This is a genomic window from Streptococcus sp. 27098_8_73, from assembly GCF_041432495.1.
In the GTDB taxonomy this organism is placed as follows: domain Bacteria; phylum Bacillota; class Bacilli; order Lactobacillales; family Streptococcaceae; genus Streptococcus.
In genome coordinates, this window is sequence record NZ_JAPVZT010000013.1 from 1 (window position 1) to 57,671 (window position 57,671).

Sequence of the window (57,671 nt, forward strand, 5' to 3'; positions counted from 1 at the left end):
AGTATATTGGAGAATTACTCAAGAGGCTGAAGAGGACGGTTTGCTAAATCGTTAGGTCGGGTAACTGGCGCGGGGGTTCGAATCCCCCATTCTCCGTAAATAAGGGAGTTTAGCATTTGCTATCTCCTTTTCTTGTTTTATAACGTTTTTATTTTGTAGAATTGTTTTTTATTGTTTATATGAACTCGGTTTGTTGACTTGTTATAGTCTGTTCTGGATTTATATAAGTGTAGGGATTTATTGGTTGCGGAGATTGGAATGAATAAATTAAAGATGTCTAAATTTTTGATTTCTATTTTGCTATTGGGAATTGTTATGATAAGCTTGATGCTTTCCCCTCTTTCACCATGGATTGTTTCTGTGACTGGTGATTTTTTGTCCAGTATTGATCGGGTAGTTGCTATTCCTTTTAACTATTTTGCTAAGGAAAAGAAAAAGGTTGTTCAGTTAATAGAGACCTATCAAGAAAATGAGACACTAAAAGGAACAATTTACAATCTTGAAGAGAAGGCAAATATTTCTGATTCCTTAAAATTGGAGAATGAACAGTTGCGTTCTCTCTTAGAGTTACGAAATAATGATCAAAGTGCTGTCAAGATTGCTGCAGAAGTGATTTCTCGCTCTCCATCTACTTGGAAGAATGAATTAACTCTTGATAAGGGGCAGTCTAGCGATGTGACAACCTCTATGCTGGCTATTTCTAACGGTGGTTTGATTGGAGCAGTTAGCAGTGTTTCCGACTCTTCCAGTGTCGTTAGTCTACTTACAAATGAAAAGAATGATAGTTCTATTGCAATTAAAATTCAGACAAAAACTGGTTTTGCCTATGGCATCATTGTTGGTTTTGACACTGAGAAGTCAGCTTTTATCGTCAGCCAGCTAAATACGGTGGATGGCATTGAAGAAGGGGCAACTGTAACGACAAGTGGTCTAGGCTCTTATAATGCTGAGAATGTCTTGGTTGGTCAAGTTTTATCAATATCAGCTGGTAAGGACCAATTAAACAAGGAAGTTTTGGTGAAGCCTGCTGCAGATTTGTCTGATATTCAAGCGGTTCTGTTGGTGAGAAATTAGTATGAAAATTCTAAGAGGAACTTTTTTTACAACTTTGTTTTTATTTCTGATCTTCTTCATTGATGGTCAATTATCAAGAAGTCTTGTAGATCTTTTTGCTGAGAAGTGGCATCCGGCAAGTCATATTTTATTGTTCTTTACGGTTTTCTTATTTTTAAACTTTTCAAAGGAATATATTTTTTTCCTCTTCTTCACTCTAGGTCTTTTTTACGATGTTTATTATCTACATGTGATTGGGCTTTTCACCTTCATCTTGCCTCTACTGACAGTTGTCATCTATCATTTTCTGTCTGTATTTTTGCTAAATCGTTGGACACGCGTTTTAGCCATTATTACGATTGTTTTCTTTTTTGAAATGATCAGCTTTGTTTCTGCATCATTCTTGAACCTAGCGAGCTTTACATTCCCTGATTTTATTATCTATGCTTTGGTGCCGACTTTAGTATTTAATGCCTTTCTTTTCCTATTGTTACGGCCTTTGTTTGAAAAAGTCTATTTATGATGATTTAGAAATAGAAATGTAACGAATGCGTAATATATAGCCAGAATTTTTTTGATATACTATATAATGTCTTAGTAAGAAGGAGTGTTAATATTTTTATGAAGAAAAAGCTACTTACATCAGTTTTATTGAGTGCTGTGATCCTTTCTCAAGGTGCTGCGCTAGTAAATGTTAAGGCTGATAGTACAGATGATAAAATTGCAGCTCAAAATAGTAAAATTGATAGTTTAACCAATCAACAAAAAGCGGCACAAGCACAAGTTGATGAAATTCAAAAACAAGTTTCAGCTATTCAAAAGCAACAAGAAGTGCTTCAAGCAGAAAATGAAAAATTGAATGCTGAATCTGCGAAACTTACTGCTGAAATTGAAGAGTTGTCAAAGAATATTGTTGCTCGTAATGAGTCTCTTGCAAACCAAGCGCGTAGTGCTCAAACAAATGGTACAGCAACAAGCTATATCAACACAATCATTAACTCTGCTTCAATCACTGAAGCTATCTCTCGTGTAGCAGCGATGAGCGAAATCGTTTCGGCTAACAACAAAATGCTGGAACAACAAAAAGAAGATAAAGAAAAGATTGCTGAAAAACAAGTTGCTAACAATGAAGCTATCAATACAGTCATTGCAAACCAACAAAAACTTGCAGACGATGCTCAAACGTTGACAACTAAGCAGGCTGAACTCAAGGTTGCTCAACTGAACCTTGCAGCTGAAAAAGCAACTGCTGAAAATGAGAAAAATAGTCTCTTAGAGCAAAAAGCAGCAGCTGAAAAAGCGGCAGCTGAGGCAGCAGCGGCAGAAGCAGCATATAAGAACCAGCAACAAGCGCAACAACAAGCGATCCTTGCTTCAGGAAATACAAGCTTCGCAGCACAAGTTCAAGCTGTAAATAATACAGGTGGAACTCCTGCAGCAGAAGCAGCAGTTGCTACATCAGGAGTTGTCGCAACTCCATCATATAGCCTTTCAGCATCAACTTATCCTGTAGGTCAATGTACTTGGGGTGCTAAGACTTTGGCACCATGGGCTGGCGACTACTGGGGTAATGGTGGTCAATGGGCAGCTAGTGCAGCAGCAGCAGGCTTCCGTACAGGATCACAACCACAAGTTGGAGCAATCGCATGTTGGAACGACGGTGGCTACGGACACGTTGCAGTTGTAACAGCAGTTCAATCTGCTAACAACATTCAAGTATCAGAAGCAAACTATGCTGGTAACCAATCACTCGGTAATCACCGTGGATGGTTTGACCCAACAAATGCACAAGGATACGTAACATACATCTATCCAAACTAATGAAATATGAAGGAGAACGACTTTTCGTTCTCCCTTTTATTTTTTATTGAAAAATTGCTGGAAAAGCGTTACAATGGTAGATAGGACAAATGCAATTGGTTACAATAAAAGACGATTTAGAATCTGGAGGGAATCATGTCTTTTTCTGAATTAAAGCTCTTTGCTCTTTCTTCTAATCAAGAATTAGCGAAACGTGTTGCAAAAGAGATTGGTATACCGCTTGGTAAATCAACGGTTCGTCAATTTTCTGACGGGGAAATTCAAGTAAACATCGAAGAATCGATCCGTGGTAAGCACGTTTTTATCTTGCAGTCGACTAGCTCACCTGTCAATGACAATCTAATGGAAATTTTGATCATGGTGGATGCCTTGAAGCGGGCTAGTGCGGAGTCTATCAATGTGGTGATGCCTTACTATGGCTATGCTAGACAGGACCGAAAAGCTCGTGCTCGTGAGCCAATTACATCTAAATTAGTGGCTAATCTAATGGAGATTGCTGGGGTAGATCGCCTATTGACCATTGATTTGCATGCTGCTCAGATTCAAGGTTTCTTTGATATTCCTGTTGATCATTTGATGGGAGCGCCTTTGATTGCTGATTATTTTGAGCGTCGGGGCATGGTTGGTAGTGACTATGTGGTTGTTAGCCCAGACCACGGTGGTGTCAGCCGCGCTCGTAAGTTGGCCGAATTTCTCAAGACTTCGATTGCGATTATCGACAAACGTCGCAGCGTTGACAAAATGAATACCAGTGAAGTCATGAATATCATTGGTAAGGTGGAAGGTAAGACCTGTATTCTGATAGATGATATGATTGATACAGCGGGGACCATTTGTCATGCGGCAGATGCTTTGGCAGAGTCAGGCGCTGTGGAAGTCTATGCGAGCTGTACTCACCCAGTCTTGTCAGGGCCAGCTATGGAAAATATCCAGAAATCAGCTATCAAAAAACTTGTGGTTTTAGATACCATCTATCTTTCAGAGGACAGATTAATCGATAAGATTGAGCAGATTTCTATCGCTCATCTCTTGGCAGAAGCCATCGTTCGAATCCATGAAAAACGTCCACTTTCCCCCCTTTTTGAAAGACATAATATATAAGGATTGTGGAGTATTAGAGATTTAGCAACTTGCTAAATCTCTTTCTTATTCCTATTTGTAATAAAATTTTGCTGTAGTACTGCATTTATAGTATAATAGTTCTATTAGATTATCGGAGGCGGCTATGGATTTGACTAAGAAGTTTAATAAAAATTTAGATAAAATTGAAGTGTCTCTGATTCGTCAGTTTGACCAGTCTATTTCTACGATTCCAGGTGTTCTGCGGCTGACCTTGGGCGAGCCGGACTTTCCGACACCGGATCATATCAAGGAGGCGGCCAAGGCAGCTATTGATGCCAATCAGAGCCACTATACAGGAATGAGCGGACTTTTGGAGCTGCGGCAGGCTGCGGCTGACTTTGTCAAGGAAAAGTACAATCTGAACTATCGTCCAGAAGATGAAGTCTTAGTCACTATTGGGGCAACTGAGGCTCTATCTGCGACTCTGACGGCTATTCTGGAGGAGGGCGACAAGGTCTTACTACCAGCGCCAGCTTATCCAGGTTATGAGCCGATTGTCAATTTGGTCGGGGCAGAGATTATCGAGATTGATACGACAGAAAACAACTTCGTCTTGACCCCTGAAATGCTAGAGCAGGCTATCTTGGAGCAGGGGGATGCGCTCAAGGCTGTTATTCTCAACTATCCGTCCAATCCGACTGGCGTGACTTATTCGCGAGAGCAGATTGAGGCTTTGGCAGCAGTATTGAGCCAGTATGAAGTTTTTGTCGTTTGTGATGAGGTTTATTCTGAATTGACTTATACGGAGCAGGGGCACGTTTCTCTGGCGGAATATTTGCCTGAGCAGACCATCGTGATCAATGGCTTGTCCAAGTCTCATGCTATGACGGGCTGGCGATTGGGCTTTATCTTTGCACCGGCTGCTTTTACGGCTCAATTGATCAAGAGCCATCAGTATCTAGTGACAGCAGCTAATACCATGGCTCAATATGCAGCTATTGAGGCTTTGACGGCTGGTAAGGATGATGCTCAACCGATGAAGGAGGAATACATCCAGCGGCGGGATTACATTATCGAACAGATGACGGAGCTGGGTTATCAGATTATCAAGCCAGACGGTGCTTTCTATATTTTTGCCAAGATTCCAGCAGGCTACAATCAAGATTCTTTTACCTTTTTACGGGATTTTGCTGAGAAGAAGGCTGTGGCCTTTATCCCAGGAGCGGCCTTTGGCCAGTATGGAGAAGGCTATATCCGCCTGTCTTATGCAGCTAGCATGGAAACCATCAAGGAAGCTCTGAAACGTCTCAAGGAGTACATGGAAGGCCATGCTTAGACCGTTAACGAGCAAGAGTTTGATTCTCTATAATCGGAATTTCCGGGAAGATGATAAGCTGGTCAAGATCTTTACGGAACAGGCTGGCAAGCGAATGTTTTTCGTGAAACATGCTGGAAAATCTAAGCTGGCACCAGTCATCCAGCCTCTGACGGCGGCAGAACTCTTAATGAAAATCAATGACGATGGGCTCAGCTATATCGAAGATTACCAAGCTGTGGAAAGTTACGGGCAAATCAAGGGCGATCTCTTTGTCATGGCTTATGCCAGCTATGTGGCGGCTCTAGCAGATGCTAGTATTCAGGACCATCAGCCAGATCCGGCCCTCTTTGCTTTTTTGCAAAAGACACTGGATTTGATGAATCAAGGGCTGGATTATGAGGTTTTGACAAATATTTTTGAAATTCAGATTTTATCTCGCTTTGGCGTTTCTCTGAATTTCCATGACTGTGTTTTTTGCCATCGGACAGGTCTGCCTTTTGATTTTTCCTTTCAATATGTCGGGGTACTCTGTCCAGAGCATTATCACAAGGATGCTCATCGCAGTCATCTTAATCCCAATATTCCTTTTTTGCTCAATCAGTTTCAGGCGGTTCAGTTTAGTGAGCTGGAGACGATTTCGCTCAAGCCGGAAATCAAGCGACAGATCAGGGACTTTATAGATCAACTTTATGATGAATACGTAGGTATTCATCTCAAATCAAAGAAATTTATCGACTCTCTGGGCGACTGGGGCAGTATTTTACAAGACAAACATGAGGAAGAACAGCATGAAAAAAATAGCTATTGATGCCATGGGCGGAGACAATGCCCCTCAGGCTTTAGTCGAAGGTGCCAATCAGGCTCTGAGAGACTTCTCGGATATTGAGCTTGTGCTCTATGGGGATGAGGCCAAGATTAAACCTCTATTGACAGCGACAGAGCGCGTCAGCATTGTTCATACGGAAGAAAAGATTAATTCGGATGATGAGCCGACCAGGGCTATTCGCAAGAAGAAGCAGGCTAGCATGGTTTTGGCAGCCAAGGCAGTCAAAGACGGGGAAGCAGATGCGGTCCTGTCTGCTGGTAACACAGGGGCGCTTCTGGCGGCGGGTTTCTTTATCGTCGGGCGGATCAAAAATATTGACCGACCAGGACTTTTATCCACTTTACCGACTGGAGATGGCCGAGGCTTTGATATGTTGGATCTGGGGGCAAATGCTGAAAATACCCCTCACCATCTGCATCAATATGCTATCCTAGGTTCTTTTTATGCGGAAAATGTTCGTGGCATTAAGCGGCCACGGGTTGGTTTGCTCAATAATGGCACTGAAGCCAGCAAGGGAGACCCTCTGCGTAAGGAAACTTATGCACTGTTGTCGGCAGATGACAAGCTGAACTTCATCGGCAATGTAGAGGCGCGTGACCTTATGGATGGAGTGGCAGATGTTGTCGTAGCAGATGGCTTTACGGGTAATGCAGTGCTCAAGTCTATCGAAGGAACGGCCATTAGCATCCTAGGCCAGCTCAAAAAGGCTGTGCTAGGCGGTGGTCTCAAGGCTAAGCTAGGAGCTTTATTGCTCAAAGATAGCCTACAGGAAATGCGCAAGAGTCTGGACTATTCCAGTGCCGGTGGGGCCGTTCTCTTTGGACTAAAGGCGCCAGTGGTCAAGACACACGGTTCAAGCGATGCCAAGGCTGTTTATAGCACCATTCGTCAGATCCGAACCATGCTGGAGACAGATGTTGTCGGAAAATCTGTGGTGGAATTTTCAAAAGAGGTGGATACAGAATGAATCAAGAACAAATTTTTCAAAAAGTAACAGAAATTATCCAAGAACGTCAAGGAAAGGACTTTGTTGTCCAGCCAACTTTGGGCTTAAAAGATGATTTAGGCGCTGATTCTGTTGACTTAATGGAATTCATCCTGACTTTAGAGGATGAGTTTGCGATTGAAATTTCAGATGAGGATGTTGATCGCTTTGAAAATGTCGCAGATATTGTCGCCTATTTGGAAAAGAAACTAGCGAAGTAAGAAATCGACTTCGATTTGAACAGATGAAAAACCTTGGTTGATAAAACCAAGGTTTTTTTAGTAGATTTATTTTGGATAGATATAGCTAACAGCTCCTTGACCAGCGGCGTAAGGATTGAACCAGCCACGGAAGTTGCCAATGTACTGTTTGCCTGCATAGTTGGATTCTTTGATTTGGATGCGGGTGTTGGATTCGACATGTGTGACAACACCGACATGCCCATAACCACCATCGGTCCAGCAGATGATGGCTCCGACTTGTGGTGTGCTTCCTGTTCGGAAACCAGCTGCGCGTGCGCTAGCTGCCCATTGACCACCGTTGCCCCAGTAAGGACCAGCCCAAGGAGCCAGTACTTTTGCTCCCCAAGTACATTGACCATGAGGATAAGAGGATGCTCCTACATAATCAGGTGTGTAGAGGGTTGGCTCAGGCGTGGTTGGTTTATCAACCTGATAGCTGGTGCCTGTAAGTCCAGTCATCTGACCATTGAGATTGCGGTAAACATGGGTATGGAAGAGTCCATTTCCAGCGTGCTGTTGCGTATTGATGGTAAATTTATACAAGCCATTGCCCACTTTGTTAGCAGTGTACCATTTGATGTCATCTTGGCCGTTGACCTCTGACCAAGTTGGTAGAGAAATGGTTCCTGGTCCGAAAGCATCGGAAACGGTTACTTCGTAATTGTAGGTAGAAATTTTATTGACAGAAACCTTGGCTTTGATATTTTCAGCAGAGAGGGTGACGCTGTCTGTCGCATAGCTATGCTCGCTACCATCTTTGTACTTAACGTAGATATGATTGGTGTAGCTTCCAGATAAGGCTTGGTGGTTGCGGATATTGAATTGTGCAGTAAAAGTCCCATCTCCATTGTTACTTGCCTCATACCACTTGATATTGCTTTGATTCTGGGTACTCCAAATAGGGACGCGGACGGATTGAATTGGCTTAGATGCCGCAGTTTCGGTGACTTTTACAGTGTAGGTTCCCTCTTCCTGATTGATATTTTCAACAGAGAAAAGCGGTTTTTGGTCTTTTTGAGAAGGCATCTTGCCAGCATCCAGTGTAACACTTGTTCCTGCTAATCCTGTTAACTCAGGCTTGACATAGCTTTCTCCATAGAGATGGATATGGTAGGTTCCTGTATCGTAATTGTGTTTCTTCAGCTCGACTCTGACGCTATAACTGCCATCAGGATTTTTCCTTGCTTGATACCATTGTAAATCATCTTGCCCCTTATTTTCAGACCAAGTTGGGACATTGACCTTATACATGGATTCAGGAAGATTTTTGATAAGGATTTCCATAATGCCAGGTTCAGGGAAACTTGTCTGAATGGTCGGATTAGGCTTTTCTAGATGGAAAGTGGTGCCTGATTGGTAAATCATTTTGCCATTTTTATTTTCATAAGTATCTACGAAATATTTTCCATAACCTTTGTGATTAGAAAGTGTAAATTCGGTGATATCTTGTCCGGCATTATACCATTTTAAGTCATCTTGTCCGTTTTCATCAGACCAGACCGCATGTAAAATGCGAGAGTTTATCTGGTCTTTGTTACGCTTAAAGTGAATTTGACTAGTTTGTCCGACAATATTAGTAGAGACCTTAACCGCAGGTTTATTAACAGTGAAGGTCGTACCATTCAAGCCTATCATTTTACCGTTAATATTAATGTAAGTATGAACGTGGAAGGTGCCATAGCCAGCGTGCTGCCGAAGGTCAACGGATGTGCTGGATGTTTGAGGTGTGGTGTACCATTTCAAATCATCCTGCCCATTTTCGTCGGACCAGACTGCGTGAGAAATGGTATAGGGAACCTGAGCCTTGGAGCGGGCATAATGAATCTGTGCTGTATCTCCGGTGACATTAACGGTCACATTGCTGGCACGATCAGTGGGGCCTAGGACTTTGTTTCCAGCTTCAGTCGATGCAACAGCTTGAGCTGTGGAATGACTGGTAAACAGCCCAAGGACTGCTCCGGATAATAAAAACAGCTTCTGATATTTTTTCATAAATCTCCTTTGAATAAGTAATTTGGATGATTCCATTTAGATTATTCGGGAAAAAATATAAAAAAAGAAAAATTTTAAAAGATGATGATAATTGAATTTCTAATTTATTTTAGTTTCATGAAATCTTTGATATTTAAAATAAAAGTAATGAAATAGTCAAAATATCAAAAATAATATAGGTAGATTTTATTTTTCAGAGATGGATATTCCTAACAAAAGTAGATTATTTCTCTTCTTTTCCTGCTTATCATGGAATAAAGCGAACGATTGTGATATAATTTAGATAAATAATTCGTAAAAAATATGGTGATTTTTACGTGATGTGTTAGCTTGGTGCGAAAGCACCTGTGATGATGGACGTTGAGGTATCTTAGCTATGAAGCTTTTAGTTGTTGGTTCGGGCGGTCGTGAGCATGCGATTGCCAAGAAGTTGTTGGAGTCTCAGGATGTGGAGCAAGTCTTTGTCGCACCTGGAAATGACGGTATGACCTTGGATGGGCTAGACTTGGTGAATATTGGAATTTCCGAACATTCTAAGTTGATTGAATTTGCAAAGGCCAACGATATTGCTTGGACCTTCATTGGCCCAGATGATGCCCTTGCTGCTGGAATCGTGGATGATTTTAACCAAGCTGGGCTGAAAGCCTTTGGTCCGACAAGATTGGCAGCAGAGCTAGAGTGGTCCAAGGATTTTGCCAAGGAAATCATGGTCAAATATGGCGTTCCCACAGCAGCCTATGGGACATTTTCCGACTTTGAGGAGGCTAAAGCCTATATCGAGGAGAAAGGCGCTCCTATCGTCGTCAAGGCGGACGGCTTGGCGCTTGGGAAAGGCGTCGTCGTAGCGGAGACAGTCGATCAAGCGGTCGAAGCAGCCCACGAGATGCTTTTGGATAATAAATTTGGCGACAGTGGTGCGCGTGTGGTTATCGAAGAATTCCTAGACGGTGAGGAGTTCTCCCTCTTTGCCTTTGTCAATGGTGACAAGTTCTACATTATGCCGACCGCTCAGGATCACAAGCGTGCCTACGATGGTGACAAGGGACCCAATACAGGCGGTATGGGAGCTTATGCGCCAGTACCTCACTTACCACAGAGTGTGGTTGACACAGCGGTTGACACTATTGTCAAGCCAGTCCTTGAGGGCATGATCCAGGAAGGTCGCCCTTATCTGGGTGTGCTCTACGCTGGGCTGATTTTGACAGCGGACGGGCCTAAGGTCATCGAGTTCAACGCTCGATTTGGAGATCCTGAAACTCAGATTATCCTGCCCCGCCTGACCTCTGATTTTGCACAAAATATCACTGATATCCTTGATAGCAAGGAGCCGAACATCACTTGGACGGACAAGGGTGTGACTCTGGGTGTGGTTGTCGCGTCAAATGGCTACCCGCTAGATTATAAAAAGGGCGTTGAGCTGCCAGCCAAAACCGATGGCGACATCATCACCTACTATGCAGGGGCTAAGTTTGCGGAAAATAGCAGAGCACTGTTGTCAAATGGCGGACGTGTTTATATGCTGGTCACCACAGCAGATACCGTCTCAGCTGCGCAGGAAAAAATCTATAACCAACTAAAAAAACAAGACACCACAGGCCTCTTTTACCGAACAGATATCGGCAGCAAGGCTATAAAAGATTAACAGATACTATAGTTATCATGGCGAGCGAAAGCGAGCCACTATAGGATAATCGTCGCAGTAGTGGAACTCCTAGTAGCAAAGCTACTAGGAGCGGAAAACTGGAGACCTAGGCTCCAGTTTTAGTAATGGAACGCCACAGGCGGTCGCTTACGTCCGCACTACATTAGGCGATTATCAAAAAAAGGAAAGAAAAATTATGACTAAACCAATTATTTCCATCATCATGGGCTCCAAATCCGACTGGGCAACCATGCAAAAAACAGCTGAAGTCTTAGACCGCTTCGGTGTAGCCTACGAAAAGAAAGTCGTCTCTGCTCATCGCACACCAGACCTCATGTTTCAGCATGCCGAAGAAGCCCGCAGCCGTGGCATAAAGGTCATCATCGCAGGTGCTGGTGGTGCCGCCCATTTACCAGGTATGGTTGCTGCTAAAACAACACTTCCTGTCATTGGTGTACCAGTTAAATCACGTGCCCTTAGTGGCGTGGACTCTCTCTACTCTATCGTTCAGATGCCAGGTGGTGTGCCTGTTGCGACTATGGCTATCGGGGAAGCTGGAGCGACTAACGCAGCCCTCTTTGCCCTCCGTCTCCTTTCGGTAGAGGATCAGGCTATCGCGACAGCTTTGGCAGATTTTGCAGAAGAACAAGGAAAAATTGCAGAGGAGTCTACCAATGAGCTCATCTAAAACAATTGGAATTATCGGTGGCGGTCAGCTGGGTCAGATGATGGCTATTTCTGCTATCTACATGGGGCACAAGGTTATCGCGCTGGATCCTGCGGCGGATTGTCCAGCTTCTCGTGTTGCAGAAATCATCGTGGCGCCTTATAACGATGTGGATGCCCTGCGTCAGTTGGCTGAGCGTTGCGATGTCCTGACCTATGAGTTTGAAAATGTCGATGCAGCCGGTTTGGATGCTGTTGTCAAGGATGGTCAGCTCCCTCAAGGGACGGACCTGCTCCGCATTTCTCAAAATCGGATCTTTGAAAAGGACTTTCTCGCAAACAAGGCTCAAGTCACCGTGGCACCCTACAAGGTTGTGAATTCTAGCCAAGACTTGGCAAATATTGACCTGTCGAAAAACTATGTTCTCAAGACTGCGACAGGTGGCTACGACGGGCATGGGCAAAAGGTTATTCGCTCAGAAGCAGACTTGGTAGAAGCCTACGCTCTAGCTGACTCAGCAGCCTGCGTTTTGGAAGAATTCGTCAATTTCGATCTTGAAATTTCTGTCATCGTGTCAGGAAATGGCAAGGACGTGACGGTTTTCCCAGTTCAAGAAAATATCCATCGCAATAACATCCTCTCTAAAACTATTGTTCCTGCTCGTATTTCTGAAAGTTTAGCTGAGAAAGCCAAAGCTATGGCAGTGAGAATCGCTGAGCAACTCAACTTGTCTGGAACCCTTTGCGTGGAAATGTTTGCGACAGCTGATGACATCATTGTCAATGAAATTGCGCCACGTCCACACAACTCTGGACATTACTCTATCGAAGCCTGCGATTTCTCCCAGTTTGACACCCATATTCTCGGTGTTCTGGGAGCACCATTGCCAGCTATCCACCTGCATGCACCAGCCGTCATGCTCAATGTTCTCGGCCAGCATGTCGAGGCCGCTGAAAAATATGTTACAGAAAATCCAAGCGCCCACCTCCACATGTATGGTAAAATAGAAGCGAAGCACAACCGTAAGATGGGACATGTGACTTTGTTTAGTGATGTGCCGGATAAGGTGGAGGAGTTTTGATATTGAAAAATCAATTTTTATAATTATGTTATAGTTAAAGAAGTTAGTTAAAGTAAATAGATAAGAATTGCTGAAAATATTTGTTATTGGAAAGGATTAATATGCAAATAGCTAAAGAAGATATTTATAACATTTTTAGAGGCGAAGCTATTTTGTTTCTTGGTGCAGGCTTTTCTATGGAAAATAAAAATCCTAGAGGTCAGTGTTTGCCTTCTGCAGGTGAATTGGGTAGAAAACTCCAGATTGATGCAGGAATTAGTAGTCAAGAGGTTAGTGATAATGCAAGCTTAGAAGATGTTTCACAATATTTTATAGAGCAAGTTGGGAAAACTCAACTTGTTAAATTGTTGAAGGATACATTCACTGTTAGTAATGTTCTAGAGTGGCAAAAAAAATTACTAGAATTACCTTGGCTTAGAATATATACTACAAACTATGATAATGTTCTGGAACTTTCTTCAACTTTAGCAGGTAAACATAGAAGACCTATAGCAGTGGGTTCTACCACTGAAAAAGTGCAAAATCTAGAAGATGCCATAATACATATAAATGGTTTTGTAGATAATATCACAGAAGATAATTTGCAAAATTCAACGAAACTAACTAGTGAGAGTTATGCAGATACTTACTTTATTAATAGTCCATGGAATACAGAGTTATCTCATAGTTTCAAATATGCTAAAAATGTATTTTTTGTTGGATTTTCTGCGAAATCTGATCTTGATTTGAAGAGAATTATTGCAAGTCAAGAGCAGATTAGAAATAAGGTTTATTTTATCAACGGAGAAGTTTCGGATATAAATAAAGTTTCTTTAAAAAAATTTGGTAAAGTTACTAATTACACAGGACAAAGTTTTGCTGAATTAGTAATCAAGGAAAAGGAGGGTTATGTTCCAATCGATGTTGACAAAGAGTCTAGGACATATTCCTTTCTTCCTAGCTGCTTAAGTGTGAATACTGCTAAGGTAAACGGAAGTGATATATCAGATTTGTTAATTTCTGGTAAGGTTAATAATAATAAATTGTTTTCTAATTATGATTCTTCTAATTATATTGTCTATAGAGAAAAAATTAATATGATTCTTTCTAATATTGAGAAATTCGATTTATTTATTGTTTTGAGTTATTTAGGGAACGGTAAAACAATTTTTCTAAAGATTCTAGAAAGTGAGTTATTAAAAAAAGGATACAGGGTTTTTATATATTCTAAAAATTCTGATAGCATATATTCTGATATTAACGTTCTTAACAAAATTCAACATGATAAATGTTGTATAATTATAGATGATTACTATTCGATAAAATCAGAGTTTTCATTATTACAGAGTCTAGACAATAAAAAGTTTAAAATTGTAGTATCAGGACGTAGAACCCTTCATGGGAACAATATTAGACATTTTAAGGAAGCTATAGGTATAAAAGATTCTCAATCTTATACTGTTTATCTTGATAAGTTAACTAAAGGTGAACAAATTTCGTTACAAAAGATTATAGAAGAACATAATATCTGGGGACAATTAGCGAGCAAAACTGATGAAGAAAAATTAGAATTTATTATAAAAAATTCTGAGCATGGAATAAGTGGATTTATTGTTGAATTTCTTCGAAAGACAAATATTTTGAAGAAATTTGTAAAAATATACACAGAATTTGAATTGCCTGAGAAGGAAATTGTAATGTTATTGTTAATCAATAATATTTTAAGTATTGGATTAAATGTTCAAGATATATTAAAATTAACAAACAATATATATATTAGTGATAAAATTTTGTTAAATCCCAATCTAGGAGAGTTTTTGGACGTAGAAAAGGATGAGATTATTTTCAAATCATCTGCCGCCTCAATAGAGTTATTAAATGAGGAGAAAGATAGACGAAGCTTAGTTCGATTGTTGTCAAAAGTGTTATTAAAAGCTGGTGAGCTAGATTATGATGATACTTACCTTTATTTAAAGAGGGAAATCATCTCATTTTCCAATTTTAAATTATTAAATAGAGAAGTTTCAACTGAGGAGCTAAATCGCTTAGCTGTTGAGTATTATGAAACGATTCAGAATTATAAGTTTACTAAGGAAAATCAATTCTTTTGGTTACAGTTTGGTATTCAAAGATTAGAAGAAAAAAACTATATTCTAGCTGATAAATATTTTGACAATGCTTTAAACTATGCAAGTGCTAAGGGAATGAAGGATTTTTATCAAATAAATGCTCAGAAAGCGAGAGGGATTGTAGAAAACATTGTAGAGAATGATGTTAATATAGAAGAGGCTTTTTCTCAAATGCAATTTGCTCATAGCCTATTAGTAAAAGATCTCAATAATTTTAGGAATAATCAATCCTATCAATTGTCACAAGGAAAACTGTATTTAAAATTTTATAATAAGTATGGTAAAGAATTGACTGCATCAGACACTTATATTAAATTTAAAATGATAGTAATGCAATACAAAAGAGAAATTGAAAAGTATTTAAACCAATATGATCAAGTGTCAATCGTTATAGAAAGTTTGGCTGATATAGAAAAAATATTAAAATCGAAGGAGTAATAACAATGATTGAACGTTATTCTCGCCCCGAAATGGCGAACATTTGGAGTGAAGAAAATAAATACCGTGCTTGGCTTGAGGTGGAAATCTTGGCTGACGAGGCTTGGGCTGAGTTGGGGGAAATCCCTAAGGAAGATGTGGCTTTGATTCGCGAAAAAGCGGACTTTGACATCGACCGTATTTTGGAGATTGAGCAGGAGACGCGCCATGATGTGGTGGCTTTCACGCGTGCGGTTTCTGAGACGCTTGGTGAAGAGCGCAAGTGGGTTCACTATGGGTTGACCTCTACTGACGTGGTGGATACGGCCTACGGTTGCCTTTACAAACAGGCTAACGACATCATCCGTCGTGATCTTGAAAACTTCACCAACATCATTGCTGACAAGGCTAAGGAGCACAAGTTTACCATCATGATGGGTCGTACCCACGGTGTGCACGCTGAGCCTACAACTTTTGGTCTTAAATTGGCGACTTGGTACAGCGAAATGAAACGCAATATCGAGCGTTTCGAGCATGCAGCTGCTGGTGTGGAAGCTGGTAAGATTTCTGGTGCGGTTGGGAACTTTGCCAACATCCCACCATTTGTAGAGCAATATGTCTGCGAAAAATTGGGCATCCGTGCTCAAGAAATCTCTACACAGGTCCTTCCTCGTGACCTTCACGCTGAGTACTTTGCAGTTCTCGCGAGCATAGCGACTTCTATCGAGCGTATGGCGACTGAAATCCGTGGTCTGCAAAAGTCTGAGCAGCGCGAAGTCGAAGAGTTCTTTGCCAAGGGTCAAAAGGGCAGCTCAGCTATGCCGCATAAGCGCAATCCGATCGGCTCTGAAAATATGACTGGTCTGGCGCGTGTCATTCGCGGTCACATGGTGACAGCCTTTGAGAATGTCTCTCTTTGGCATGAGCGCGATATTTCCCACTCATCAGCTGAGCGGATTATCGCGCCGGACACGACCATTCTTATCGACTACATGCTCAATCGCTTCGGTAATATCGTCAAGAACTTGACGGTCTTCCCAGAAAACATGATCCGCAACATGAATTCTACGTTTGGTCTTATCTTTAGCCAGCGGGCTATGTTGACCTTGATCGAAAAAGGCATGACACGAGAGCAGGCTTATGACTTGGTGCAGCCAAAGACTGCTCAGTCTTGGGACAATCAAGTAGACTTCAAGCCTTTGCTCGAAGCGGACCCAGAAGTCACTTCCCGTCTGACTCAAGAAGAAATTGATGAGATCTTCAATCCAACTTATTACACCAAGCGCGTGGATGAAATCTTCAAGCGCGTGGGCTTAGATTAAACAAAAAAAGATGAGGCTGGGACAAAAGTCCTAGCCTCTCAATTGTCTTTGGAATGTCGAGCAAGACGCAGTGGTTGAGTGGGCTCTACTACGCTGATTTCATCAGCTTTTACAGCCCTACTCAACTGTGCGGAGGTGGGACGACGAAATCGAATTCTAACGAATTACCGATTTCTGTCCCACTCTCATTTTTATTATTCTCGAATGTATGATAAAAGTTTTGTTTTTGTTGGTTTTCAGTCCTAGAATACTAAAAAAATATACGAAATTAAAAAATTCTGTTTATTTTCTGTCATTTTTTGATGTTTATTAAACAAAAATCGTTCAAATATCTTGCAAATTGGTATAGATAGGTTTATAATAATGATAGGCTAGTTGGTCAGGAAATGAAAAACGACAGCTCATGAGAACCATCGTTTTTCAGATTAATGATCGCGACTAGAAGAAATAAATTTGATTTTGAAGAAATCACCACGCTTGTAGGTTTCGCTGTACTCTAGGATTTGTCCGGTATTTTCCAGTTTTGTGATCTTGACTTGATGCACAGTTGGGAAGTTTGGATCAATTTCTAAGGTCTTAGCAATATCTTTTGGCGTTGGAAAGACGATTTCGTTGGTTTCTTCGAAATACTCATCATTCATGTGGATGTGATAATCCGTTTTGAAGCGATTGTAGATCGAGCTGTAGTAGTCCAAATCTGGATAGTTTGGATTGATGTACTGTTCAGGAATGTAGGTTTGGTGATAGATATAGACTTTATCGCCTGTCCTTCTGATACGGTCAATCTTGTAGTAGAACTGGGATGGAGTTAGTTCTAGTTTTTCCAAGATCCTCAATTCATTTCCACGTTCGATGGACAGAACAGTCACCTTATCCTTTTGGATAGGGAAAGTTTCGATATCAGAGAATTCCACACGCTTGTGTTTTCTTGCGCGTGAAACAAATGTTCCCTTCCCTTGCTGACGGATGATGTAGCCATCATTCGCAAGTTCGTTCAAAGCGCGGACAACGGTGATGGAACTGACGTTGAACATCTTGATTAACTCAGCTTCTGTGTAGAATCTATCACCGTTTTCAAAGTTACCAGAAATGATTTGTTGTTTCAAATCATCTTTGATTTGTTGATATTTAGGAATAGCCATTGTGCTCACCTCTCTTTTTTTATCCCTCTCTATATTGATTTTAACATATTTTTAAAAAAAATGTTGACATTTATGCAAAAGTTTATTATATTAATATTAATAAGAAATGAAAGCGTTTTAAATCTAGGAGGAATGGGGAGATGAAGAGATTTGAAATAGGCTCTTCTTTCTACTTGGATGGTCAGGAGTTTAAGATTTTGTCGGGGGCGATTCACTATTTCCGGATTCAGCCGGAAGACTGGTATCACTCGCTTTACAATCTTAAAGCCCTAGGGTTCAATACAGTTGAGACCTATGTTCCTTGGAACATGCACGAGCCAAAGAAAGGCCAGTTTGACTTTCAGGGGATTTTGGATATTGAGAAATTTCTTCAGATTGCTCAAGATTTAGGATTATATGCCATCGTTCGCCCTTCGCCCTTTATCTGTGCGGAGTGGGAATTTGGCGGCATGCCAGCCTGGCTTTTAACTGAGGATATGAGAATCCGTTCTTCTGATGCTTCCTATCTTCAGGCTGTTGCAGACTACTATGATGAGTTGCTTCCTCGCCTGGTTCCAAGGCTCTTGGACAAGGGTGGGAATATTCTCATGATGCAAGTGGAAAATGAATATGGCTCTTACGGGGAGGATAAAGACTACCTGAGAGCGATTCGGCAGATGATGTTGGATCGAGGTCTTGATTGCCCGCTCTTTACATCGGATGGTCCTTGGCGGGCGACGCTGAAAGCTGGCACGCTGATTGAGGAAGATTTATTTGTTACAGGAAATTTCGGCTCCAAGGCAGATTATAATTTTGCCCAGATGCAGGAATTCTTTGATGAGCATGGCAAAAAATGGCCGCTCATGTGTATGGAGTTTTGGGATGGTTGGTTCAATCGTTGGAAAGAACCGATTATCAAAAGGGATCCTGAGGAACTGGCTCAAGCTGTCCATGAGGTTCTGAAACAAGGCTCTATCAACCTCTATATGTTTCACGGCGGCACCAATTTTGGCTTCATGAATGGCTGCTCGGCCAGAGGTGTGACGGATTTACCACAGGTGACTTCGTATGATTACGATGCCCTGCTCGATGAACAGGGAAATCCAACTCCGAAATATTTTGCAGTGCAAAAAATGATGGAGACCTACTATCCTGAGTACCCACAAATGAAACCGCTCACAAAAGAATCTTTTGAACTGAGAGATATTGCTCTGAGTGAGAAAGTGAGTTTGTTTGAAACATTAGCTGATTTGGCTCAGCCAGTGGAGAGTCTCTATCCTCTCAAAATGGAGGATTTGGGGCAGAGCTATGGCTACTTGCTTTACCGTACCGAAGCCAGCTGGGATGCGGATGAGGAAAAAATTCGGGTGATTGATGGGCGAGACCGGATGCAGCTTTTTGTGGACGGTAAGCTTGTGTCAACCCAGTATCAAGCAGAGATTGGTCAAGATATCTTTGTTGCTGGAGAAAAGAAAGCCACCCACCGTATTGACATCCTGATGGAAAACATGGGGCGGGTCAACTACGGGCATAAGTTCTTGGCAGATACCCAGCGAAAAGGGATTCGGACGGGCGTTTGTAAGGATTTACACTTCTTGCTGAATTGGCAGCAGTATCCACTTTCTTTTGAAAACACAGAAAACATCGATTTTTCAAAAGGGTGGCAACCAGAGCAACCAGCTTTCTACGCTTTTGACTTTAAAATGAAAGCGCTTAAAGATACGTATTTAGACTTGTCCGGTTTTGGAAAGGGTCTTGCCTTTGTAAATGGCGTCAACATCGGCCGTTTCTGGAATGTTGGGCCAACCTTATCGCTTTATATTCCTCATAGCCTTCTGAAAGAAGGACATAACCGTATCATTATTTTTGAAACGGAAGGGGAATATGAAGAATCAATTAACTTAGTTAACCAACCTACATTTAAAACAATAAAGGGGGAAAATTTATGACAATCGTAGGTGCACGTATCGATGGACGTTTGATCCATGGACAGGTAGCCAATCTCTGGACTACCAAGCTCAATATTTCACGCATTATGGTGATTGACGATGAGGTAGCTGAAAATGCTATCGAAAAGAGCGGACTTAAGTTGGCAACGCCGCCAGGAGTGAAGCTCAGCATTTTGCCAATCGCTAAGGCAGCAGAAAACATCTTGGCTGGTAAGTATGACTCACAACGACTCTTTATCGTTGCTCGTAAACCAGACCGATTCCTTCGTTTGGTAGAAGCTGGCGTTCCACTGGAAACACTGAACGTCGGAAATATGTCTCAGTCAGACGAAACTCGTCCCATCACTCGCTCTATCAATGTGGTAGATGCAGATGTGGAAGCTTTCCACAAACTGCATGAAAAAGGAGTGAAGCTGACAGCTCAGATGGTTCCAAATGATCCGGTTGCGGATTTTATGAATTTGTTAAAATAAGGAAAAATTTTTAGGAGGTCATTGTCATGATACAATGGTGGCAAATTTTACTACTCACTCTGTACTCAGCTTATCAAATCTGCGATGAGTTGACGATCGTTTCTTCAGCAGGTTCACCTGTATTTGCTGGATTTATCACAGGTCTCATCATGGGAGATTTACCTACAGGTTTATTGATTGGTGCCAACCTTCAATTGGTGGTACTCGGTGTTGGTACCTTCGGTGGTGCTTCTCGTATTGACGCTACTTCTGGTGCGGTTCTTGCGACTGCCTTCTCAGTAGCTCAAGGTCTTGATCCAGAGCTTGCTATTGCTACAATCGCTGTACCGGTAGCAACTTTGTTAACATACTTTGATATTCTTGGTCGTATGACTACAACTTACTTCGCTCACCGTGTGGATGCTGCGATTGAACGCTTTGACTACAAAGGCATCGAACGCAACTACCTCCTTGGTGCGATTCCTTGGGCTCTTTCTCGTGCCCTCCCAGTCTTCTTTGCCCTTGCCTTTGGTGGAGCTTTTGTAGAAACTGTTGTTACAGGTCTCGGTAATGTACAATGGTTGGCAAACGGTTTGAAACTTGCAGGTCAAATGCTTCCAGGTCTTGGATTTGCAATCTTGCTTCGTTATCTTCCAGTGAAACGCAACCTTCACTACTTGGCACTTGGATTTGGCTTGACAGCTATGTTGACAGTGCTTTACAGTAATGTTCAAAGCCTTGGTGCTGCAGTGTCTAGCATTGTTGGTTCTGAAGTGTTCTCTAAACTTCCAAAAGAACAAGCTATTACTTTTGTTAACAACTTCAAGAGTGTATCTATGATTGGTATCGCCATCATCGGTGTATTCCTTGCAGTACAACACTTCAAAAACAGCCAACGTACAGTCGTAGCTGCTCCAGTAACTGAATCAGAAAGCGGGGAAATTGAAGATGACGAATTCTAATTACAAACTAACAAAAGAAGATTTTAAACAGATTAACAAACGTAGCTTGTTTACCTTCCAATTGGGTTGGAACTATGAGCGTATGCAAGCTTCTGGTTACCTTTACATGATTTTGCCACAATTGCGCAAAATGTATGGAGACGGTACACCTGAACTGAAAGAAATGATGAAATTGCATACGCAATTCTTCAATACTTCACCATTCTTCCACACCATTATCACTGGTTTTGACCTTGCTTTGGAAGAAAAAGATGGTGTGAAATCAAAAGATGCGGTCAATGGTATCAAGACAGGTCTCATGGGACCATTCGCTCCTCTTGGAGACTCAATCTTTGGATCATTGGTACCAGCTATTATGGGTTCAATCGCAGCAACTTTGGCTGTTGCGGGAAACCCAGCCGGTATCTTCCTATGGATCGCTGTTGCGGTTGCTTATGACATTTTCCGTTGGAAACAATTGGAATTTGCCTATAAAGAAGGGGTTAACCTCGTCAACAATATGCAAAGTACTTTGACAGCTTTGATTGATGCTGCATCTGTACTTGGTGTCTTCATGGTTGGTGCCTTGATTGCCAGCATGATTGGTGTTGAAGTTTCTTGGGCTCCACACATCGGGGACAAAGCAATTGAAATTCAAGATATGCTTAACCTCATCTTCCCACGTTTGGTACCAGCCATCATCACAGGTGTAATCTTCTGGTTGCTTGGACGTAAGGGTATGAACTCTACAAAAGCTATCTTGCTCATCATTCTTGCAGCGATTGCGTTCTCAGCGTTTGGCCACTTCTTCTTTGGAATGGCATAATGGTGTAAATTATGAGCAAACAATTAATTTTGATTAGTCATGGTCGCTTTTGTGAAGAGTTGAAAACAACCACTGAGATGATTATGGGACCTCAAGCGGATATTCATGCCGTTGCCTTGTTACCAGAGGAGGGACCAGATGATTTTACAGCCAAGTTCTTAGACACAGTCAAGGATTTTGATGACTATATTGTCTTTGCAGATCTTTTGGGAGGTACACCATGTAATGTAGTCAGCCGCCTTATTTTAGAAGGTAAGGACATTGACTTGTATGCCGGCATGAATCTGCCGATGGTGATTGAGTTTCTCAATGCTTCTCTGACAGGAGCTGATGTTGACTATCCGAAAAATGCAGTCGAAAATATCGTTAAAGTCAATGATATTTTAGCAGGCTTATCAGATGATGAGGATGAGTAGGACTGTTTTCTAAGGAAAAAAGAAATGAAGGGGAGTGGGGAATTTTCCCATTCCCTCTTTTAAAGGCAAATAACTAATATATCATTGTTTATTTTTGAAAGGACTACCATGCTAGATTATTCAAAAGAGAAACTGGTTGAATTGGGCGCGGAAATCACCACGCGTGAAATCTACCAACAGCCAGATGTTTGGCAGACAGCTTTTAATACTTACAAGGCTCAAGCTGACCAAATCGCTGCTTTTCTAAAAGGTATTGAAGAAAAGCATGATTATATAAAAGTTATCTTTACAGGTGCGGGAACTTCGGCTTATGTGGGCGATACGCTATTGCCATATTTCAGAAAGCTTTATAATGAGCGCCAATGGAATTTTAATTCGGTTGCGACGACTGATATTGTGGCGAATCCTGAAGTGCATCTGCACAAGGAAATTCCAACGGTTCTCGTTTCTTTTGCCCGCAGTGGCAATTCGCCAGAAAGTGTTGCGACAGTGGACTTGGCCAAGCAGCTGGTTGATGAGCTTTATCAAGTGACCATTACCTGTGCTGCAGAGGGGAAACTAGCTCAGCAGGCACATGGCGATGAGCGGAATCTCCTCTTATTGCAACCAGCTCCATCAAATGATGCTGGCTTTGCCATGACTTCTAGCTTCACCTCTATGATGTTAACAGCTCTTCTGGTCTTTGATCCAGCAGATTTGGCTCAAAAAGAAGCAAGAGTAGCTGAGTTGATTGCCTTGAGTCAAAAGGTTTTGGCAGATGTAGCTGACGTTCAGGCTTTGACAGAATTAGACTTTAACCGGGTCATTTATCTTGGAGCAGGGCCGTTCTTTGGTTTGGCGCACGAAGCACAGCTGAAAATTTTGGAGTTGACCGCTGGGAAGGTGGCGACCATGTATGAAAGTCCAGTCGGCTTCCGTCATGGACCAAAATCTCTGATTAACGAAGAGACGCTTGTGCTGGTATTTGGCTCAAGGGATGCATACACCAAACGTTACGACTTGGATTTGGTGCGTGAAGTGGCAGGAGATCAGATTGCTCGCAAGGTGGTTTTCTTTACAGAGCGCAGAGAAGACTTGGAAAATGTTGAGCAAGTGGTTCTTGAAAGTGATATCTTGGAAGATAGCTATCGAGCCTTCCCTTACATCGTCTATGCTCAGCTCTTCTCTCTCTTGACTTCTTTGAAAGTAAAAAATCGACCAGATACACCGTCTCCGACAGGTACGGTCAATCGAGTCGTTCAAGGAGTTATCATCCACCCTTTCCAGCAGTAGAAAGCTAAATATGGAAAAGTCAAACATTAGTCATGGGAAAGCTAGTTATTAAAAAGACTTTCAGATAAAAAGGATGGCCTTCCCTCCTTGTCCCTTGACTAAGTCAAGAAAGAGAGTGGGACAGAAATCGGTAATTGGTTAGAATTCGATTTCGTCGTCCCACCTCCGCACAGTTGAGTAGGGCTGTAAAAGCTTATGAAATCAGCGTAATAGAGCCCACTCAACCACTGCGTCTTGCTCGACAATCCAAAGACAATTGAGAGGCTAGGACTTTTGTCCCAGACTCGAGATAGAGGGAGATTATATGAAATCTTATCAAGAATCTATTTTTGCTACTTTTAAAGGACAGGATGTCTTAGCCTACACCTTTGAAAATAAGCTAGGCTATCGCTTCAAGGTCATGAACTATGGCGCAACGATTTTAGAATATCGGACGCCGGATAAAAATGGTGATTTTGCCAATATTATTTTAGGCTTTGATCGTTTTGAGGATTATGTTGGCAATAGTCCCAAGCATGGGGCCAGCGTGGGACCAGTTGCAGGGCGGATTGCAAAGGCTAGCTTTGAGCTGAATGGGCAGTCCTATCAGCTAGAAGTTAATAATGGCCAGAATTGCAATCACAGTGGCTCTACTGGCTGGGACGGTGTGATTTTCCAGACAGAGGAAGTCACAAACGAGGGCGTCACATTTTACACAGAGCGCCCAGATGGGACGGGCGGTTTTCCTGGAAATTTAAAAATCTGGATTTCCTATTCCTTATCGGAAAAAGGGGAGATTGAGATTTCCTATCAGGTTCAGACAGATCAGGATAGTTTGGTCAATCCGACCAACCACAGCTATTTCAATCTGTCAGGTAATTTTAGTCAGCCGATTGATCAGCATGTCCTCCAGCTACATACCAAAGGGGTGTATCCGATTGCTCCAGACGGCGTGCCAGCAAAAGAAGTGGATGCAGATCGTGGCTTTGTCAAAGGTCTACAAACAGGTCTGGTACTGAAAGAAATTTTTGCTGACCAAGACGAGCAAATTCAGGTCGTGTCAGGGCTGGATCATCCATTTGCTCTAGATAAAGAGCAGGAAGAGGCAGGATGCCTTTATGATGCGGTCTCAGGTCGCTATCTGACTTTCCGTACGGATGCTCCTTGTGTCGTGACTTATTCGGCAAATTTTGTTGATGAGTCAGTTATCATCAATGGACAGCCAATGATTCAGCATAATGGTATAGCGCTGGAAGCACAGGCTTTGCCTGATGCGATTCATAGTGACTTGAAAGATCAGGTCATTCTCAAGGCAGGAAGCCTCTTTACCAGCACCACCGTTTATTTTGCAGGTGTGAAATAAACAGCAAATTTGCTTCATTTGAAGTGTATCTCACATGGCGATACTAGCCTTAGATACAAGAAAACGGCAGAATCCCCCTCTGCCGTTTTTACTATTTATTTTATTGGTTATCTAAGTCTTGTGGTTGGAAAATTTGATTGTAACGTTCTTCGTCTTCTTGGTTATCACGGATAACTTTTGCAAGAGTGAATGAAGAAGAAATCAGTCCGACAGAACCCATGAGATAGTATCCTTTAACCATCAAAGGCTCTTTCAAGGTATAGAGGCCGACGAGAACAAGAGTCACAAAGAAGGCGAATGAGCCCCAAGCCATAAACATAAAGGCTGGTGTATTCCGGTAAGTTTTCTTTTTAAGGTTGTTCATATCTAAAATCTCCTTTTCGATTTTTTTCATTGTATCATGGGTTTTTGAGACAGTCAATGAAATAGCGGCTATTTTAATCAGACTGAACAATTCATATTAGTTTGTATCATCTTACTAAGATATCTAAAAGTATTTTATTTTTAAAAAATATTTTTTCTTTAAGCAAATTTTAAGATAAGGACGTTATACTAATACCATCAAATGAAGACCTCCTAACTTTATTTGATAGAAATCCTAAAACTTTTTCATAATAATCTCCCATAAGAGCCACCAAATTCGGTGGCTTTTTTTGTATTCAGAAGCGGGTCGGATTGCTTCCTCTGCCCTATTTTTTGCTATAATAGTCCTATGAGTAGAATTTTAGATAATGAATTAATGGGGGATGAGGAGCTGGTAGAACGTACCCTCCGTCCTCAGTATTTAAGAGAATATATTGGTCAGGACAAGGTCAAAGATCAGCTGAAAATTTTTATTGAAGCGGCTAAATTGCGGGATGAGGCGTTGGATCATACTTTGCTTTTTGGTCCTCCAGGTCTGGGAAAGACGACTATGGCCTTTGTCATCGCCAACGAACTCGGTGTGAATATCAAGCAAACTTCTGGTCCGGTCATTGAAAAGGCTGGTGATTTGGTGGCCATTCTCAATGATTTGGAGCCAGGTGATGTCCTCTTTATCGATGAGATTCATCGTTTGCCTATGGCGGTAGAGGAAGTACTATATAGCGCCATGGAGGACTTTTACATCGACATTATGATTGGGACTGGCGAAACCAGTCGCAGCGTCCATCTGGAATTGCCGCCTTTCACATTAATTGGGGCGACCACTCGGGCGGGCATGCTGTCCAATCCTCTGCGGGCTCGCTTTGGGATTACCGGTCATATGGAGTATTATGAAGCCAGCGATCTGACCGAAATCGTCGAGCGGACGGCAGAGATTTTTGAGATGGATATTACCCACGAGGCTGCTCGGGAGCTTGCTCTACGTAGCCGAGGCACACCGCGGATTGCCAATCGTTTGCTCAAGCGGGTGCGGGACTACGCGCAGATTATGGGCAATGGCCTGATTGATGATAAGATAACTGACCAAGCTCTCTCCATGCTGGATGTGGACCAGGAAGGTCTGGACTATGTGGACCAGAAAATCCTACGAACCATGATTGAAGTTTATGGGGGTGGTCCAGTGGGGTTGGGAACCCTCTCAGTCAATATTGCTGAGGAGCGCGAAACGGTGGAGGACATGTATGAGCCTTACCTGATTCAGAAAGGCTTTGTCATGCGGAAACGGACTGGGCGCGTGGCGACTCGCAAAGCCTATGAGCATCTAGGATATGAGTATATGAAGGAATGATGACAGAAAAGGAGATTTTAGACCATCTAGGTCAAGATCCAGACATCCGAGCGATTTTGGAAATTATTCGCAGTTTGCGGCTCGAGGACTCTTGGCTGGCTGCGGGCAGTGTCAGAAATTTTATCTGGAATATCTTGTCTGGTAAGTCGGGCTTTGATGCTGAAACGGATGTAGATGTCGTATTCTTTGATCCAACTGTGTCTTATGAGAAAACTTTGCAGCTGGAGATGGGGTTGAGAAAAGCTTTTCCCGCTTATTCTTGGGAGCTGAAAAATCAAGTCTATATGCATAGTCATAGTCCCAACACCCAGCCCTATACTAGCTCGAAAGATGCCATGAGCAAGTATCCTGAGTGCTGCACAGCTATCGGTCTTCGATTGCTGGAAAATGATAAGCTAGAGCTTTTTGCACCCTATGGCTTGGCAGATATTCGAGCATTTCAGGTTCGACCAACACCGCATTTTTTAGCGGATGCGGATCGAAAGAAGCTTTATAGGCAAAGAATCCGCAAGAAAAACTGGCAGGCTAAATGGCTACAATTAAGTTTTGAATATCTTTCTGAAGAAAAGTAAAGTTTAATCTGGTGCAAGCTAGATTGAGTAGGTAACCGCCTCAATGATCTGCACTCTTATGTAAGTCGGTATAATTAGCTGTTTTTCAGAGTCCGCTTCCGCTGTCACAGAATAATCAAGAAAGCTCCGCAGTTTTCTTTTTATTCTGGTATAATAGATCTATGAAGAAAATTGTATTTGTTTGTTTAGGAAATATCTGCCGTAGTCCGATGGCAGAGTTTGTTCTGAAAAGTCTGACTGATGATATACACATTGAGAGTCGAGCGACATCTAGTTGGGAGCATGGCAACCCTATACATCAGGGGACTCAGGCTATTTTTAAGAAACATGCGATTTCTTATGACAAAGGAAAGACTTCTCAGCAGATTTCAGCGCAAGATTTTGCAGAATTTGACTATATTATCGGCATGGATGAAGCCAATATTCGAGATTTGAAGAAAATGGCGCCAGTGGATTTTCAGGATAAAATCTACCAGTTTGCTGATCTCGGTGTGCCAGATCCTTGGTACACAGGAGATTTCGATGAGACTTATGAACTGGTTTTGGCTGGTTGCCACAAGTGGCTAGAACGCTTAAATGGATGAAAAATGGATAAAATAAAAGAATTTTACGATAAATATAAAATCTATCTGACCCGTCAGAATTTAGAAATCCTAGCGGTGACTGTGATTGCCTTGTCAGCGATTTTGGTATTTACCTCCAATATCCCTAGCAAGGGTGCGCTAACGTTGGATCAAGGTAAGATAAAATATGAAGGCAGTCTAGTTCACGGAAAAATGAACGGCGAAGGTACCCTGACTTTTAAAAATGGAGATAGCTATAAAGGGCATTTCAAAAATGGTACTTTTGATGGTAAGGGTACTTTTACATCGAAGGCTGGTTGGAAATATGAAGGTGAATTTGCCAACGGTCAAGCCAATGGTAAAGGAAAACTGACGACAGAAAGTAATGTCGTCTATGAAGGAACGTTCAAGCAAGGAATTTATCAAAATGCGCATTAGATGGTTTTCACTGGTTCGGATTACTGGACTGGTCTTAGTGTTACTCTATCATTACTTTCAGGGAGTTTTTCCTGGAGGTTTTATTGGAGTGGACATCTTTTTCACTTTTTCAGGATTTTTGATTACTTCATTATTGATTGATGAGTTTACAAGAAGTCGTACGATTGATATTATGGGCTTTCTGAAACGGCGCTTTTATCGTATTGTTCCTCCGCTCGTTTTTATGATTTTGGTCATCATGCCTTTTACTTTATTGATCCGTCGGGATTTTGTAGCAGGTATCGGGACGCAGATTTCAGCTGCGCTTGGTTTTGTGACTAATTTTTATGAAATGATGTCGGGCGGCAGTTATGAAAGCCAGTTTGTACCGCATTTGCTGATTCACACTTGGAGTTTGGCACTGGAAGTGCATTACTATATCCTCTGGGGCTTGGCTGCTTGGGGCATTAGCAAGATTAGCAAGTCAGTTGCTCAGTATCGGGGGCTGATTTCTCTGACTTCAATTGCTCTGTTTCTGTTCAGTTTCTTGGCTATGTTTATCGGAGCCTTTTTCAGCAAGAATTACTCCAATATTTATTTCTCAAGTTTGACCCATGTCTTTCCTTTCTTTGCTGGGACAGTGCTAGCGACTTTTTCTGGAGTCGGAAATGTGGGCGTTCAGATGAAGAAATTGGAAGAAAAGGTCGAAATCAAGCAAGTCTTGATTGCTTTAGCTGGCAGTTTTGTTCTTCTTATTTTGCTCAGCTTTATTTTGAAATTTGACAGCTTGTGGACTTATTTATTTGGTTTCTTGATTTCAACACTTCTGGCTTGTGTCATGATAGCAGCAACCCGTATCTTGCACGATAAATTGCCAAATATTAAGGAGCCTAGTCCTCTCAACTTTATTGCAGACACTAGCTATGGAGTTTACCTCTTTCATTGGCCTTTCTATATTATTTTTACTCAGTTGATGAGCAATGGATGGGCTGTGCTTTTGACTACAATCTTGAGTTTTGGTTTCGCGGCTCTTTCTTTCTATATCTTAGAGCCGACTTTAGCTGGACGGAAGCCTCGGATTTTTGGCAAGGAGATGAATGTAAGTTCCATCACCAAGCCGATTTTCTACAGTTTTATTCCGCTGACATTTATCTTGCTTATTATCACCGTCACGGCTCCGTCTGTGGGTGCCTTTGAGGAAAGCCTGATTGTCAATTCTTTGAACCAAGCCGATACGAAAATGCAGACAACCCGTAAGCACGCAGACCAAAAAACTGCGACAAATTATAACGTGGCAGAGGGAACGACTGTTATTGGTGATTCGGTCACTTTGCGCTCCGCTGAATGGATCCAAGAGGCTATACCTGACGCTCAAGTCGATGCAGTGGTTAGCCGTAATTTAGTGTCTGGTCTGGAATTTTTCAAGAACGATATTGCTAACCAAACACTGCTTCAAAACGTCGTCTTGGCATTGGGAACCAATCCGGTTGACAATTATGAAGAATTGCTGGATCAGTATATCGAGCTCTTGCCAAAAGGCCATCGCTTGATTTTAGTCACGCCATATGATGGCCGGACAGCCAATGATCCAAGTAGTATTCCTGTTAAGATGCGACAATACGAACTTGAACTTGCTAAGAAATACGATTTTGTATATGTAGCAGACTGGTATCAGGTAGCGATTAATAATCCGCAGATTTGGATTGGAACAGACTATGTCCATTATGGGGCAGATTCAGAGTCTATGGCAGAGGGAGGTAAACTCTACTCTAACATGATAAAAGAGGCTTTGGCTGCCGCTTCAAATGGCAGTGTTAAGCCATAGAACTAGCTCGGTTATTTAGCCGAGCTCATTTTATAACAAAAAAGAAAGCGCTAACACATTTTTAAAGAAAAGTATGTGAAATTTTTGAGAATAGACATAGAATTTAGTAAAAAAGCCTGAAATATCAGTGTTTAAAAAATAATCCATAAAAAGTTTGTGAACTTTTGTTGAAAGTGTTTACAAATTTGTGGGAATAGAGTATAATTATATTGTGAAATAATTAACAAAGGTTAAAATCTTCATTTAACCTTTTGGCAGAAACCATTGGAGGACTATAATGGCTGATAAGAAGAAAACTGTTGAACAAGAAGATAAAGTGCTAGCGGCTGAAAAACATGTTGACGAGCTTGTGCAAAAAGGTCTCCTAGCTCTTGAAGAAATGAGAAAACTAAATCAAGAGCAAGTAGATTACATCGTAGCAAAAGCTTCAGTTGCAGCTCTTGATGCGCACGGGATCCTTGCTCAACATGCGGTTGAAGAAACTGGTCGTGGTGTATTTGAAGACAAGGCAACGAAAAATCTCTTTGCCTGTGAACACGTTGTCAACAACATGCGTGGTGTGAAGACTGTTGGTGTTATCGAAGATGATCCTGTTACTGGATTGACAAAGATTGCGGAGCCTGTCGGAGTTATCTGTGGTATCACTCCAACAACGAACCCAACATCAACAGCAATTTTTAAAGCATTGATTGCCTTGAAGACACGTAACCCAATCGTTTTTGCCTTCCACCCATCTGCTCAAGAATCATCTGCTCACGCAGCGCAAATCGTTCGTGATGCAGCTATTGCAGCTGGCGCACCAGAAAACTGTGTGCAATGGATTACTCAGCCATCTATGGAAGCAACAGCAGCTTTGATGAACCACGATGGTATTGCAACTATCCTTGCAACAGGTGGTAATGCCATGGTTAAAGCTGCATACTCTTGTGGAAAACCAGCTCTTGGGGTAGGTGCCGGAAACGTACCAGCTTACATTGAAAAATCTGCTGACCTTCGCCAAGCCGCTCATGATATCGTGATGTCTAAATCATTTGACAATGGTATGGTCTGCGCATCTGAGCAAGCGGTGATTATTGACAAGGAAGTTTATGACGAATTTGTAGAAGAATTCAAGTCATACCACACTTATTTTGTAAACAAAAAAGAAAAAGCTCTTCTTGAAGAATTCTGCTTTGGCGCTAAAGCAAACAGCAAAAACTGTGCTGGTGCTAAACTAAATGCAAACATCGTTGGTAAACCAGCTGGATGGATTGCAGAACAAGCAGGCTTTAAAGTACCAGAAGGTACCAACATCTTGGCTGCAGAATGTGCGGAAGTAGGTCCAAATGAGCCATTGACTCGCGAAAAACTTTCACCAGTTATCGCTGTCTTGAAAGCTGAAGATAGAGAAGACGGTCTTAAAAAAGCTCGTCAAATGGTTGAATTTAACGGACTTGGTCACTCAGCAGCTATCCATACAAAAGACGAAGAATTGGCTAAACGCTTTGGTACTGAAATCAAAGCGATGCGGATTATCTGGAACTCTCCATCTACTTTCGGTGGTATCGGGGACGTATATAATGCCTTCATTCCATCTTTGACACTTGGATGTGGTTCATACGGACGTAACTCAGTTGGTGATAACGTGAGCGCTATTAACCTTCTAAACATCAAGAAAGTAGGGAAACGTAGAAATAATATGCAATGGTTTAAAGTTCCTTCAAAAATTTACTTCGAGCGCAACTCTATCCAATACCTTCAAACATGTGAAGATATTGAACGCGTTATGATCGTTACTGACAAATCTATCGAAAAACTTGGCTTTGTTCAACGTGTGATCGATCAATTGAACGCACGTAGCAACCGTGTAACGATCCAAGTCTTCTCAGATGTTGAACCAGATCCAGACATCACAACAGTAGAACGTGGTGCTGAAGTGATGAAAGCATTTGAACCAGACACTATCATCGCTCTTGGTGGTGGTTCTCCAATGGACGCGGCCAAAGTGATGTGGCTCTTCTATGAGCAACCAGAAATTGACTTTCGTGATTTGGTTCAAAAATTCATGGATATCCGTAAACGTGCCTTCCGCTTCCCATCACTTGGTAAGAAAGCGAAGTACATCGGTATTCCAACAACTTCAGGTACAGGTTCAGAAGTAACACCATTTGCTGTTATCTCTGATAAGAAAAACAACCGCAAATACCCATTGGCTGACTACTCATTGACACCAACTATTGCGATTGTTGACCCTGCTTTGGTTGAGTCCGTTCCAGACTTTATCGCTGCTGATACAGGTATGGACGTCTTGACTCACGCGACTGAAGCCTATACTTCAAACTTCGCTAACGACTACACAGACGGTATTGCACTTCAAACTATCAAACTTGTCTTTGAATGGTTGGAAAAATCTGTTAAGACAGCTGACCCAGAAGCACGTGAAAAAATGCATAATGCGTCTACAATGGCTGGTATGGCCTTCGCCAATGCCTTCCTTGGTATGAGCCACTCAATGGCCCACAAGATCGGTGGTGTTCACCATACTGTTCACGGACGTACAAACGCAATCTTGCTTCCATACGTCATCCGTTACAACGGTACTCGTCCATCTAAGACAACTACATGGCCTAAGTACAACTACTGGAAAGCTGATGAGAAATTCCAAGACATCGCGAAAATGCTTGGCTTGCCTCACTCAACTCCAGAAGAAGCAGTTGAAGCTTATGCCAAAGCGGTTTACGATCTTGGTGAAGCAGTCGGAATCACAATGAACTTCAAAGGCTTTGGAATCGATGAAAAAGTTTGGAAAGATAGCTTGCATGAAATCGCCTTGCTTGCTTATGAAGATCAATGTTCACCAGCAAACCCACGCTTGCCAATGGTAGCTGACATGGAAGAAATTATGGCAGATGCCTACTATGGTTACAGAGAACGTCCAGGACGTCGTAAATAATGTAGAATCAATCCCTCATTAAGTGGGGGATTTTTCTTTCTTTAAAATGTATGAAATAGACGACTTTTTAAAAAACTAGGGAAAAGATAGGCCAGAAAGCTTTTTTGAAACTAGTTTCAAAAAGAAAAGGAATCACAGCAAAAACAGAAACTAAATTCTTAATATTGCAAAGGATTGAAAAAGGGAAGGCGCTGTGCTATTATTTCTGTAAGGGTTTACAAAAACAATAGTGTTGGAGGATGAGATGCGCAATCCAGATTTATTAGCAGAGGCAAAGGATTACAGAGGCAGGGATGAAGTTCCAGCGGATTTTGATGCTTTTTGGGATCGTCAGATTAGCAGTTTGAGTAGCTTGCCAGACTATCAGCTGATTGAGAAAGACTTTCAAATCGCTGGGGTGACCTGCTATGAGCTAGTGTTTGAGGGGACGAATCAGGGGCGAACTTATGCCCGTATGGTCCTTCCTAAATCGAGTAAAAAAGTTCCGATTATCTTTCATTTCCACGGTTATATGGGGCGTGGCTGGGATTGGGCCGATATGCTAGCTTATACGGTTGCTGGCTATGGTGTTGTATCTATGGATGTACGCGGCCAGTCAGGTTATTCCTTGGATGGAGGGGCGCCTGTAAGGGGCAATACGGTCAAGGGTCAGATTATCCGTGGGGCAGTGGATGGACGAGAGCGTCTCTTTTATAAGGATGTCTATCTGGATATCTACAGCTTGATTGAGATTGTGGCGAGTTTGGACCTTGTGGACGAGGAACGTTTATCCAGTTACGGTGCTTCTCAGGGCGGAGCCTTGGCTTTGGTGGCAGCGGCTCTCAATCCGCGCATTAAGCAGACAGTGGCTATCTATCCTTTCTTGTCAGATTTCCGGCGGGTGCTGGAGATTGGCAATACCAGCGAGGCCTATGATGAGCTCTTTCGTTATTTTAAGTTCCACGATCCTTTCCACGAAACGGAGAATGAGATTATCCAGACCTTGTCTTATATCGATGTGAAAAATATGGCTCACCGCATTCAAGGGAGCGTGCGGATGATAACAGGACTTGCTGACGATGTTTGTTATCCGATTACCCAGTTTGCGATTTACAACCGGCTGGAGTGTACTAAGGAGCACCTTCTCATGCCAGAGTACGAGCATGAAGCCATGAATGTCTATGTCAATGATAGGGTCTTCAACTGGCTTTGTGGTTCAAAGATTGACCATCCTTCTTTGCTGGAAGCTTTTAAAGACTGGTAAAAATAGATAGTAGCAAGAAAGAAACCAAGCCTGAGGTTAGCATAATCTCAGGCTTTTTATGATAAATATTCAAAAATCTATAGTAACTTTTTTGTAGAAACACTTCTAATCCTGAAAGTAGTTTCAGCTTTTAAGAAAGGAAGTCGGTTTTTAGAAACTAAAATCTAAATCTCAAAACTTATTGAAAGCGCTTTATTTTTTGTATATAATGACATTATAAAAAGAACGGAGAAAACATAGAAAAAGGAGAGATTATTTATGTCACAGATTAGCAAAGATCAATTAATTGCAAAAATCAAAGATGGCATTATCGTTTCCTGTCAAGCTCTGCCTCATGAGCCTCTCTATACGGAGGCTGGCGGTGTCATCCCTCTCTTGGTCAAGGCGGCTGAAGAGGGCGGGGCAGTTGGTATTCGAGCCAATAGCGTGCGAGACATCAAGGAGATTAAGGAAGTAACCAAGCTCCCTATTATCGGGATTATCAAACGGGACTATCCACCACAGGAGCCTTTTATCACTGCGACCATGCGGGAAGTGGATGAGCTGGCTGCCCTTGATATCGAGGTCATCGCTCTGGACTGCACCCAGCGGGAACGCTATGATGGTTTGAAGGTTGAGGACTTTATCCGCCAAGTCAAGGAGAAATATCCGCAGCAACTGCTGATGGCTGACATCAGTACCTTTGAGGAAGGCGTGGCAGCTGTAGCAGCTGGCGTTGACTTTGTCGGTACGACCTTATCAGGCTACACGTCCTACAGTCCTAAGGTAGACGGACCAGATTTTGAACTGGTCAAGAAGCTCTGTGATGCGGGAGTAGATGTGATTGCTGAGGGCAAGATCCACTATCCAGATCAAGCCAAGCAAATCCATGATTTAGGTGTCCGCGGTATTGTAGTAGGCGGAGCTATTACTCGACCAAAGGAAATCACCGAGCGTTTCGTTGCAGCAGTAAAATAAAGTGAGGTAAAGCAATGACGACCTTAAAGTTAAATAAGCTCTACAAAAAATATCCTAATAGTGATTTCTACTCTGTAGAAAATTTCGACTTGCAAATCAAAGATAAAGAATTTATCGTCTTTGTTGGTCCTTCTGGATGTGGGAAATCCACAACGCTTCGTATGATTGCGGGACTGGAGGACATCACTGAGGGCGAGCTCTATATCGATGAGACACTAGTCAATGATATTGCTCCCAAGGATCGTGATATTGCCATGGTTTTCCAGAACTATGCCCTCTATCCACACATGACAGTCTATGACAACATGGCGTTTGGATTGAAACTGCGCAAGTACAGTAAGGAAGATATCGACAAACGGGTGCAAGAAGCAGCTGAAATCCTTGGTTTGAAAGAGTTTCTAGACCGCAAACCAGCGGACTTGTCTGGTGGTCAACGTCAACGGGTAGCTATGGGACGGGCCATCGTCCGAGATGCCAAGGTTTTCCTGATGGATGAACCTTTGTCAAACTTGGATGCGAAACTGCGTGTGTCCATGCGTGCTGAGATTGCCAAAATCCACCGCCGTATTGGAGCAACAACCATCTACGTTACCCACGACCAAACCGAGGCAATGACCTTGGCCGACCGCATTGTTATCATGTCAGCGACGAAAAATGAAGCGGGCACGGGAACTATCGGTCGTATCGAGCAAGTCGGAACTCCGCAAGAGCTTTACAATGAACCAGCGAATAAGTTTGTTGCAGGCTTTATCGGCAGTCCAGCTATGAACTTCTTTGAAGTGATGGTATCTGGTCATCAACTAACTGATGGTGATCAACTCAATCTTACCCTGACAGGTGGTCAAGAGAAGCTTTTGACAGAAAAAGGCTACCAAGGTAAGAAAGTTATTTTGGGTATCCGACCAGAGGATATCTCAGCCGACTTGATTGTAGAGGATACTTTCCCTGGCGATGTGGTCGATGCGGAAGTTGTCGTGTCAGAGTTGCTGGGTAGTGACTCAGTGCTCTACTGTAAGGTGGGTAGCCAAGAGTTTTCAGCCAAGGTAGATGCTTCTAATTATCTGGAGCCAGGTTCGAAGCTTCGCTTTACCTTCAAACTACCTAAGAGTCATCTGTTTGATAGTGAGACTCAAAAACGAATTACTTTGTAAAACAACCTAAAATGAACTGACTGACTTTATTTTAGGATAAAAGAAAGGTCACAGAGAAGGAGTGATTGTACTTTTAAAAGTTTAGGATTTTAATCAAATATAGGTGGACGCTTGTCCATAGAATAACACAGGAAAAACGAGGCTGGGGCGCCTAATGAAAGAGGTCCGTCTCACTCTCCAATAGGCAGGTAAAAGCTGTTTAGGTCAGCTTGGAATCTTAATTTTAAAGGAGAAAAACAAATGAAAATGAAGAAATTGCTTTGTTCATTGGTAGCGGGAGCTGCAGTTCTTACGTTAGCAGCTTGTAGCGGTGGTGGTAGCTCAAATAAAGCAGCTAGCTCTGGTGATAAATCTGGTAAGACAGAGATTACTTGGTGGGCATTCCCGGTCTTCACTCAAGAAAATGCTAATGACGGTGTGGGAACTTATGAGAAATCCATCATTGAAGCATTTGAAAAAGCAAATCCAGATATTCATGTTAATTTGGAAACAATCGACTTCAAGTCAGGTCCAGAAAAAATTACGACAGCTATCGAGGCTGGAACAGCGCCAGATGTGCTCTTCGATGCACCAGGCCGGATTATTCAATACGGTAAAAACGGTAAGTTGGCAGACTTGAACGACCTCTTCACAGATGATTTCGTCAAAGATGTTAACAACGACAATATTATCCAAGCCAGCAAGGCTGGAGACAAAGCTTATATGTATCCAATCAGCTCTGCTCCATTCTACATGGCAATGAACAAGAAAATGTTGGAAGATGCTGGTGTCCTCAACCTAGTTAAAGAAGGCTGGACAACAGATGACTTTGAAAAAGTTTTGAAAGCGCTTAAAGACAAGGGTTATACACCTGGCTCTCTCTTCAGTAACGGTCAAGGTGGTGACCAAGGAACTCGTGCCTTCATCGCTAACCTCTATGGTGGATCTGTTACAGACGAAAAAGTAACTAAATATACAACTGATGATCCGAAATTTGTCAAAGGTCTTGAAAAAGCAGTGAGCTGGATCAACAATGGTCTCATGATGAACGGTTCTCAATACGATGGTGGAGCAGACATCCAAAACTTCGCTAACGGTCAAACTTCTTACACTGTACTTTGGGCACCAGCACAAAATGGTATCCAAGCTAAATTGTTGGAAGCAAGTAAAGTAGAAGTGGTGGAAGTACCATTCCCATCAGACTCAGGCAAACCAGCCCTTGAATACCTTGTAAATGGTTTTGCAGTCTTTAACAACAAAGACGACAAGAAAGTAGAAGCAGCCAAGAAATTTGTGAAATTCATCGCTGATGACAAAGAATGGGGACCTAAGGACGTTGTTCGTACAGGTGCTTTCCCAGTTCGTACATCATTTGGTAAACTCTATGATGACAAGCGTATGGAAACAATCAGTGGCTGGACTAAATACTACTCACCATACTACAACACCATTGATGGATTTGCAGAAATGAGAACACTCTGGTTCCCAATGTTGCAATCTGTATCTAATGGAGATGAAAAAGTTGAACCTGCTTTGAAGACATTTACTGAAAAAGCAAACGAAACGATTACTAAAAAATAAGCAAGTTTAAAATCCGCCCCTTTTTCTGTTGTCAGTCTCTAAAAATAGAAAAAGGGGTATTTTGTTAGAAAATCTTGAAAGAGGGGTACCTCATTGTGAAAGTCAATAAAATCAGAATGAAAGAAACCCTAATATCATATGCGTTTTTAGCTCCAATTCTTATATTCTTTACAGTATTTGTTTTGGCGCCTATGATAATGGGATTTATCACTAGTTTCTTTAATTATACAATGACCTCATTTACATTCGTTGGGTTTGATAACTACATTCGGATGTTCAATGATCCAGTTTTTGTTAAGTCACTCATTAATACAGTCATTATTGTAATCGGCTCTGTGCCGGTAGTTGTGCTCTTCTCTTTGTTTGTGGCTTCACAGACCTATGAGATGAATGCTGTTTCTCGCTCCTTTTACCGTTTTGTCTTCTTCCTACCGGTTGTTACAGGTAGTGTTGCCGTGACAGTCGTGTGGAAGTGGATCTACGATCCCCTATCTGGTATTTTGAACTTTGTTTTGAAATCTGGCCATATCATCAACCAAAACATTTCTTGGTTGGGAGACAAACAGTGGGCATTAGCTGCTATCATTGTTATTTTGCTGACAACATCTGTCGGTCAGCCAATCATTCTCTACATCGCAGCTATGGGAAATATCGATAATTCTCTAGTGGAGGCTGCGCGTGTGGATGGAGCGACAGAGATGCAAGTCTTTTGGAAAATCAAATGGCCGAGCCTTTTGCCAACGACACTTTATATCGCTATCATCACAACTATTAACTCATTCCAATGTTTCGCCTTGATTCAGCTGTTGACATCAGGTGGACCAAACTATTCAACTAGTACACTTATGTACTATCTATATGAAAAAGCCTTCAAGCTATCTGAATATGGCTATGCAAACACCATGGGAGTCTTTCTGGCGATTATGATTGCGATTATCAGTTTCGCTCAGTTCAAGATCCTCGGTAATGATGTGGAATATTAAAGAAAGGAGTAGGAATATGAAACCCCCAAAAATTAGTTCATTCAAAGTGTTCTCATCTGTGATTTTAGCACTTTTGACCGTGCTCTTTATCTTTCCATTCTACTGGATTCTGACTGGAGCCTTTAAATCTCAGCCGGATACAATTATGATTCCGCCTCAATGGTGGCCACAAAACCCGACAACAGAGAACTTCCAGCAATTAGCCGTTCAAAATCCGGCTTTGCAGTGGATGTGGAACAGTGTCTTCATTTCTCTTGCGACCATGTTCTTGGTTTGTGCGACATCATCCCTAGCTGGTTATGTTTTGGCTAAGAAACGCTTTTATGGGCAACGGATTCTCTTTGCTATCTTTATCGCGGCTATGGCCTTGCCTAAGCAGGTTGTCCTAGTACCTCTAGTGCGGATTGTCAATTTCATGGGAATCCACGATACCCTTTGGGCGGTCATTTTACCTTTAGTTGGCTGGCCTTTTGGGGTCTTCCTCATGAAGCAGTTTAGTGAAAATATCCCGACAGAGCTTCTGGAATCAGCTAAGATTGACGGTTGTGGTGAAATTCGGACCTTCTGGAGTGTAGCCTTTCCTATCGTCAAACCCGGCTTTGCTGCTCTGGCTATCTTCACCTTTATCAATACTTGGAATGACTACTTCATGCAGCTTGTAATGTTGACCTCGCGGAACAATCTGACGATTTCGTTAGGTGTTGCGACCATGCAGGCTGAGATGGCAACCAACTATGGTTTGATTATGGCCGGTGCTGCTTTGGCGGCGGTGCCAATCGTAGCAGTCTTCCTTATCTTCCAAAAATCCTTTACCCAAGGGATTACTATGGGAGCTGTCAAAGGATAAGGCGCTCAATAGAGGAAATAAAACTATGATTTTTGATGATTTAAAAAATGTGACTCGTTACAAGGGCCTTCATCCGAACCTGGATAAAGCGATTGATTATCTCTATGAGCACCGCAAAGACAGCTTTGACTTGGGACGCTATGAAGTGGATGGAGACAAGGTCTTTCTCTTGGTTCAGGAAAATACCCTTAATCAAGAAGCCAATGATCAATTTGAATATCATAAAAAATATGCAGATTTTCATCTCTTAGTAGCAGGGCATGAATATTCTGCCTACGGTAGCCAGGTGGTCGATGAGGCAGTGGCCTTTGATGAAGAGGCGGATATCGGCTTTGTTCATTGTCAAAATCGTTATCCTCTCTTGTTGGGTTACCATAATTTTGCGATTTTCTTTCCAGGAGAGGCTCATCAGCCAAATGGCTATGCGGGTCTGGAAGAAAATGTCAGAAAGTATCTTTTTAAAGTTTTAATAGACTAGCCCTAGGTTGGCGAGATTTTTGAATGCGTAAGGCTAGCAGAGAAAGGAGAGACTTATGTCAGATAAGGGAACAGGACTCATCAGAGCTATATTTGATACGGATAATTTCTTCATGCAAATCTGTGAGAAAATCCTGGATTTGATGACGGTCAATCTTCTCTTTCTCTTGTCTTGCCTGCCCTTGGTGACGATTGGGATTGCCAAGATCAGCCTCTATCAAGCACTTTTTGAAATCAAGGGAAACCGACGGGTAAAAGTAATCAGAACTTACACTCGAATCTTTCGAGAGAATTGGAAGCAAGGGCTCAAACTGGGCTTGCTGGAATTGGCTTTAGTCGGCATCAGTCTCTTTGACCTCCTGCTTTTTCGGACGCAGGAAGCCCTGCCTTTCCAAGTTTTAAAGGCAGTTTGTTTTGGAATTATTATTTTTACAATCCTGCTTTCTCTTTGCGTCTATCCCTTGGCTGGTAAGTTTCTCATGTCTTTTAGAGACCTTTTACAGACCAGCCTAGTGATTGTAAGTCTGAATTTTCCTTGGTTCTTTGTTATGATGGCGGTTATAGCTGCGATCCTTGTCATCATCTACAGTTCAGGCTTTGTGTTGCTGTTAGGGTTTTCCCTCTTTGCCTTTATCGGCTTTGCAGGTCTGGCTCTTTTGCAGCTTCCTATTTTGGAAAAAATCTTCGCTAAATATAGCAGTCTATAATCTAGAATTAGTACATTTGGAGAAAATTTGAAAATGAAAGATTTAAAGAAATATCACGGTGTCATCCCAGCTTTTTATGCTTGTTATGACGAGGAGGGTGAAATCAGCCCGGAGCGGACTCGCGCTTTGGTGGAGTATTTCATCGACAAGGGCGTGCAAGGTCTCTATGTCAACGGCTCGTCAGGCGAGTGTATCTACCAGAGCGTGGCCGACAGAAAAGTAATTTTGGAAGAAGTAATGAAAGTTGCTAAGGGCAAACTGACTATTATTGCTCACGTAGCCTGCAACAATACTAAAGACAGTATTGAGTTGGCAAAACATGCGGAAGCTCTAGGAGTTGATGCCATTGCGGCTATTCCGCCGATTTATTTCCGTCTGCCAGAATACTCTGTCGCTCAGTACTGGAATGATATCAGTGCGGCTGCCCCGCATACTGATTTTGTGATTTATAATATTCCGCAATTGGCTGGCGCAGCGCTGACTCCGAGTCTCTACAAGGAAATGCTGAAAAATGAGCGCGTGATTGGGGTTAAAAATTCCTCCATGCCAGTTCAGGATATCCAGACATTTGCAGCACTTGGTGGCAGTGACCATTTGGTCTTTAACGGTCCAGATGAGCAGTTCTTGGGCGGTCGTCTCATGGGAGCAGCAGCAGGAATTGGTGGTACCTACGGGGCTATGCCAGAACTCTTCCTTAAACTGAATCAACTGATTGCAGACAAGGAACTAGAAAGAGCTAAAGAGTTGCAGTTTGCCATTAACGATATTATCGGCAAGCTAACCAGTGCTCACGGCAATATGTATGCTGTTATCAAAGAAGTTCTCAAGCTCAACGAAGGACTGGCTATCGGCTCTGTCCGTGCTCCTTTGACACCAGTCGTAGAAGCAGACTGTCCGGTCGTAGAAGCAGCAGCGGCCTTGATCCAAGAAACTAAGGAGCGCTTCCTCTAAAAGAAAGAAGGATGCTTATGGGAAATTATGTTACGATTGACATTGGCGGTACCAATATCAAATACGGCCTGATCGACGACCAAGAAACGCTAGTAGAAGCCCATGAAATACCTACGGAAGCCCATAAGGGTGGTCCAGAGATTATGCGTAAGGTTCAAAAGATAGTTGCGGACTATGCGCAGGCTGGTTCGATTGAGGGGATTTGTATCTCCTCAGCTGGCATGGTCGATCCAGACAAGGGAGAGATCTTTTATGCTGGTCCTCAGATTCCTAATTATGCTGGGACGCAATTTAAGAAGGTCTTGGAGGAGGAGTTTTCCATTCCTTGCGAGATTGAGAATGATGTCAATTGTGCCGGTCTGGCTGAGGTCATGTCTGGCCATGGTAAGGGAGCAAAAATTGCGGTCTGTCTAACGATTGGGACAGGGATTGGTGGCTGTCTAGTAGCGGATGGGCAAGTTTTTCACGGCTTTAGCAACTCGGCCTGCGAAGTAGGCTATCTGCACCTGCCGGACGGAGCCTTTCAGGATGTAGCTTCGACCACAGCCTTGGTTCAATATGTTGCTGACTTGCACGGAGAAGATCCCTCTCTCTGGAATGGTCGAAGGATTTTCAAAGAAGCGACAGAGGGCAATGCCATCTGTATCAAAGGAATTGACCGCATGGTAGGCTATCTGGGTCAAGGCATTGCCAATATCTGCTATGTGGTTAATCCGGAAATCGTCGTCTTGGGCGGTGGTATTATGGGGCAAGAGGCCATTCTTCGACCGCGTATCCAAGCGGCTCTCAAGGATGCTCTGGTGCCGAGCATAGCTGAGAAGACCAAACTAGCCTTTGCCTATCACCAAAATACGGCAGGCATGTTCGGAGCCTACTACCACTTTAAAAATAAACATCAGTAATCTAAGCAAACCTGGGGGGTGACCTCAGGTTTCTTGGTTCTAGAAAAACTGCTTCTGTAGATGGACAGATAGTATTTTAGAAGAAGTTGAAATGACAGGAAAAATTCGGTGGATAGAACTAAATTTTCAAAAATTTAACTTTGCTCACTTGTCTTTAGAAGTAGATTTAAAAGGTTGCCCAAGACTTTTAAGAAGTATCAGCCCCTTGAGGTTAAGCAATCAGTAACCCATCAAGGAGTTAAAAATAAGGCCAGGATTTTTGTCCTAGCCTTTTATTGATGCCTACGGTAATAGCCGTTAAGTTTGTGATTTTCCCAGTAACTATTGAAGATTTTTTCCTTTCTCTCTCGGTCAATTTCTAGGAAAAAGGCATAAAGTATGTCAATCATCAGCAGCATTGGGAACTGAGCTGAGATTCGTTGGATGAACTGAGGTTTACTTTGCATTGCAACTGGGATGATTTCTGAAAAGTCTTCTTTAATCAAATCAGGCTGGCCAGTGATTAACACGGTCTTGGCTCCCATGCCCTTAGCATCAATCAAACTGTCAATAATGGACGGGGTTTGACCTGAAAGAGAAAAGCCGATAACTAGGCAGTTTTTGTCTAAAATGCTCGTTGTCCAAGCAAAGCCATCCGCATCTGTCAGAGCTTCACAAATAACCCCTAAGCGCATGAAGCGCAGTTTCATATCGCGAGCGACGAGCCCCGAGCTTCCCGTGCCAAAAAAATAGACACGATCCGCTTTTTCAATCAGTTGGGCTACGCGCTCCAACCTTTTTTCGTCAATCAAGTCCTCGGTTTGTTGCCGAATTTGAATATAGTTGCGTAGCACCTGGCGGGACGAATGATTTTTCAGATTTGTATGCTCCGTTTTGCTGATTTTCAGCTGTTGGAGATATTGGAAGTTGAACTCCCGATAGCCCTTGAAGCCACATTTTTTTGCAAAACGGGTCAAGGCCGCCTGTGAGATGTGTAAAGTTTGGGCTACTTCGAGGGAGGACAGATCACCTTCTATCTCTGTCGGAGTTAAAAAATAGTCGGCAATCTGTTTTTCGACATCGGTCATAGTGTCGTAACAGCTTTCGATGATGGCCAAGATATTTTGCTGGTGTCTCATGATGGGTCACTTTCTTTGGTCAAAATAATAAAACATAATTTCATTATAACATAGTTTAGAGGGAATAAAGTGTTTTCACAGTCAAGAATTATCAGACCTCACTTTCCATTGGAGTATGAGCGATCAGTAGTTTCAGTATTTCCTGATAACATGACGGTCTTTCTTTCTGAGCAGCTATTTCCTAAAGATTGTGTCGGGTACAGGAAAAAGTGATATAATTTACACAAGTAATGTTCCAAGTTTGGATCTGAAGCAAGGGAGATAGGAGCCACTGTCCATTGCAGCTTCCAATTCTTATTTTGGAAATCAGTAAAGCTAGATTGTGAGGTTTTTTATGCGAATCAATGAACTAGGCCAGCCTATTGGGGAGGCTTTGCCGGATTTTAAGCCGGGGGACTTACCTAAGCTAGAGCGAATAGAAGGCCAGTATGTTGTCATTGAGCGGTTGTCCAAGGACAAGCATGGAGCGGATTTGTATGAAGTGTATGGCCCAGATTCTCCTGCGGATATGTGGACCTATCTCTTCCAAAATCCTGCCCAAAATCAGGCAGAATGGTCCCAGAAGCTAGATCGGATGTTGGCAGCTCAGGATCGTTTCCACTATGCCATTGTGGACAAGGAGAGTGGCAAGGCGCTGGGAACCTTCGCATTAATGAGGATTGACCGAGGCAACCGTGTGATTGAAGTAGGCGCTGTGACCTATTCACCGCAGCTGAAGCGCACCAGACTGGCTACAGAAGCCCAGTACTTACTGGCGCGCTATGTCTTTGAAGAGCTGGAGTATCGCCGCTACGAATGGAAGTGTGACTCCCTCAATCAGCCTTCAAGACGGTCAGCAGAGAGACTTGGTTTCACCTATGAAGGTAGGTTTCGTCAGGCAGTCGTCTATAAGGGGCGCAACCGAGACACTGATTGGCTCTCCATGATTGATAGCGATTGGCCTGCCGTTAAGACTCGTCTGGAGAAATGGCTGAGCCCAGACAATTTCGATAAAAACGGTCAGCAAATAAAAGCCTTGTCTGAGTTTTAACATTTGATTGAGTTGAAATCATAGGATTTCGACTCTTTTTACTCTTTAATTTTGATGAAAATGAAGAATTTTCTAATTAATTTTGATATAATAAAGCGAACTACAGATAAAGGATGAGAGAGAATGACCTTAGTTTATCAATCAACGCGTGACGAAAAGAATAGAGTAACAGCCAGCCAGGCGATTCTGCAAGGTTTGGCAACAGACGGCGGGCTCTTTACGCCCATTACCTATCCGCAGGTCGATTTGGACTTTGCCAAGCTCAAAGACGCTTCCTATCAGGAAGTAGCCAAGCTGGTTTTGTCTGCTTTTTTGGATGATTTTTCTGAAGCAGAGCTGGACCACTGTATCAACCATGCTTACGACAGCAAGTTTGATGATGCAGCAATTGCTCCCTTGGTCAAGCTGGATGGTCAGTACAATCTAGAGCTTTTCCACGGATCTACCATTGCCTTTAAGGATATGGCTTTGTCCATACTGCCTCACTTGCTGACAACCGCAGCCAAAAAGCATGGCTTGGAAAACAAAATTGTCATCTTGACGGCGACTTCTGGCGACACAGGCAAGGCGGCTATGGCAGGTTTTGCGGACATTCCGGGGACTGAGATTATCATCTTTTATCCCAAAGACGGTGTCAGCAAGGTTCAAGAGCTGCAAATGACGACACAGACAGGTGCCAATACGCATGTGGTGGCTATTGACGGCAACTTTGACGATGCCCAGACTAATGTCAAGCACATGTTCAATGACACAGACCTACGAGCTCGTCTCTTGGAGCACAAACTTCAGTTTTCATCAGCTAATTCCATGAACATCGGCCGTTTGGTGCCGCAGATTGTTTACTATGTCTATGCCTATGCTCAGCTGGTGAAGACGGGAGAAATCACAGCAGGCGACAAGGTCAACTTTACCGTTCCGACGGGGAACTTTGGTAATATCTTGGCGGCCTACTATGCCAAGCAAATCGGTCTGCCGGTTGGCAAGCTGATTTGCGCATCAAATGAGAACAATGTCCTGACGGATTTCTTCAAGACGCAGGTTTATGACAAGAAGCGGAGCTTCAAGGTGACCACTAGTCCATCCATGGATATTCTGGTTTCCTCTAACTTGGAGCGCTTGATTTTCCATCTGTCTAGTAATAGCGCTGAGAAAACAGCTGCTTTGATGGCGGCTCTGAATGAGCAATGTCAGTATGAACTGACGGACTTTGACGCTGAAATTTTAGAGCTCTTTGCGGCTGACTATGCGACAGAGAAAGAAACAGCAGCTGAAATCAAGCGGGTCTATGAAGGATCTGACTACATCGAAGATCCTCATACAGCCGTTGCGTCTGCTGTCTATCAAAAATATCTGGCAGAGACAGGGGATCAGCGCAAGACAGTTATCGCATCTACCGCTAGTCCTTATAAATTCCCAGTCGTGGCTGTTGAGGCTGTGACTGGTCAAACAGGACTCAGTGACTTTGAGGCTTTGGGCCAACTGCACGAACTTTCTGGCGTAGCCCTGCCACCAGCTGTGGACGGCTTGGAAACAGCCCCAGTGCGCCACAAAACGACGGTCGCTGCCGACCAAATGCAGGCAGCAGTCGAGGATTACTTAGGATTGTAAAAATGGCTTAGAAAGCCTAAAATCAGCTGGATATCTGGCTGATTTTTTCTTAGGACGTCCAATGAAAGAAAGTGAAGTAGCTGATGCTTAAAAGGAAGAAATTTCTCTATGACGACTTATAAAAAAATCATGAATATCGCCTTGCCGGCTATGGCGGAGAATTTTTTGCAGATGCTCATGGGAATGGTCGACAGCTATCTGGTGGCCAGTCTTGGGCTGATTGCGATTTCCGGTGTCTCGGTGGCCGGCAACATCATTACGATTTATCAGGCAATCTTTATCGCTCTGGGGGCTGCTGTTTCCAGTCTCATCTCCAAGACTCTGGCTCAGGGAGACAAGGAGCGTTTGGACTATCACACAGCTGAGGCTATCAAGCTGACGCTACTTCTGAGCCTTCTGCTAGGTCTCCTTTCTCTGCTTTTTGGTAGGCAGATGCTGGATCTGCTGGGGACGGAAAAAGCGGTGGCTGAAGCAGGCGGTCTCTATCTGGCTCTGGTTGGTGGGACTATTGTTCTGCTAGGCTTGATGACTTCTTTTGGAGCTTTAGTGCGGGTCACGCGCAATCCTAGATTCCCCATGTATGTAAGTCTTCTGACCAATGTCCTCAATGCCCTCTTTTCTGGTCTGGGGATTTACGTCTTTCGGCTTGGCATTGTCGGTGTAGCGCTGGGAACGGTGCTGGCTCGTTTGGTCGGTGTGCTGATTCTTTGGCGGGAGCTGGATTTGTCTACGATTCGCTGGAGCCGGGGCTTAGATGGAGAGCTCTTACGCCTGTCTTTGCCGGCTGCTGGAGAACGGCTCATGATGCGGGCGGGTGATGTAGTGATCATCGCCATTGTGGTCGTCTTTGGGACGGATGCAGTAGCGGGGAATGCCATTGGGGAAGTCCTGACTCAGTTTAACTACATGCCGGCTTTTGGGGTAGCGACGGCAACAGTCATGTTGGTAGCCCATGCGGTTGGGGAGGGCGATATGCAAGCGGTTGGTCTGATTCGTCAGCGGGCCTTCTGGCTGTCTTTTGCTTGCATGCTGCCCGTGGCTTTAGGGATTTACGCCCTTGGTCGGCCGCTGACCTTACTCTATACGGACAATAGCGGAGCGATCACAGCTAGTCTTTCGGTCATCCTCTTTTCTCTGCTGGGCACTCCCATGGCAGCTGGGACCGTGATTTACACAGCGGTTTGGCAGGGTCTGGGCAATGCCAGACTGCCCTTTTATGCCACGACTATTGGTATGTGGCTGATTCGCATCGTCTCAGGATATTTACTAGGTGTGACCTTTGGCTTGGGTCTGCCGGGAGTCTGGGCTGGGACTCTCTTGGACAATGGCTTCCGCTGGTTATTTTTAAAGGTTCTATTTGACAGAAAAATGAGGGAAATCACATGATAACAGCGTTTATTTGGGATTTGGACGGCACCTTGCTGGATTCCTATGATGCTATTTTGGCGGGGATTGAGGAAACCTATGCCCACTATGGTTTGGACTTTGACAGGGCGAGTATTCACAGCTATATCCTAAAGCACTCTGTCCAGAAGCTTTTGGAAAAAGTAGCGTCTGAAAAAGGTCTGGACGCTGCCGAGATGAATGCCTTCCGTGGGGCAAGTCTAAAGGAGAAGAATGCTCAGGTCCATCTGATGGAAGGGGCAGCAGAGATTCTGGCCTGGGCTGAGGAGCAGGGCATTGCCCAGTTTGTCTATACCCACAAGGGACTCAATGCCCATCAAATCTTGCAAGACTTGGGAATTCATGACTATTTTATAGAAATCATCACAACAGCCAATGGCTTTGAGCGCAAGCCCCACCCAGAAGGTGTCGACTATCTGGTCGAGAAATATGGACTGAATAAACAGGAATCCTACTATATCGGCGACCGGACGCTGGATGTGGATGTTGCCGTCAACAGTGGCATCCAGAGCATTAACTTCTGTGACTACCGACCAGAAATCAACCAGAAAATCGAGAAGTTAGTGGACATCAAGCAATTATTTACAAGATAAAAAGCAGGCTAGAACTGATCTACTGTCAGTCTAGCCTGCTTTTTCTTTTACATATGCTCAATGTGAAGTTCTAGCAAGAACTCAAGAGCCTCGGGAGAACAGTTCTTTTTTTCAATAGGGAAGCCGACATTTGGCCCCAACATGATATAAAAATCATCTTTAGTATGGAAAACTTTGACGATGTCATCATAGCTATAAAGAAACTCTCCTCGTTTGCTTTTCACAGAAAAGTTATCTTTCTCAAATATAAGAGTTTGCTCCATATCCTTCCAGAAAGGAGTTTTTTGATAGGCTTTCTTTATCTGAAAGTCCATGCCAAAGTATATGGCTGAGAATGTAATCAAAGATGCAAATAGCACGGTAAACACAGAGAATCGCTTCAGTTGCTCAGGTATAAAGGTCAGATAGAGCGACATGATTCCTATAAAGATGAGAATATTTAGTAAAAATCCTTTTCCACGTATGAAAACAGACCATGCAAATCGTTGATACACTTCCTCAGTCACAAGAGTTGGAATGGTTATAGGGAACATGCTTCACCTCCTAGTTTTTATTATTATACCATAGAAGAGCGATAAGATATAGCTGGCTCTTGCTAGGCGATACGAGGCAAGGTAGATTTCTCTTAGAGGAGGTGGGTGATTTTTTCATCTTTGTCTAAAACCAGTACATCTGGAAAGTTTAGGCTACGCCAGAAATCATAATCAATTCTGGAGTCAAATGCGCTCAGCAAGATGCAAATCAGATTGCCGTGGGAACTGATGATAATTTCTTCGTTTTGATGTTTGCTTTCTAGCTCGTGAAGAAGAGCTAAGCCACGCTGTTGAGCTTGCTGATTGGATTCACCATCAACAAGTGAAAATGTTGGCCGTGACCAAAGTTTCATGAGGGCTTCTTCAAAATCTGGGTCGGCAATCGCTTGACTACTTAGCTTTCGCTCTATTAACCGATTGTCGGTTTGAATAGCGAGTTTCAGACTATGAGCCAAAGGTTCAACCGTTTGGATGGCTCTTCGGTAGGGGCTAGAATAAATGGCGGTAATGGGTTTGTCTGCTAAAAAGTCAAGCTGCGCCAAGGAGGCTTGCCCTTTATCTGATAATGGTCGGTTGATTTCATCAGGTGTATAGTTAGAATGTGCATGACGGATAAAATAGTAAGTGTTTTTCATAGGATAATTATAGCAAAATTTAAATCTCCATTCATTTTCTACCTATTTTCCACGCCGCCTTTTCTGTCTTTGTCCGCCTTTCGTGTTATAATAAACCTATGGAAAAAAAGAATAAATTATTATTAATCGACGGTTCGTCCGTTGCTTTTCGCGCTTTTTTTGCGCTTTATAATCAAATCGACCGTTTCAAGAGTCCATCGGGCCTGCATACCAATGCTATTTATGGCTTTCACCTCATGCTCAATCATCTCTTGGAGCGTGTGCAGCCGACTCATGTCTTGGTAGCTTTTGATGCTGGCAAGACGACCTTCCGGACCGAGATGTATGCTGACTATAAGGCTGGTCGGGCCAAGACACCGGATGAATTTCGGGAGCAGCTGCCCTTTATCCGAGAAATGCTGGACTACTTAGGCATCCGCTACTATGACTTGGCTCAGTACGAGGCGGATGACATCATTGGGACCTTGGACAAGATGGCTGAAAAGACAGCAGTGCCTTACGATGTGACCATTGTCAGCGGAGATAAAGACTTGATTCAGCTGACGGATGATAATACCGTGGTGGAGATTTCCAAGAAAGGCGTGGCTGAGTTTGAGGAATTTACCCCAGCCTACCTCATGGAAAAGATGGGTATCACGCCAGAGCAGTTCATTGACCTCAAGGCGCTGATGGGCGATCAGTCGGACAATATCCCCGGCGTGACCAAGATCGGTGAGAAGACTGGTCTCAAGCTCCTCTTGGAGTATGGCTCTTTGGAAAATCTCTATGAAAATATTGACCAGCTCAAGGCTTCCAAGATGAAGGAAAATCTGATCAATGACAAGGACAAGGCCTTCTTATCTAAGACCCTCGCAACCATCAATACTCAGGCACCGATTGAAATCGGGCTGGATGATTTGGTTTACAAGGGTCCGCAGCTAGAGGCCCTGAGCAAGTTCTATGACGAGATGGGCTTCAAGCAGCTCAAGGCTCAGCTAGGAACGACTCAAGAGCCAGTAGAAGTCAAACCAATTGAATTTACCAAAGTGACTGAGGTGACAGCAGATATGTTGGCACCAGAGCAATTCTTCTATTTTGAAATCTTGGGTGACAACTACCATAAGGAAGAGATTGTCGGCCTTGCTTGGGGAGATAGTCGTCAGATTTATGTCGGCTCCAGCGATTTACTACAGCAACCTCTCTTTCAGGAGTTTTTGACAAAAACAGCTCTGAAAACCTACGACCTCAAGCGGACCAAGGTACTGCTCAGTCATTACGGCATTGAACTGCCAGTAGCATCCTTTGATGCGCGCCTAGCCAAGTATCTGCTTTCGACGGTCGAGGATAATGAGCTGGCGACTATTGCTCGCCTTTACGGTCAAACAATTCTGCCGACGGATGATGAGGTTTATGGCAAGGGAGCCAAGCGCGCTTTGCCGGAGCAAGAGCAGCTCTTTGAGCATCTAGCTCGTAAGGTTCAGGTACTGTTGGAAACAGAAGAGCCGATGCAAGAACAGCTCCGTTCCCACGATCAGCTGGATTTGTTGCTTGAAATGGAGCAACCGCTGGCCTTTGTCCTAGCCAAGATGGAGATTGCGGGGATTAAGGTCGAGCGGGAAACCCTGCAGGGTATGCAGGCGGAAAATGAAAAGACGCTGGAAAGTCTGACTCGGGAGATTTATGATCTGGCTGGTCAGGAGTTTAATATCAACTCGCCCAAACAGCTGGGAACCATTCTCTTTGAGGATATGGGGCTGCCACTGGAGTACACTAAAAAGACCAAGACAGGCTACTCGACAGCGGTGGATGTGCTGGAGCGTTTAGCACCGATTGCACCGATTGTGTCTAAGATACTGGAATACCGTCAAATCAGCAAGCTCCAGTCCACTTATATCATCGGCCTGCAGGAGGCGATAGCGGCTGACGGCAAGATTCACACTCGCTATGTTCAGGATTTGACCCAGACGGGCCGCTTGTCCTCGGTTGACCCGAACCTGCAGAATATCCCCGTTCGTTTGGAGCAGGGGCGCCTCATTCGCAAGGCCTTTGTGCCAGAGTGGGCAGATAGTGTGCTACTCAGCTCGGATTATTCCCAGATTGAGCTGAGGGTGCTGGCTCACATTTCTAAGGACGAGCATCTGATTGCTGCCTTTCAGCATGGAGAAGATATTCATACGGCTACCGCCATGCGGGTCTTTGGTATTGAAAAGGCAGAGGATGTGACACCTAATGACCGTCGCAATGCCAAGGCTGTCAACTTCGGAGTGGTCTATGGCATTTCCGACTTCGGACTGGCCAATAATCTGGGCATTTCCCGCAAGGCTGCCAAAGATTATATTCAGACTTATTTTGAGCGCTTCCCAGGGATTAAGAATTATATGGAAACCATCGTCCGCGAAGCGCGTGATAAGGGTTACGTAGAGACCATTTACCATCGCCGTCGTTCTTTGCCAGATATCAATTCCCGCAACTTTAACATCCGAAATTTTGCGGAGCGCACAGCCATTAACAGCCCGATCCAAGGCTCCGCCGCAGATATTCTCAAAGTCGCTATGATTAATCTGGACCGAGCTCTGACAGAGAAGAATTTCAAGTCTCGCATGCTCTTGCAGGTTCACGATGAAATCGTGCTGGAAGTGCCAAATGACGAGCTAACAGCCGTCCGCCAGCTAGTCAAAGAAACCATGGAAGCCGCGATTGAGCTGGCCGTTCCACTAGTAGCAGATGAAAATGCTGGCCAAACTTGGTACGAGGCAAAATAAAACAAGATACAAAGAGCGTCAAAACCGACTGAAAATTAGGAATCCGGACGAAGGAGCCATGCTCCTAGAACGGATTATCTATTTTCTAAGGTTTTAGCCCGGATTCAGTTAAGACGCAAATACCGCAAAACTATCCAACTTTATTATGAATGAGGAGGAAGCCTATGACTTATCATTTTCAAAATCCCAGTGATGCAATCGTCAAGCATTATCTGAAAAACAGCAAAGTGATTGCTGTTGTTGGACTGTCTGACCGCGAAGAAACGACCAGCAACCGTGTGTCCAAGGAGATGCAGGAACGGGGCTATCGTATTATTCCAGTCAATCCGCGGGCAGCGGGCAGTCAGATTTTTGGTGAAACTGTTTATGCCAGTCTCAAAGATATTCCTTTCCCAGTGGATATTGTCGATGTTTACCGTCGTAGCGAGTTTTTGCCAGATGTGGCGCGTGATTTTCTGGAAGCAGATGCCAAGATTTTCTGGGCTCAGTTGGGCTTGGAAAATGAAGAAGCTGAACAGATTTTGCGTGCAGCTGGTCACGACGATATCGTCATGGATCGCTGCATCAAACGCGAGCATACCCGCTTGATTCTAGGCGAATAATATGGCCAAGTTAGTCATCATTCGTGGCAATTCCGGCTCTGGCAAATCGAGTTTAGCTAAAAAATTGCAGACTCACTACGGCCGAGGCACTCTCCTGATATCGCAGGATACGGTTAGACGGGGCATGCTCAAGGAAAAGGTTGAGCCGGGCAACCTATCTATTGATTTGACGGAAAGCCTAGCTCATTTTGGTTACGAGCAGGACTTGCTGGTCTTGGTAGAAGGTTTCTACGAGACAGATATTTATGGCCACATGCTGGAGCGGTTGCGGACTTTGTTTGGTCCTCAGACCCTAGCCTATTACTATGATTTGACTTTTGAAGAAACCGTCCGTCGCCATCAGACCAGAGCCAAGCAAGAGGAATTTGCCCCAGCTGATATGAGACGCTGGTGGAAAGATAGAGATTTCTTAGGCTGGGAAGAGGAATCGTTCTTTAGGGACGAAGATTCTCTAGAAGCAGCCTGTGAGCGGATCTTTCAGGATTTAGAGAAAATTTGAAACGAAGCACAGGAGGAGGAACTCCTGTGTTTTTGCATCAAAAAGGCATTTCTATAAATTTCAAATAAATTTTGAGAAAAATATCACACAAAATGTTGACAAAATTATTTCATAGAATTACAATTGGATTACAAAATATTTCTTTTGTTACAAAGTAAAAGCTTTAAAGAATATATTTTGGTGGGGTAAGATGTCCCCTATGCAAGCCAACATCGCTACTATCGTTTAGCAAATTGATGATAAACCGACAAGGAGATTCCATTATGAAACGTAGTAAACTTATTTTATTGACAGCCACTGCCTTGTGCTCTGCTTTCCTGCTCGCCGCCTGTAGCTCTAGGCCTTCCACGAAGGTGAACAGCAGTTCTACCTCTCAGAGCTCTAAAATTAGCAGTTCTAGCAAGTCTTCTACCAAACCATCAGCTAAGCAAAGTTCTGCTTCTAACTCCGTGACATCATCTCCAACTCCTCAGACATCTAGCGACCAGAGTGTTTCCAGTCAAGCTGAGAAGCCCGTGGACAACAAGACTCCAGCAGATTCGAACACTCCAACAACTCCGGCTACTCCAGTGGCTCCAACAACTTCCGGTATGGATGTCAATGCTCTAGCAAATGGTGATTTCTCTAGCATTGCAGGCACTTGGCAAGACGATTTGGGCAACCAATTAGTTTTTGATGCAAATGGATTAGTAACATTGCAACGTAATAATGGTGAAACATTGAACCATAACGCTATTTACAATGGTCATGTAGAAGGAGATAAGTTTAGAGCTGATTTTGGTTATAATGGAGCAGGCAGTAGTGATCCTTTATTCGCTGTTCCAGTAGGCGTAGCATTGCCACTTAATGGTGCTCCAGCGCCTAAAGAACAAATCATGCTTGGAAGTGATGCAATCTCTTCCGCACAACATCCCTACTATCGAGTAGCAAATTAATGATAAACCGGCAAGGAGATTCCATTATGAAACGTAGTAAACTTATTTTATTGACAGCCACTGCCTTGTGCTCTGCTTTCTTGCTCGCCGCCTGTAGCTCTAAGCCTTCCACGGAGGCTAGTAGTTCTACCTCTCAGAGCTCTAAGATTAGCAGTTCTAGCAAGTCTTCGACTAAACCATCAGCCAAGCAAAGTTCTGCTTCTAACTCCGTGACATCCTCTTCAACTCCTCAGACTTCTAGCGACCCGAGCATTTCCAGTCAAGCTGAGAAGTCCGTGGAAAACAAGACTCCAGCAGATTCAAACACTCCAACAACTTCCGGTATGGATGTCAATGCTCTAGCAAATGGCGATTTCTCTAGCATTGCTGGTACTTGGCAAGACGATTTGGGCAATCAATTAGTATTTGATGCAAATGGCTTGCTGTCCCATACTTACAGAGGAAATGAGTCAAGCGACTACACTTTAGTGGATGGTCAAATTTTTGAGGGCAAATACACAGCTATTCTAGCCAATAAGGCTGGACACCACATTGCCTCTTTTACAGCCATTCCTAAAGGAGCTCGTCTTTATGATACTGGAAGTGAAAATCCGAAAGAACGCATTTTAGTGGGGCAAGATTTTACCTATGCAAGCCAACATCCCTACTATCGTGTAGCGAATTGATGTGTTGAATGATGAGCATCGTGATGCGAGTGGCTTTCCGAGGTGCTCACCATGCTGACAATATAAAAACAAGGAACAGAATTAATTACTGTTCCTTTTTCTTTGCTTTATTGGGAAAGTTTGCTCGCAGGGCTGTTTTGGATTATTTTTTTGTAAAATGGCTCTTTCTTCTCCAAAAATTGGTACAATAAAAGAAAGCGTTTTAATCGAATGATGAGGTAGTAACGATGAAAATATCTTTAGAAGAAATTCAAAGAGTTGCCAACCAAGGCCCTTTCTATCCAGACTGGGACTCTCTTGCGACCTATCAAGTTCCCCACTGGTTCAAAAGGGCTAAGTTTGGGATTTTTATCCACTGGGGACTTTACAGCCTTCCTGCCTTTGGGAGCGAGTGGTACTCTCGAAATATGTACATCCAGGGTACGGCAGAATTTGACCACCATATCAAAACTTACGGGCCTCACAAAGATTTTGGCTACAAGGATTTTATTCCACTCTTTACAGCCGAAAATTTTGATGCGGACGAATGGCTGCGCCTCTTTAAAGAAGCGGGAGCCCAATACATGTTTCCAGTGGCAGAGCATCACGACGGCTTCCAGCTTTATGCTAGCCAGCTCTCTCCTTTTAATAGTGTAGAAATGGGTCCAAAGCGTGATATCTTGGGGGAATTGAGTCAGGCAGCCCAAAGAGAGCAGGTTCATTTTTGTACTTCCTCCCATCGGGCGGAGCATCATTTTTTCTTTTCACATGGAAAGGAGTTTGCCAGTGACATTGCCAGCGAAGTCAGTCGCGAGGAACTCTACTGGCCGGCTATGCCAGAGCCAGACCACCATGATTTGTTTGGTCAGCCTTATCCGAGTCAGGAGTTTCTAGATGATTGGCTCCTGCGTACCTGTGAGCTGGTTCGAGATTACCAGCCTGAGATTTTGTATTTTGACTGGTGGATTCAGCATGCAGCTTTTAAAGAGTATATAAAGCTTTTTGCGGCCTATTATTATAATTTAGGAGCGGCTTCTGGGAAGCCGACTAGCATCTGCTACAAGCATGATGCGCTGGCTTTTGGTGCAGGGATTGTGGAAGTGGAACGCGGCGGTTTCGCAGAGATCCAGTCTTTCACTTGGCAGACGGATACGGCTATCGCGCGAAATTCTTGGGGCTACACAGAGAACCTTGACTATAAGTCAGCTAAAGAAATCATCCAGACCTTGATTGATGTCGTGTCCAAAAATGGGAATTTGCTGCTGAATATTGGGCCAAAAGGAGACGGGGCGATTCCAGAAAAAGATCAAGAAATCTTGAGAGAGATCGGGGCTTGGCTCCAAGTGAATGGTCAAGCGATCTATGATTCACGCGCGTGGAGGCAATTTGGAGAAGGTCCGACACAAGTAGATAGTGGGCCATTTTCGGATGGGAAAAACATCCCTTATACAAACCAGGATTTCCGTTTCACGGCTAAGGGCGGAGCAGTGTATGCCTTTCTGATGGAGCCTGCAGCAAATCAGTGGCTGACGATTCAGGCCTTGGCAGACGAAAGAGAAAATCCCGCGTCTCGTTTTCATGGCATCATAGAAGAGGTATCCTTACTAGGCTATGATGACGCGCTTGAATGGGAGCAAACACCTCAAGGTTTGCGTCTTTTCATGCCGAGTTTAGCAGCCGACTTACCCTTGGTAGTGAAAGTCCAACTGCGTTAAATCTAGACGAAAAAATGAGGCTGGGACAAAAGTCCTAGTCTCTCAATTGTCTTTGGATTGTCAAGCAAGACGCAGTGGTTGAGTGGGCTCTACTACGCTGATTTCATCAGCTTTTACAGCCCTACTCAACTGTGCGGAGGTGGGACGACGAAATCGAATTCTAAGGAATTACCGATTTCTGTCCCACTCTCATTTTACTTACTTAGTGTTTTTAAATTTTCATAAAAGAGCACCCGAGCTGTTGTGATGTAAGGATAGGCCACAATTCCAGCGATTCCCAGTGTGATACCAATCAGGATATACCAGCCGATAAAGCTCAAATCCAGCAAGAAACGTTTCCACTTATAGCCTTTCATCATGCGTCTACTTTGCACAAGAACTTGCCAAGGACCTTGGTAGGTGCCAGTACTTAGCTGATCATAAAGGATGAAGTCGGTCTGAGAGTAAGCGTAGTTGGCCATCAGGAAGACTGCCGTACCAGCCAAGACAATGAGAGTGCCGAGAAACATCATGGGCGCATAGCTGACGATTTGCTCCACCTCAGGACTAGCAGCTGTCAATTGGGACACATCGGATATTTTTCCATAAATAGCTAGTACCTTGTAACTGCTGAAAATAAGGAAAAATGAACCGACAAGGCTGATAGAATTCCACAGCAAGAGGAGAATGCTTTTGGTCAGTTGTGTGATAAAAATCGGCGAAAAAAGCTCGGCAGAAAAGATTCGGCCAATATCTGTAAAGCCAACCGTATCGCGTTTTTTCCGGACGACATCTATCATGCTGAAGCTAGCAGATAAAAAGAGCAGGGCGATGATAAATTCTACGATTTGTGGAAAAATTTGACGACCAAAAATCACAACAAAGGCCTGATTGACCTCCAACTGGGGAACGATCTCCTCCAGATGACGGTTGGGTGACAAATAAGTAGATAAAATGGTTACCAGAGTTGGAATGGCAAAGA

53 protein-coding genes and 1 tRNA gene (1 of these 54 running past the window's edge) are annotated in these 57,671 nt (G+C 43.2%); 47 read left to right on the plus strand and 7 right to left on the minus strand.

Annotation, left to right across the window (positions count from 1 at the left end; genetic code table 11):
- Positions 1-8 precede the first annotated feature (8 nt).
- The 9 genes from O3651_RS08675 to O3651_RS08715 all read left to right on the plus strand — a co-directional run bounded on the left by O3651_RS08675 (position 9) and on the right by O3651_RS08715 (position 7,286).
- A tRNA-Ser gene (locus O3651_RS08675) sits at positions 9-96 on the plus strand.
- A gap of 162 nt (positions 97-258) precedes the next feature.
- The gene (mreC, locus tag O3651_RS08680; protein WP_125383587.1) at positions 259-1,074 is read left to right on the plus strand and encodes a rod shape-determining protein MreC; all 816 of its coding nucleotides are present in this window, start codon (positions 259-261) and stop codon (positions 1,072-1,074) included.
- 1 nt (position 1,075) lies between these two features.
- Entirely contained in the window at positions 1,076-1,576 is a 501-nt protein-coding gene (gene mreD / locus O3651_RS08685) for a rod shape-determining protein MreD (RefSeq protein WP_371610185.1), read from the plus strand.
- Between the two features lie 98 nt (positions 1,577-1,674).
- Entirely contained in the window at positions 1,675-2,874 is a 1,200-nt protein-coding gene (gene pcsB / locus O3651_RS08690; RefSeq protein ID WP_045498387.1) for a peptidoglycan hydrolase PcsB, read from the plus strand.
- 135 nt (positions 2,875-3,009) lie between these two features.
- A complete protein-coding gene (locus O3651_RS08695) occupies positions 3,010-3,975 on the plus strand; it encodes a ribose-phosphate diphosphokinase (protein WP_371610186.1) in 966 nt (321 codons plus the stop codon).
- A 124-nt stretch (positions 3,976-4,099) separates the two neighbouring features.
- On the plus strand, positions 4,100-5,272 hold the full coding sequence (locus O3651_RS08700) for a pyridoxal phosphate-dependent aminotransferase (RefSeq protein WP_371610187.1): 1,173 nt from the start codon (positions 4,100-4,102) through the stop codon (positions 5,270-5,272).
- The gene (gene recO / locus O3651_RS08705) at positions 5,265-6,062 is read left to right on the plus strand and encodes a DNA repair protein RecO (RefSeq protein WP_371610188.1); all 798 of its coding nucleotides are present in this window, start codon (positions 5,265-5,267) and stop codon (positions 6,060-6,062) included. Before O3651_RS08700 ends, recO begins: the two co-directional genes overlap by 8 nt.
- Positions 6,043-7,047 (plus strand): phosphate acyltransferase PlsX, encoded by a 1,005-nt coding sequence (plsX, locus tag O3651_RS08710; protein ID WP_371610189.1) that lies wholly within the window; start codon positions 6,043-6,045, stop codon positions 7,045-7,047. The genes recO and plsX overlap by 20 nt, the downstream gene beginning before the upstream one ends.
- Positions 7,044-7,286 carry an acyl carrier protein gene (locus tag O3651_RS08715; RefSeq protein WP_005591354.1) on the plus strand — a complete coding sequence of 81 codons (243 nt, stop codon included), beginning with the start codon at positions 7,044-7,046 and terminating at the stop codon, positions 7,284-7,286. Before plsX ends, O3651_RS08715 begins: the two co-directional genes overlap by 4 nt.
- Positions 7,287-7,352: 66 nt before the next feature.
- Here O3651_RS08715 and O3651_RS08720 read toward each other — a convergent pair whose 3' ends face one another.
- A complete protein-coding gene (locus O3651_RS08720; protein WP_371610190.1) occupies positions 7,353-9,299 on the minus strand; it encodes a GBS Bsp-like repeat-containing protein in 1,947 nt (648 codons plus the stop codon).
- A 376-nt stretch (positions 9,300-9,675) separates the two neighbouring features.
- On the opposite strand from O3651_RS08720, the gene purD reads away from it, so the two are divergent.
- From purD to purB, 5 genes are all read left to right on the plus strand, one after another.
- Positions 9,676-10,941 carry a phosphoribosylamine--glycine ligase gene (gene purD, locus O3651_RS08725; RefSeq protein ID WP_371610191.1) on the plus strand — a complete coding sequence of 422 codons (1,266 nt, stop codon included), beginning with the start codon at positions 9,676-9,678 and terminating at the stop codon, positions 10,939-10,941.
- Positions 10,942-11,137: 196 nt separating this feature from the next.
- On the plus strand, positions 11,138-11,629 hold the full coding sequence (purE, locus tag O3651_RS08730; RefSeq protein ID WP_173254287.1) for a 5-(carboxyamino)imidazole ribonucleotide mutase: 492 nt from the start codon (positions 11,138-11,140) through the stop codon (positions 11,627-11,629).
- Positions 11,616-12,689: a 5-(carboxyamino)imidazole ribonucleotide synthase gene (gene purK / locus O3651_RS08735; RefSeq protein WP_371610192.1), complete on the plus strand. Its 1,074-nt coding sequence runs from the start codon at positions 11,616-11,618 to the stop codon at positions 12,687-12,689. Before purE ends, purK begins: the two co-directional genes overlap by 14 nt.
- 101 nt (positions 12,690-12,790) lie before the next feature.
- The gene (locus tag O3651_RS08740; protein WP_371610193.1) at positions 12,791-15,235 is read left to right on the plus strand and encodes an SIR2 family protein; all 2,445 of its coding nucleotides are present in this window, start codon (positions 12,791-12,793) and stop codon (positions 15,233-15,235) included.
- Positions 15,236-15,240: 5 nt separating this feature from the next.
- Positions 15,241-16,536 carry an adenylosuccinate lyase gene (purB, locus tag O3651_RS08745; RefSeq protein WP_371610194.1) on the plus strand — a complete coding sequence of 432 codons (1,296 nt, stop codon included), beginning with the start codon at positions 15,241-15,243 and terminating at the stop codon, positions 16,534-16,536.
- Between the two features lie 425 nt (positions 16,537-16,961).
- On the opposite strand, the gene O3651_RS08750 is transcribed toward purB, so the two are convergent.
- Positions 16,962-17,678, minus strand: coding sequence for a GntR family transcriptional regulator (locus O3651_RS08750; RefSeq protein WP_005591344.1), 717 nt, complete (start codon positions 17,676-17,678; stop codon positions 16,962-16,964).
- Between the two features lie 140 nt (positions 17,679-17,818).
- On the opposite strand from O3651_RS08750, the gene O3651_RS08755 reads away from it, so the two are divergent.
- The 7 genes from O3651_RS08755 (at position 17,819) to O3651_RS08785 (ending at position 24,855) form a co-directional block, all read left to right on the plus strand.
- A complete protein-coding gene (locus O3651_RS08755) occupies positions 17,819-19,606 on the plus strand; it encodes a beta-galactosidase family protein (protein WP_371610195.1) in 1,788 nt (595 codons plus the stop codon).
- Positions 19,603-20,079, plus strand: coding sequence for a PTS system mannose/fructose/N-acetylgalactosamine-transporter subunit IIB (locus tag O3651_RS08760; protein ID WP_045498334.1), 477 nt, complete (start codon positions 19,603-19,605; stop codon positions 20,077-20,079). The genes O3651_RS08755 and O3651_RS08760 overlap by 4 nt, the downstream gene beginning before the upstream one ends.
- Before the next feature lie 26 nt (positions 20,080-20,105).
- Positions 20,106-21,020, plus strand: coding sequence for a PTS mannose/fructose/sorbose/N-acetylgalactosamine transporter subunit IIC (locus O3651_RS08765; RefSeq protein WP_045498332.1), 915 nt, complete (start codon positions 20,106-20,108; stop codon positions 21,018-21,020).
- On the plus strand, positions 21,007-21,825 hold the full coding sequence (locus tag O3651_RS08770) for a PTS system mannose/fructose/sorbose family transporter subunit IID (RefSeq protein ID WP_045498330.1): 819 nt from the start codon (positions 21,007-21,009) through the stop codon (positions 21,823-21,825). Before O3651_RS08765 ends, O3651_RS08770 begins: the two co-directional genes overlap by 14 nt.
- A gap of 11 nt (positions 21,826-21,836) precedes the next feature.
- On the plus strand, positions 21,837-22,241 hold the full coding sequence (locus O3651_RS08775) for a PTS sugar transporter subunit IIA (RefSeq protein ID WP_015604195.1): 405 nt from the start codon (positions 21,837-21,839) through the stop codon (positions 22,239-22,241).
- A gap of 108 nt (positions 22,242-22,349) precedes the next feature.
- A complete protein-coding gene (locus O3651_RS08780) occupies positions 22,350-23,513 on the plus strand; it encodes an SIS domain-containing protein (protein WP_371610196.1) in 1,164 nt (387 codons plus the stop codon).
- A gap of 304 nt (positions 23,514-23,817) precedes the next feature.
- Complete coding sequence (locus O3651_RS08785; protein ID WP_371610197.1) at positions 23,818-24,855, plus strand: aldose epimerase family protein; 1,038 nt, start codon at positions 23,818-23,820, stop codon at positions 24,853-24,855.
- A gap of 100 nt (positions 24,856-24,955) precedes the next feature.
- Here the strand turns inward: O3651_RS08785 and O3651_RS08790 are convergent, their stop codons facing one another.
- A complete protein-coding gene (locus O3651_RS08790) occupies positions 24,956-25,219 on the minus strand; it encodes a YiaA/YiaB family inner membrane protein (RefSeq protein WP_181951260.1) in 264 nt (87 codons plus the stop codon).
- Positions 25,220-25,567: 348 nt separating this feature from the next.
- Between O3651_RS08790 and ruvB the strand changes: the two genes are divergently transcribed.
- The 16 genes from ruvB (at position 25,568) to O3651_RS08870 (ending at position 42,653) form a co-directional block, all read left to right on the plus strand.
- The gene (gene ruvB / locus O3651_RS08795; RefSeq protein ID WP_371610198.1) at positions 25,568-26,566 is read left to right on the plus strand and encodes a Holliday junction branch migration DNA helicase RuvB; all 999 of its coding nucleotides are present in this window, start codon (positions 25,568-25,570) and stop codon (positions 26,564-26,566) included.
- Entirely contained in the window at positions 26,563-27,138 is a 576-nt protein-coding gene (locus tag O3651_RS08800; RefSeq protein ID WP_371610199.1) for a nucleotidyltransferase family protein, read from the plus strand. Before ruvB ends, O3651_RS08800 begins: the two co-directional genes overlap by 4 nt.
- A gap of 161 nt (positions 27,139-27,299) precedes the next feature.
- A complete protein-coding gene (locus O3651_RS08805) occupies positions 27,300-27,722 on the plus strand; it encodes a low molecular weight protein-tyrosine-phosphatase (RefSeq protein ID WP_371610200.1) in 423 nt (140 codons plus the stop codon).
- Between the two features lie 3 nt (positions 27,723-27,725).
- Complete coding sequence (locus O3651_RS08810) at positions 27,726-28,139, plus strand: MORN repeat-containing protein (protein ID WP_005591332.1); 414 nt, start codon at positions 27,726-27,728, stop codon at positions 28,137-28,139.
- Entirely contained in the window at positions 28,129-29,943 is a 1,815-nt protein-coding gene (locus tag O3651_RS08815) for an acyltransferase family protein (protein ID WP_371610220.1), read from the plus strand. Before O3651_RS08810 ends, O3651_RS08815 begins: the two co-directional genes overlap by 11 nt.
- Positions 29,944-30,220: 277 nt before the next feature.
- Positions 30,221-32,875: a bifunctional acetaldehyde-CoA/alcohol dehydrogenase gene (gene adhE / locus O3651_RS08820; protein WP_371610201.1), complete on the plus strand. Its 2,655-nt coding sequence runs from the start codon at positions 30,221-30,223 to the stop codon at positions 32,873-32,875.
- Positions 32,876-33,119: 244 nt separating this feature from the next.
- Complete coding sequence (locus O3651_RS08825) at positions 33,120-34,118, plus strand: acetylxylan esterase (protein WP_371610202.1); 999 nt, start codon at positions 33,120-33,122, stop codon at positions 34,116-34,118.
- Between the two features lie 258 nt (positions 34,119-34,376).
- Positions 34,377-35,075, plus strand: a complete 699-nt coding sequence (locus O3651_RS08830; RefSeq protein ID WP_045498297.1) for an N-acetylmannosamine-6-phosphate 2-epimerase — start codon at positions 34,377-34,379, stop codon at positions 35,073-35,075.
- A 14-nt stretch (positions 35,076-35,089) separates the two neighbouring features.
- Positions 35,090-36,226, plus strand: a complete 1,137-nt coding sequence (locus O3651_RS08835; protein WP_015604211.1) for an ABC transporter ATP-binding protein — start codon at positions 35,090-35,092, stop codon at positions 36,224-36,226.
- 240 nt (positions 36,227-36,466) lie between these two features.
- Positions 36,467-37,786 carry an ABC transporter substrate-binding protein gene (locus tag O3651_RS08840; protein ID WP_148889099.1) on the plus strand — a complete coding sequence of 440 codons (1,320 nt, stop codon included), beginning with the start codon at positions 36,467-36,469 and terminating at the stop codon, positions 37,784-37,786.
- 95 nt (positions 37,787-37,881) lie between these two features.
- The gene (locus O3651_RS08845; RefSeq protein WP_045498290.1) at positions 37,882-38,769 is read left to right on the plus strand and encodes a carbohydrate ABC transporter permease; all 888 of its coding nucleotides are present in this window, start codon (positions 37,882-37,884) and stop codon (positions 38,767-38,769) included.
- 16 nt (positions 38,770-38,785) lie between these two features.
- Positions 38,786-39,616, plus strand: coding sequence for a carbohydrate ABC transporter permease (locus O3651_RS08850; RefSeq protein WP_148889098.1), 831 nt, complete (start codon positions 38,786-38,788; stop codon positions 39,614-39,616).
- Positions 39,617-39,641: 25 nt separating this feature from the next.
- Positions 39,642-40,094, plus strand: coding sequence for a YhcH/YjgK/YiaL family protein (locus tag O3651_RS08855; RefSeq protein ID WP_048766385.1), 453 nt, complete (start codon positions 39,642-39,644; stop codon positions 40,092-40,094).
- Between the two features lie 55 nt (positions 40,095-40,149).
- Positions 40,150-40,800, plus strand: coding sequence for a DUF624 domain-containing protein (locus O3651_RS08860; RefSeq protein ID WP_371610203.1), 651 nt, complete (start codon positions 40,150-40,152; stop codon positions 40,798-40,800).
- Between the two features lie 33 nt (positions 40,801-40,833).
- Positions 40,834-41,751, plus strand: coding sequence for a dihydrodipicolinate synthase family protein (locus O3651_RS08865; RefSeq protein WP_187421261.1), 918 nt, complete (start codon positions 40,834-40,836; stop codon positions 41,749-41,751).
- Between the two features lie 17 nt (positions 41,752-41,768).
- On the plus strand, positions 41,769-42,653 hold the full coding sequence (locus O3651_RS08870; protein ID WP_125406901.1) for an ROK family protein: 885 nt from the start codon (positions 41,769-41,771) through the stop codon (positions 42,651-42,653).
- A gap of 272 nt (positions 42,654-42,925) precedes the next feature.
- Here O3651_RS08870 and O3651_RS08875 read toward each other — a convergent pair whose 3' ends face one another.
- On the minus strand, positions 42,926-43,771 hold the full coding sequence (locus O3651_RS08875; RefSeq protein WP_371610204.1) for a MurR/RpiR family transcriptional regulator: 846 nt from the start codon (positions 43,769-43,771) through the stop codon (positions 42,926-42,928).
- A 334-nt stretch (positions 43,772-44,105) separates the two neighbouring features.
- On the opposite strand from O3651_RS08875, the gene O3651_RS08880 reads away from it, so the two are divergent.
- The 4 genes from O3651_RS08880 to O3651_RS08895 all read left to right on the plus strand — a co-directional run bounded on the left by O3651_RS08880 (position 44,106) and on the right by O3651_RS08895 (position 48,406).
- Positions 44,106-44,801: a GNAT family N-acetyltransferase gene (locus tag O3651_RS08880; protein ID WP_371610205.1), complete on the plus strand. Its 696-nt coding sequence runs from the start codon at positions 44,106-44,108 to the stop codon at positions 44,799-44,801.
- Between the two features lie 123 nt (positions 44,802-44,924).
- On the plus strand, positions 44,925-46,409 hold the full coding sequence (gene thrC, locus O3651_RS08885; RefSeq protein WP_371610206.1) for a threonine synthase: 1,485 nt from the start codon (positions 44,925-44,927) through the stop codon (positions 46,407-46,409).
- Positions 46,410-46,517: 108 nt separating this feature from the next.
- Positions 46,518-47,795, plus strand: a complete 1,278-nt coding sequence (locus O3651_RS08890) for an MATE family efflux transporter (protein ID WP_371610207.1) — start codon at positions 46,518-46,520, stop codon at positions 47,793-47,795.
- Positions 47,792-48,406 carry an HAD-IA family hydrolase gene (locus O3651_RS08895; protein ID WP_371610208.1) on the plus strand — a complete coding sequence of 205 codons (615 nt, stop codon included), beginning with the start codon at positions 47,792-47,794 and terminating at the stop codon, positions 48,404-48,406. The genes O3651_RS08890 and O3651_RS08895 overlap by 4 nt, the downstream gene beginning before the upstream one ends.
- A 47-nt stretch (positions 48,407-48,453) precedes the next feature.
- Here O3651_RS08895 and O3651_RS08900 read toward each other — a convergent pair whose 3' ends face one another.
- Both O3651_RS08900 and O3651_RS08905 read right to left on the minus strand, forming a co-directional pair.
- Positions 48,454-48,939 (minus strand): YcxB family protein, encoded by a 486-nt coding sequence (locus tag O3651_RS08900; RefSeq protein WP_371610209.1) that lies wholly within the window; start codon positions 48,937-48,939, stop codon positions 48,454-48,456.
- A gap of 92 nt (positions 48,940-49,031) precedes the next feature.
- Positions 49,032-49,574 (minus strand): histidine phosphatase family protein, encoded by a 543-nt coding sequence (locus O3651_RS08905; protein WP_371610210.1) that lies wholly within the window; start codon positions 49,572-49,574, stop codon positions 49,032-49,034.
- 98 nt (positions 49,575-49,672) lie between these two features.
- On the opposite strand from O3651_RS08905, the gene polA reads away from it, so the two are divergent.
- The 6 genes from polA to O3651_RS08935 all read left to right on the plus strand — a co-directional run bounded on the left by polA (position 49,673) and on the right by O3651_RS08935 (position 56,710).
- The gene (polA, locus tag O3651_RS08910) at positions 49,673-52,315 is read left to right on the plus strand and encodes a DNA polymerase I (RefSeq protein WP_371610211.1); all 2,643 of its coding nucleotides are present in this window, start codon (positions 49,673-49,675) and stop codon (positions 52,313-52,315) included.
- 164 nt (positions 52,316-52,479) lie between these two features.
- Entirely contained in the window at positions 52,480-52,917 is a 438-nt protein-coding gene (locus tag O3651_RS08915; protein WP_371610212.1) for a CoA-binding protein, read from the plus strand.
- 1 nt (position 52,918) lies between these two features.
- Positions 52,919-53,416 (plus strand): kinase, encoded by a 498-nt coding sequence (locus O3651_RS08920; RefSeq protein ID WP_371610213.1) that lies wholly within the window; start codon positions 52,919-52,921, stop codon positions 53,414-53,416.
- 263 nt (positions 53,417-53,679) lie between these two features.
- Positions 53,680-54,351, plus strand: a complete 672-nt coding sequence (locus O3651_RS08925; protein ID WP_371610214.1) for a DUF6287 domain-containing protein — start codon at positions 53,680-53,682, stop codon at positions 54,349-54,351.
- Positions 54,352-54,377: 26 nt separating this feature from the next.
- Positions 54,378-55,016 (plus strand): DUF6287 domain-containing protein, encoded by a 639-nt coding sequence (locus tag O3651_RS08930; RefSeq protein ID WP_371610215.1) that lies wholly within the window; start codon positions 54,378-54,380, stop codon positions 55,014-55,016.
- A 227-nt stretch (positions 55,017-55,243) separates the two neighbouring features.
- Positions 55,244-56,710, plus strand: a complete 1,467-nt coding sequence (locus O3651_RS08935) for an alpha-L-fucosidase (RefSeq protein ID WP_371610216.1) — start codon at positions 55,244-55,246, stop codon at positions 56,708-56,710.
- 194 nt (positions 56,711-56,904) lie between these two features.
- On the opposite strand, the gene O3651_RS08940 is transcribed toward O3651_RS08935, so the two are convergent.
- Positions 56,905-57,671, minus strand: the 3' portion of a protein-coding gene (locus O3651_RS08940) for a DUF975 family protein (RefSeq protein ID WP_247951330.1). The gene runs 67 nt beyond the window's last position; the window shows 767 of its 834 coding nt (coding positions 68-834); its start codon lies off the right edge, out of view; the stop codon is at positions 56,905-56,907.

Bases quoted from the DNA above. Each gene is read 5' to 3' on its own strand.
- O3651_RS08700 (WP_371610187.1), top strand. From the start codon at position 4,100: ATGGATTTGACTAAGAAGTTTAATAAAAATTTAGATAAAATTGAAGTG.
- O3651_RS08890 (WP_371610207.1), top strand. From the start codon at position 46,518: ATGACGACTTATAAAAAAATCATGAATATCGCCTTGCCGGCTATGGCG.
- O3651_RS08760 (WP_045498334.1), top strand. From the start codon at position 19,603: ATGACAATCGTAGGTGCACGTATCGATGGACGTTTGATCCATGGACAG.
- O3651_RS08915 (WP_371610212.1), top strand. From the start codon at position 52,480: ATGACTTATCATTTTCAAAATCCCAGTGATGCAATCGTCAAGCATTAT.
- O3651_RS08930 (WP_371610215.1), top strand. From the start codon at position 54,378: ATGAAACGTAGTAAACTTATTTTATTGACAGCCACTGCCTTGTGCTCT.
- purD (WP_371610191.1), top strand. From the start codon at position 9,676: ATGAAGCTTTTAGTTGTTGGTTCGGGCGGTCGTGAGCATGCGATTGCC.
- O3651_RS08870 (WP_125406901.1), top strand. From the start codon at position 41,769: ATGGGAAATTATGTTACGATTGACATTGGCGGTACCAATATCAAATAC.
- recO (WP_371610188.1), top strand. From the start codon at position 5,265: ATGCTTAGACCGTTAACGAGCAAGAGTTTGATTCTCTATAATCGGAAT.
- O3651_RS08755 (WP_371610195.1), top strand. From the start codon at position 17,819: ATGAAGAGATTTGAAATAGGCTCTTCTTTCTACTTGGATGGTCAGGAG.
- O3651_RS08740 (WP_371610193.1), top strand. From the start codon at position 12,791: ATGCAAATAGCTAAAGAAGATATTTATAACATTTTTAGAGGCGAAGCT.
- polA (WP_371610211.1), top strand. From the start codon at position 49,673: ATGGAAAAAAAGAATAAATTATTATTAATCGACGGTTCGTCCGTTGCT.
- O3651_RS08810 (WP_005591332.1), top strand. From the start codon at position 27,726: ATGGATAAAATAAAAGAATTTTACGATAAATATAAAATCTATCTGACC.
- O3651_RS08715 (WP_005591354.1), top strand. From the start codon at position 7,044: ATGAATCAAGAACAAATTTTTCAAAAAGTAACAGAAATTATCCAAGAA.
- O3651_RS08925 (WP_371610214.1), top strand. From the start codon at position 53,680: ATGAAACGTAGTAAACTTATTTTATTGACAGCCACTGCCTTGTGCTCT.
- O3651_RS08775 (WP_015604195.1), top strand. From the start codon at position 21,837: ATGAGCAAACAATTAATTTTGATTAGTCATGGTCGCTTTTGTGAAGAG.
- O3651_RS08770 (WP_045498330.1), top strand. From the start codon at position 21,007: ATGACGAATTCTAATTACAAACTAACAAAAGAAGATTTTAAACAGATT.
- O3651_RS08905 (WP_371610210.1), bottom strand. From the start codon at position 49,574: ATGAAAAACACTTACTATTTTATCCGTCATGCACATTCTAACTATACA.
- O3651_RS08865 (WP_187421261.1), top strand. From the start codon at position 40,834: ATGAAAGATTTAAAGAAATATCACGGTGTCATCCCAGCTTTTTATGCT.
- O3651_RS08855 (WP_048766385.1), top strand. From the start codon at position 39,642: ATGATTTTTGATGATTTAAAAAATGTGACTCGTTACAAGGGCCTTCAT.
- O3651_RS08920 (WP_371610213.1), top strand. From the start codon at position 52,919: ATGGCCAAGTTAGTCATCATTCGTGGCAATTCCGGCTCTGGCAAATCG.
- O3651_RS08900 (WP_371610209.1), bottom strand. From the start codon at position 48,939: ATGTTCCCTATAACCATTCCAACTCTTGTGACTGAGGAAGTGTATCAA.
- mreD (WP_371610185.1), top strand. From the start codon at position 1,076: ATGAAAATTCTAAGAGGAACTTTTTTTACAACTTTGTTTTTATTTCTG.
- O3651_RS08750 (WP_005591344.1), bottom strand. From the start codon at position 17,678: ATGGCTATTCCTAAATATCAACAAATCAAAGATGATTTGAAACAACAA.
- O3651_RS08800 (WP_371610199.1), top strand. From the start codon at position 26,563: ATGATGACAGAAAAGGAGATTTTAGACCATCTAGGTCAAGATCCAGAC.
- O3651_RS08850 (WP_148889098.1), top strand. From the start codon at position 38,786: ATGAAACCCCCAAAAATTAGTTCATTCAAAGTGTTCTCATCTGTGATT.
- O3651_RS08825 (WP_371610202.1), top strand. From the start codon at position 33,120: ATGCGCAATCCAGATTTATTAGCAGAGGCAAAGGATTACAGAGGCAGG.
- O3651_RS08765 (WP_045498332.1), top strand. From the start codon at position 20,106: ATGATACAATGGTGGCAAATTTTACTACTCACTCTGTACTCAGCTTAT.
- thrC (WP_371610206.1), top strand. From the start codon at position 44,925: ATGACCTTAGTTTATCAATCAACGCGTGACGAAAAGAATAGAGTAACA.
- ruvB (WP_371610198.1), top strand. From the start codon at position 25,568: ATGAGTAGAATTTTAGATAATGAATTAATGGGGGATGAGGAGCTGGTA.
- O3651_RS08790 (WP_181951260.1), bottom strand. From the start codon at position 25,219: ATGAACAACCTTAAAAAGAAAACTTACCGGAATACACCAGCCTTTATG.
- O3651_RS08860 (WP_371610203.1), top strand. From the start codon at position 40,150: ATGTCAGATAAGGGAACAGGACTCATCAGAGCTATATTTGATACGGAT.
- mreC (WP_125383587.1), top strand. From the start codon at position 259: ATGAATAAATTAAAGATGTCTAAATTTTTGATTTCTATTTTGCTATTG.
- purE (WP_173254287.1), top strand. From the start codon at position 11,138: ATGACTAAACCAATTATTTCCATCATCATGGGCTCCAAATCCGACTGG.
- plsX (WP_371610189.1), top strand. From the start codon at position 6,043: ATGAAAAAAATAGCTATTGATGCCATGGGCGGAGACAATGCCCCTCAG.
- O3651_RS08935 (WP_371610216.1), top strand. From the start codon at position 55,244: ATGAAAATATCTTTAGAAGAAATTCAAAGAGTTGCCAACCAAGGCCCT.
- purK (WP_371610192.1), top strand. From the start codon at position 11,616: ATGAGCTCATCTAAAACAATTGGAATTATCGGTGGCGGTCAGCTGGGT.
- O3651_RS08780 (WP_371610196.1), top strand. From the start codon at position 22,350: ATGCTAGATTATTCAAAAGAGAAACTGGTTGAATTGGGCGCGGAAATC.
- O3651_RS08720 (WP_371610190.1), bottom strand. From the start codon at position 9,299: ATGAAAAAATATCAGAAGCTGTTTTTATTATCCGGAGCAGTCCTTGGG.
- O3651_RS08815 (WP_371610220.1), top strand. From the start codon at position 28,129: ATGCGCATTAGATGGTTTTCACTGGTTCGGATTACTGGACTGGTCTTA.
- O3651_RS08880 (WP_371610205.1), top strand. From the start codon at position 44,106: ATGCGAATCAATGAACTAGGCCAGCCTATTGGGGAGGCTTTGCCGGAT.
- pcsB (WP_045498387.1), top strand. From the start codon at position 1,675: ATGAAGAAAAAGCTACTTACATCAGTTTTATTGAGTGCTGTGATCCTT.
- purB (WP_371610194.1), top strand. From the start codon at position 15,241: ATGATTGAACGTTATTCTCGCCCCGAAATGGCGAACATTTGGAGTGAA.
- O3651_RS08840 (WP_148889099.1), top strand. From the start codon at position 36,467: ATGAAAATGAAGAAATTGCTTTGTTCATTGGTAGCGGGAGCTGCAGTT.
- O3651_RS08785 (WP_371610197.1), top strand. From the start codon at position 23,818: ATGAAATCTTATCAAGAATCTATTTTTGCTACTTTTAAAGGACAGGAT.
- O3651_RS08805 (WP_371610200.1), top strand. From the start codon at position 27,300: ATGAAGAAAATTGTATTTGTTTGTTTAGGAAATATCTGCCGTAGTCCG.
- O3651_RS08830 (WP_045498297.1), top strand. From the start codon at position 34,377: ATGTCACAGATTAGCAAAGATCAATTAATTGCAAAAATCAAAGATGGC.
- O3651_RS08895 (WP_371610208.1), top strand. From the start codon at position 47,792: ATGATAACAGCGTTTATTTGGGATTTGGACGGCACCTTGCTGGATTCC.
- O3651_RS08835 (WP_015604211.1), top strand. From the start codon at position 35,090: ATGACGACCTTAAAGTTAAATAAGCTCTACAAAAAATATCCTAATAGT.
- adhE (WP_371610201.1), top strand. From the start codon at position 30,221: ATGGCTGATAAGAAGAAAACTGTTGAACAAGAAGATAAAGTGCTAGCG.
- O3651_RS08875 (WP_371610204.1), bottom strand. From the start codon at position 43,771: ATGAGACACCAGCAAAATATCTTGGCCATCATCGAAAGCTGTTACGAC.
- O3651_RS08695 (WP_371610186.1), top strand. From the start codon at position 3,010: ATGTCTTTTTCTGAATTAAAGCTCTTTGCTCTTTCTTCTAATCAAGAA.